This is a genomic window from Clostridium sp. (genome assembly GCF_036642255.1).
GTDB lineage: Bacteria > Bacillota > Clostridia > Clostridiales > Clostridiaceae > Clostridium_J.
In genome coordinates this window covers 106,616-161,480 of record NZ_JAVWDJ010000005.1, presented here as the reverse complement: position 1 = coordinate 161,480, position 54,865 = coordinate 106,616, and the positions used below count along the sequence as shown (strand labels likewise).

General features: G+C 30.6%; 55 protein-coding genes, 1 tRNA gene, 1 pseudogene and 1 riboswitch. Of the genes and pseudogenes, 18 read left to right on the top strand and 39 right to left on the bottom strand.

Annotated elements, in window-relative coordinates; all coding sequences use genetic code 11:
• Positions 1-67: 67 nt before the first annotated feature.
• From RR409_RS04450 to RR409_RS04410, 9 genes are all read right to left on the bottom strand, one after another.
• Positions 68-1,210, bottom strand: a complete 1,143-nt coding sequence (locus tag RR409_RS04450; RefSeq protein ID WP_332556520.1) for a S1C family serine protease — start codon at positions 1,208-1,210, stop codon at positions 68-70.
• A 61-nt stretch (positions 1,211-1,271) separates the two neighbouring features.
• On the bottom strand, positions 1,272-2,693 hold the full coding sequence (locus RR409_RS04445; protein ID WP_332556519.1) for an ATP-binding protein: 1,422 nt from the start codon (positions 2,691-2,693) through the stop codon (positions 1,272-1,274).
• A complete protein-coding gene (locus RR409_RS04440) occupies positions 2,693-3,379 on the bottom strand; it encodes a response regulator transcription factor (protein ID WP_332556518.1) in 687 nt (228 codons plus the stop codon). The genes RR409_RS04445 and RR409_RS04440 overlap by 1 nt, the downstream gene beginning before the upstream one ends.
• A gap of 269 nt (positions 3,380-3,648) precedes the next feature.
• Positions 3,649-4,605 carry a ribose-phosphate diphosphokinase gene (locus tag RR409_RS04435; protein WP_332556517.1) on the bottom strand — a complete coding sequence of 319 codons (957 nt, stop codon included), beginning with the start codon at positions 4,603-4,605 and terminating at the stop codon, positions 3,649-3,651.
• A gap of 494 nt (positions 4,606-5,099) precedes the next feature.
• Positions 5,100-6,479: a bifunctional UDP-N-acetylglucosamine diphosphorylase/glucosamine-1-phosphate N-acetyltransferase GlmU gene (glmU, locus tag RR409_RS04430; RefSeq protein WP_332556516.1), complete on the bottom strand. Its 1,380-nt coding sequence runs from the start codon at positions 6,477-6,479 to the stop codon at positions 5,100-5,102.
• A gap of 362 nt (positions 6,480-6,841) precedes the next feature.
• Positions 6,842-7,129: a septation regulator SpoVG gene (gene spoVG / locus RR409_RS04425; RefSeq protein WP_332556515.1), complete on the bottom strand. Its 288-nt coding sequence runs from the start codon at positions 7,127-7,129 to the stop codon at positions 6,842-6,844.
• A gap of 307 nt (positions 7,130-7,436) precedes the next feature.
• The gene (gene purR / locus RR409_RS04420; protein ID WP_332556514.1) at positions 7,437-8,261 is read right to left on the bottom strand and encodes a pur operon repressor; all 825 of its coding nucleotides are present in this window, start codon (positions 8,259-8,261) and stop codon (positions 7,437-7,439) included.
• Positions 8,262-8,508: 247 nt separating this feature from the next.
• Positions 8,509-9,831: an MFS transporter gene (locus RR409_RS04415; protein WP_332556513.1), complete on the bottom strand. Its 1,323-nt coding sequence runs from the start codon at positions 9,829-9,831 to the stop codon at positions 8,509-8,511.
• 494 nt (positions 9,832-10,325) lie between these two features.
• Entirely contained in the window at positions 10,326-10,589 is a 264-nt protein-coding gene (locus RR409_RS04410; protein WP_332556512.1) for a hypothetical protein, read from the bottom strand.
• Between the two features lie 353 nt (positions 10,590-10,942).
• Here RR409_RS04410 and RR409_RS04405 point away from each other — a divergent pair, with 353 nt between their 5' ends.
• Complete coding sequence (locus RR409_RS04405) at positions 10,943-11,425, top strand: nucleoside deaminase (protein ID WP_332556511.1); 483 nt, start codon at positions 10,943-10,945, stop codon at positions 11,423-11,425.
• Between the two features lie 103 nt (positions 11,426-11,528).
• Here the strand turns inward: RR409_RS04405 and RR409_RS04400 are convergent, their stop codons facing one another.
• Both RR409_RS04400 and RR409_RS04395 read right to left on the bottom strand, forming a co-directional pair.
• On the bottom strand, positions 11,529-12,143 hold the full coding sequence (locus RR409_RS04400) for a class I SAM-dependent methyltransferase (RefSeq protein ID WP_332556510.1): 615 nt from the start codon (positions 12,141-12,143) through the stop codon (positions 11,529-11,531).
• Between the two features lie 288 nt (positions 12,144-12,431).
• Entirely contained in the window at positions 12,432-12,662 is a 231-nt protein-coding gene (locus RR409_RS04395; protein ID WP_332556509.1) for a hypothetical protein, read from the bottom strand.
• Between the two features lie 321 nt (positions 12,663-12,983).
• Here RR409_RS04395 and RR409_RS04390 point away from each other — a divergent pair, with 321 nt between their 5' ends.
• Complete coding sequence (locus RR409_RS04390; RefSeq protein WP_332556508.1) at positions 12,984-13,940, top strand: DMT family transporter; 957 nt, start codon at positions 12,984-12,986, stop codon at positions 13,938-13,940.
• Positions 13,941-14,244: 304 nt separating this feature from the next.
• On the opposite strand, the gene RR409_RS04385 is transcribed toward RR409_RS04390, so the two are convergent.
• From RR409_RS04385 to RR409_RS04375, 3 genes are read right to left on the bottom strand one after another with little or no spacing between them, the layout of a single operon-like run.
• Positions 14,245-14,985: a hypothetical protein gene (locus RR409_RS04385; protein WP_332556507.1), complete on the bottom strand. Its 741-nt coding sequence runs from the start codon at positions 14,983-14,985 to the stop codon at positions 14,245-14,247.
• A 1-nt stretch (position 14,986) separates the two neighbouring features.
• Complete coding sequence (locus RR409_RS04380) at positions 14,987-15,859, bottom strand: ABC transporter ATP-binding protein (protein ID WP_332556506.1); 873 nt, start codon at positions 15,857-15,859, stop codon at positions 14,987-14,989.
• A gap of 1 nt (position 15,860) precedes the next feature.
• Positions 15,861-16,223, bottom strand: coding sequence for a GntR family transcriptional regulator (locus RR409_RS04375; protein WP_332556505.1), 363 nt, complete (start codon positions 16,221-16,223; stop codon positions 15,861-15,863).
• Between the two features lie 585 nt (positions 16,224-16,808).
• On the opposite strand from RR409_RS04375, the gene RR409_RS04370 reads away from it, so the two are divergent.
• On the top strand, positions 16,809-17,456 hold the full coding sequence (locus RR409_RS04370; RefSeq protein WP_332556504.1) for a hypothetical protein: 648 nt from the start codon (positions 16,809-16,811) through the stop codon (positions 17,454-17,456).
• A gap of 32 nt (positions 17,457-17,488) precedes the next feature.
• Entirely contained in the window at positions 17,489-18,883 is a 1,395-nt protein-coding gene (locus RR409_RS04365; RefSeq protein ID WP_332556503.1) for a VanW family protein, read from the top strand.
• Between the two features lie 105 nt (positions 18,884-18,988).
• Here the strand turns inward: RR409_RS04365 and RR409_RS04360 are convergent, their stop codons facing one another.
• The 7 genes from RR409_RS04360 to cobT form a co-directional block, all read right to left on the bottom strand.
• Entirely contained in the window at positions 18,989-19,456 is a 468-nt protein-coding gene (locus RR409_RS04360; RefSeq protein ID WP_332556502.1) for a hypothetical protein, read from the bottom strand.
• 351 nt (positions 19,457-19,807) lie between these two features.
• A complete protein-coding gene (locus tag RR409_RS04355) occupies positions 19,808-20,257 on the bottom strand; it encodes a DMT family transporter (protein ID WP_332556501.1) in 450 nt (149 codons plus the stop codon).
• A gap of 11 nt (positions 20,258-20,268) precedes the next feature.
• Positions 20,269-20,691, bottom strand: a complete 423-nt coding sequence (locus RR409_RS04350) for a DMT family transporter (protein WP_332556500.1) — start codon at positions 20,689-20,691, stop codon at positions 20,269-20,271.
• Positions 20,692-20,919: 228 nt separating this feature from the next.
• The gene (cobC, locus tag RR409_RS04345; protein WP_332556499.1) at positions 20,920-21,510 is read right to left on the bottom strand and encodes an alpha-ribazole phosphatase; all 591 of its coding nucleotides are present in this window, start codon (positions 21,508-21,510) and stop codon (positions 20,920-20,922) included.
• Entirely contained in the window at positions 21,507-22,259 is a 753-nt protein-coding gene (gene cobS, locus RR409_RS04340; protein WP_332556498.1) for an adenosylcobinamide-GDP ribazoletransferase, read from the bottom strand. The genes cobC and cobS overlap by 4 nt, the downstream gene beginning before the upstream one ends.
• A gap of 7 nt (positions 22,260-22,266) precedes the next feature.
• Positions 22,267-22,827 carry a bifunctional adenosylcobinamide kinase/adenosylcobinamide-phosphate guanylyltransferase gene (cobU, locus tag RR409_RS04335; RefSeq protein ID WP_332556497.1) on the bottom strand — a complete coding sequence of 187 codons (561 nt, stop codon included), beginning with the start codon at positions 22,825-22,827 and terminating at the stop codon, positions 22,267-22,269.
• A 9-nt stretch (positions 22,828-22,836) separates the two neighbouring features.
• Positions 22,837-23,904, bottom strand: a complete 1,068-nt coding sequence (gene cobT, locus RR409_RS04330; protein WP_332556496.1) for a nicotinate-nucleotide--dimethylbenzimidazole phosphoribosyltransferase — start codon at positions 23,902-23,904, stop codon at positions 22,837-22,839.
• 209 nt (positions 23,905-24,113) lie between these two features.
• Positions 24,114-24,302: riboswitch (cobalamin riboswitch) on the bottom strand.
• 233 nt (positions 24,303-24,535) lie between these two features.
• Here cobT and RR409_RS04325 point away from each other — a divergent pair.
• The 5 genes from RR409_RS04325 (at position 24,536) to RR409_RS04305 (ending at position 29,313) form a co-directional block, all read left to right on the top strand.
• Positions 24,536-25,228, top strand: coding sequence for a cyclic nucleotide-binding domain-containing protein (locus RR409_RS04325; RefSeq protein WP_332556495.1), 693 nt, complete (start codon positions 24,536-24,538; stop codon positions 25,226-25,228).
• Between the two features lie 590 nt (positions 25,229-25,818).
• Positions 25,819-26,364 carry a hypothetical protein gene (locus tag RR409_RS04320; RefSeq protein WP_332556494.1) on the top strand — a complete coding sequence of 182 codons (546 nt, stop codon included), beginning with the start codon at positions 25,819-25,821 and terminating at the stop codon, positions 26,362-26,364.
• A gap of 296 nt (positions 26,365-26,660) precedes the next feature.
• Positions 26,661-27,239, top strand: coding sequence for a hypothetical protein (locus RR409_RS04315; protein ID WP_332556493.1), 579 nt, complete (start codon positions 26,661-26,663; stop codon positions 27,237-27,239).
• Between the two features lie 211 nt (positions 27,240-27,450).
• Positions 27,451-28,632, top strand: coding sequence for a clostripain-related cysteine peptidase (locus RR409_RS04310; RefSeq protein ID WP_332556492.1), 1,182 nt, complete (start codon positions 27,451-27,453; stop codon positions 28,630-28,632).
• A gap of 96 nt (positions 28,633-28,728) precedes the next feature.
• Positions 28,729-29,313: a hypothetical protein gene (locus RR409_RS04305; RefSeq protein WP_332556491.1), complete on the top strand. Its 585-nt coding sequence runs from the start codon at positions 28,729-28,731 to the stop codon at positions 29,311-29,313.
• Positions 29,314-29,643: 330 nt separating this feature from the next.
• Here RR409_RS04305 and RR409_RS04300 read toward each other — a convergent pair whose 3' ends face one another.
• From RR409_RS04300 to RR409_RS04290, 3 genes are all read right to left on the bottom strand, one after another.
• Complete coding sequence (locus RR409_RS04300) at positions 29,644-30,831, bottom strand: metallophosphoesterase (RefSeq protein WP_332556490.1); 1,188 nt, start codon at positions 30,829-30,831, stop codon at positions 29,644-29,646.
• Positions 30,832-31,184: 353 nt separating this feature from the next.
• The gene (locus tag RR409_RS04295; protein WP_332556489.1) at positions 31,185-31,334 is read right to left on the bottom strand and encodes a hypothetical protein; all 150 of its coding nucleotides are present in this window, start codon (positions 31,332-31,334) and stop codon (positions 31,185-31,187) included.
• Between the two features lie 350 nt (positions 31,335-31,684).
• Complete coding sequence (locus RR409_RS04290) at positions 31,685-32,260, bottom strand: sigma-70 family RNA polymerase sigma factor (protein WP_332556488.1); 576 nt, start codon at positions 32,258-32,260, stop codon at positions 31,685-31,687.
• 436 nt (positions 32,261-32,696) lie between these two features.
• Here RR409_RS04290 and murC point away from each other — a divergent pair, with 436 nt between their 5' ends.
• Positions 32,697-34,073: a UDP-N-acetylmuramate--L-alanine ligase gene (gene murC, locus RR409_RS04285; RefSeq protein ID WP_332556487.1), complete on the top strand. Its 1,377-nt coding sequence runs from the start codon at positions 32,697-32,699 to the stop codon at positions 34,071-34,073.
• Between the two features lie 120 nt (positions 34,074-34,193).
• Positions 34,194-35,117, top strand: a complete 924-nt coding sequence (locus RR409_RS04280) for a PhzF family phenazine biosynthesis protein (RefSeq protein WP_332556486.1) — start codon at positions 34,194-34,196, stop codon at positions 35,115-35,117.
• Positions 35,118-35,201: 84 nt separating this feature from the next.
• Here the strand turns inward: RR409_RS04280 and RR409_RS04275 are convergent, their stop codons facing one another.
• On the bottom strand, positions 35,202-35,624 hold the full coding sequence (locus tag RR409_RS04275) for a hypothetical protein (protein WP_332556485.1): 423 nt from the start codon (positions 35,622-35,624) through the stop codon (positions 35,202-35,204).
• Positions 35,625-35,715: 91 nt separating this feature from the next.
• On the bottom strand, positions 35,716-36,093 hold the full coding sequence (locus RR409_RS04270) for a hypothetical protein (protein ID WP_332556484.1): 378 nt from the start codon (positions 36,091-36,093) through the stop codon (positions 35,716-35,718).
• 451 nt (positions 36,094-36,544) lie between these two features.
• Between RR409_RS04270 and RR409_RS04265 the strand changes: the two genes are divergently transcribed.
• Positions 36,545-36,620, top strand: a tRNA-Pro gene (locus RR409_RS04265).
• A gap of 158 nt (positions 36,621-36,778) precedes the next feature.
• A complete protein-coding gene (locus tag RR409_RS04260) occupies positions 36,779-37,306 on the top strand; it encodes a hypothetical protein (RefSeq protein WP_332556483.1) in 528 nt (175 codons plus the stop codon).
• 106 nt (positions 37,307-37,412) lie between these two features.
• On the opposite strand, the gene RR409_RS04255 is transcribed toward RR409_RS04260, so the two are convergent.
• The gene (locus RR409_RS04255) at positions 37,413-37,826 is read right to left on the bottom strand and encodes a hypothetical protein (protein ID WP_332556482.1); all 414 of its coding nucleotides are present in this window, start codon (positions 37,824-37,826) and stop codon (positions 37,413-37,415) included.
• A 227-nt stretch (positions 37,827-38,053) separates the two neighbouring features.
• Between RR409_RS04255 and RR409_RS04250 the strand changes: the two genes are divergently transcribed.
• The 3 genes from RR409_RS04250 to RR409_RS04240 all read left to right on the top strand — a co-directional run bounded on the left by RR409_RS04250 (position 38,054) and on the right by RR409_RS04240 (position 40,761).
• The gene (locus tag RR409_RS04250; protein WP_332556481.1) at positions 38,054-39,403 is read left to right on the top strand and encodes a [Fe-Fe] hydrogenase large subunit C-terminal domain-containing protein; all 1,350 of its coding nucleotides are present in this window, start codon (positions 38,054-38,056) and stop codon (positions 39,401-39,403) included.
• 145 nt (positions 39,404-39,548) lie between these two features.
• Entirely contained in the window at positions 39,549-40,202 is a 654-nt protein-coding gene (locus RR409_RS04245) for an HAD family phosphatase (protein WP_332556480.1), read from the top strand.
• 115 nt (positions 40,203-40,317) lie between these two features.
• Positions 40,318-40,761 carry a hypothetical protein gene (locus RR409_RS04240; RefSeq protein ID WP_332556479.1) on the top strand — a complete coding sequence of 148 codons (444 nt, stop codon included), beginning with the start codon at positions 40,318-40,320 and terminating at the stop codon, positions 40,759-40,761.
• 55 nt (positions 40,762-40,816) lie between these two features.
• Here the strand turns inward: RR409_RS04240 and RR409_RS04235 are convergent, their stop codons facing one another.
• The 9 genes from RR409_RS04235 to RR409_RS04195 form a co-directional block, all read right to left on the bottom strand.
• Positions 40,817-42,373: an ABC-F family ATP-binding cassette domain-containing protein gene (locus RR409_RS04235; protein WP_332556478.1), complete on the bottom strand. Its 1,557-nt coding sequence runs from the start codon at positions 42,371-42,373 to the stop codon at positions 40,817-40,819.
• Between the two features lie 535 nt (positions 42,374-42,908).
• Positions 42,909-43,703, bottom strand: a complete 795-nt coding sequence (locus RR409_RS04230) for a DUF975 family protein (RefSeq protein ID WP_332556477.1) — start codon at positions 43,701-43,703, stop codon at positions 42,909-42,911.
• A gap of 255 nt (positions 43,704-43,958) precedes the next feature.
• Positions 43,959-44,654, bottom strand: coding sequence for an HAD family hydrolase (locus RR409_RS04225; protein ID WP_332556476.1), 696 nt, complete (start codon positions 44,652-44,654; stop codon positions 43,959-43,961).
• A 336-nt stretch (positions 44,655-44,990) separates the two neighbouring features.
• Positions 44,991-45,284, bottom strand: a complete 294-nt coding sequence (locus RR409_RS04220; RefSeq protein WP_332556475.1) for a hypothetical protein — start codon at positions 45,282-45,284, stop codon at positions 44,991-44,993.
• Positions 45,285-45,356: 72 nt separating this feature from the next.
• Positions 45,357-45,638, bottom strand: coding sequence for a TIGR04104 family putative zinc finger protein (locus RR409_RS04215; RefSeq protein ID WP_332556474.1), 282 nt, complete (start codon positions 45,636-45,638; stop codon positions 45,357-45,359).
• Between the two features lie 47 nt (positions 45,639-45,685).
• On the bottom strand, positions 45,686-45,889 hold the full coding sequence (locus RR409_RS04210) for a DUF1648 domain-containing protein (protein ID WP_332556473.1): 204 nt from the start codon (positions 45,887-45,889) through the stop codon (positions 45,686-45,688).
• Between the two features lie 70 nt (positions 45,890-45,959).
• Positions 45,960-46,145, bottom strand: a complete 186-nt coding sequence (locus tag RR409_RS04205) for a hypothetical protein (protein WP_332556472.1) — start codon at positions 46,143-46,145, stop codon at positions 45,960-45,962.
• Positions 46,146-46,532: 387 nt separating this feature from the next.
• On the bottom strand, positions 46,533-48,308 hold the full coding sequence (locus tag RR409_RS04200) for an ABC-F family ATP-binding cassette domain-containing protein (RefSeq protein WP_332556471.1): 1,776 nt from the start codon (positions 48,306-48,308) through the stop codon (positions 46,533-46,535).
• 1,103 nt (positions 48,309-49,411) lie between these two features.
• Positions 49,412-49,972: an NUDIX hydrolase gene (locus RR409_RS04195; protein ID WP_332556470.1), complete on the bottom strand. Its 561-nt coding sequence runs from the start codon at positions 49,970-49,972 to the stop codon at positions 49,412-49,414.
• Between the two features lie 186 nt (positions 49,973-50,158).
• Here RR409_RS04195 and RR409_RS04190 point away from each other — a divergent pair, with 186 nt between their 5' ends.
• Together RR409_RS04190 and RR409_RS04185 are read left to right on the top strand one after the other, a co-directional pair.
• Positions 50,159-50,650 (top strand): DUF6241 domain-containing protein, encoded by a 492-nt coding sequence (locus tag RR409_RS04190; RefSeq protein WP_332556469.1) that lies wholly within the window; start codon positions 50,159-50,161, stop codon positions 50,648-50,650.
• An 800-nt stretch (positions 50,651-51,450) separates the two neighbouring features.
• Positions 51,451-52,626 carry a class I SAM-dependent rRNA methyltransferase gene (locus tag RR409_RS04185; RefSeq protein ID WP_332556468.1) on the top strand — a complete coding sequence of 392 codons (1,176 nt, stop codon included), beginning with the start codon at positions 51,451-51,453 and terminating at the stop codon, positions 52,624-52,626.
• A gap of 143 nt (positions 52,627-52,769) precedes the next feature.
• Here the strand turns inward: RR409_RS04185 and RR409_RS04180 are convergent, their stop codons facing one another.
• The 3 genes and pseudogenes from RR409_RS04180 to RR409_RS04170 form a co-directional block, all read right to left on the bottom strand.
• Positions 52,770-52,997 (bottom strand): PF20097 family protein, encoded by a 228-nt coding sequence (locus tag RR409_RS04180; protein ID WP_332556467.1) that lies wholly within the window; start codon positions 52,995-52,997, stop codon positions 52,770-52,772.
• Between the two features lie 131 nt (positions 52,998-53,128).
• Positions 53,129-53,931, bottom strand: a pseudogene (locus RR409_RS04175) (SDR family oxidoreductase).
• A gap of 166 nt (positions 53,932-54,097) precedes the next feature.
• A partial coding sequence (locus tag RR409_RS04170; RefSeq protein WP_332556466.1) for an ABC transporter permease occupies positions 54,098-54,865 on the bottom strand: 768 nt, incomplete at its 5' end.

The following is a 54,865-nucleotide window of genomic DNA, read 5'->3' as shown; positions in this document are numbered from 1 at the left end:
TAAACAATCAATATTCTGTTCTACATTGCTAAATAATTAAAAGTAGTATGCTCAACTCATACTACTTTTAATTATTTTCACTTATTTGAATATTTAAAATCTTATATTCTCCATTTTTAAATGCTTTGCATATTACAGTTTCTCCTGGCTTAGCCTTCTCTATTGCTTCATTCATATCCTTTATATATTTAATTTTTTTGCCATTGAACTCCACAATTATATCTGTAGGCCTTAACCCTGCTTTGTAAGCACTGCTATCCCTTATTACTTCCTTTATATACACACCTTGGATACCATCCTTACTCTCTGGAATAGCCTCTTCTCCATATATACCTATAATTGTTCTTAAGGCATTTTCCCCATTAAACAAATCATTTATAATAGGCTTAGCATCTTCTATTGTCATATAAAAACTACTTTTGATAGTTCCTTTTGCATGATTCATTGAAATGTTATTAATACCAATAAGCTTTCCATCTGTACTACAAAGGGCTCCTCCACTATTAATAGAACTTGGTAATATATTGGTCTTGATAACATTTAATGCAGAATGAACACCTGTATTTCTATCTATGGTTATAATTGGTTCACTAACACCTAAAACCATTCCAAGCTTAGTGTTCTCATCAAAAGCTTTTCCCATAGGATTCCCTACGCTTATGACTTCAATTCCATATTCCAACCCCACAGAACTTCCTAATTGCATTACCGGTAAATCATCTGCTTCAATTTTAATTATAGCTAAATCATAGGTATTATTAATTCCAATAATACTACCAGTATATACCGTGTCATTATATAATTTAACCTTAATAACCTTTGCACCATCTATAACATGATAATTGGTTAGTATATATCCACCTTCTTTAAAAATTATACCAGAGCCACTATCTACTTCTATGGAACGTGTACTATCTCCCACTACTTTAACTATGGAAACCACTGATTTGGAAGCTTGAGCCATAATACCTGTATATTTGCTATCATTTAGTACTGTAGGTACCTCATCGTCTCCTAAGGGGTCTTGCTTGCCTACCACACTATTTTCATTTAATATTACTGCAGCACAAACTCCAGAAGCAGATGCTATTAACAGGTAAATTAAAGTAAGTGCTATGAATCTATTTCTGTAGTTTTTCTTTTTCTTATTGAATTTAATTTTTCCCTCACAGGGTTCCTTATTGTCATTCACTTCTTTGAAATCACTCATAGTCTCACCTCACCTTTTAATATACTTGTCAATGAGATTTCATATAGGCTTACCATAAACTTTATACTTTTTTACTTAGATTTAAGGTAAATGTAAATATAACTCCATCGGCCTTATTTTCAACCCATATTTCCTCATCAAATAAAGTGATAATCTTTTTCACAATTGATAATCCAAGACCTGTACTTACCTTTTGCGTTCTTGATTTGTCTACCTTATAAAATCTATCCCAAATATATTTTATATCTTCTTCAGGTATTAGAGGGCCTTCATTAAATATTGATATATAAGCTTTTTTACCTTTGCTTTTGCAGGATATTGTGATTAACCCACCATCATCAGCATATTTAATAGCGTTATCTAGTAGGTTTGTTATAACTTGCATAATTTTATCTTCATCTGCAAGAACTATAAGTTCATCTTCTTCAAAAAAAACTTCCACATTAAGTTTCTTTCCCTTAACTCTTGCTTCATTTCTAAGTATACAAAGCCTTACAGTCTCATTAATATCAATACTCTTCATATCGAGGGTATACTTTCCTGATTCTACAGCGGAAAGATCTAAAAGCTCGTTAATAAGCCTTGTAAGTCTACCTATTTCCTCATAGGCTATTTGAAGATAATAATTATGCTTTTCTTCTGGTATAACCCCATCTATTATTCCACCAATAAATCCCTTAATTGACGTGATGGGAGATCTCAACTCGTGAGAAACGTTAGATATAAACTCTTTTCTATTTTGTTCAACCTTCTCTAGAGAATCCGCCATGACATTAAAGGATTCTGCAAACTCTCCAACTTCATCGTCAGTATGAATTTCTACCCTCTTATTAACATCTCCAGCTGCTATCTTTCTAGCTACTAAACTCATTTGTGATAAAGGATTTACTATTATTTTTTGAACAAAATAATAAATTACAATACAAGAAGCAATAACAAGTAAAACCGCCGAAACCCAGATAATCTTAAAAACATTATTTAAAGATTTATCCAAACTTTCCATTGATACATTTATTATCACCGCACCATTAAATTCTCCTTCAAGAGTTTTAATAGGTTCCCCTAAAACATAGGTTTTTTCCTGAAACATATCTCCATAGTTACTTATACTCTCAAAATAATTTCCCTTACTTAATTCCTCTAATTCCTGAACAAACAACTGTTTACCAATAAAAGTTTTAAATTTATTGGATGTAGCTATATAAACATATCCACTCTTATCAATAAGCAATATATCATCATTGATGTATCCTGAAATAAATATCAAAGAGCCATTTAGTTCTTCATAGGATATAGCTCCTTGCAAGTATTCGTTTGCAAATCTTTCTATAATAGCAATCTGATTTGTTAATTGCTCTTTTCTATTATTAAGAAAATAATCTTGAAACCAAAAGGATAAAAATGCTGCTATGATGGTAAAACTGATAGAAATTATCAAGGTGTAGGCAATTACCATCTTAGAAAATAAGCTGTTTTTAACCATTATTTCACCTCAAATTTATATCCAACACCCCATACTGTTTCAAGCTGCCAAGTCTCTCCTCCTGAAACTTTTTCTCTTAACCTCTTAACATGGACATCTACAGTTCTTGAATCTCCGGGGTAATCATACCCCCATACCTCACATAATAATTGCTCTCTTGTAAAAACTCTATTCTTGTTACTTGCAAGATAATATAAAAGTTCAAACTCCTTAGGTGGCATTTTTATTTCATTTCCTCTATAAGTTACATTATAGGAATTAACATCAATAACTAAATTATCAAAGGATAGAGTCTCCTTATTATCTACCTCAGAAGTATATCTTCTAAGCACAGCCTTAACCCTTGCCATAAGCTCCTTAGGTTCAAAAGGTTTAACTATATAGTCATCAGCTCCAAGTTCAAGTCCTAAAACCTTGTCAAAGGTTTCTCCCTTTGCTGTGATCATAATAACTGGTGTTTCATGATCCTTTCTAATCCACTTTAGTACATCTATTCCGTCTATGTATGGTAGCATAACATCAAGAAGAACTAATTCCGGTTTATAGCTTGAAAATAATTCTTGAGCCTCTTTCCCATTATTAGCCACTTTAACTGCATATCCTGAACTTTCTAAATACATTTTTATTACTTCGCATATATTTTTATCGTCATCAACCACTAATACTTTTGCAATTGTACCTTCCATTTCAAATCCTCCATTCTTAAAATAAAATAAACAATCTATACTAAAACTAAGTTACCTTCTATTTTACATCATTTTTACTTTGTATTATATAATAATATCCAATAAATAAGGATATTTTTCTTCAAAGTTAATATAATTTACAAAATATTAAGAAATAAAAAATGCGTTACCATTACTGTAACGCATTTTTTATATTTAAACAATTCATATTATACATGTTTTATGGATTGCAATTCACACAAGAACCCTTTATAAAGTTATAACTTTAATTAATCAAATAGCTTACTTACAGATATATCTTCATAAATTCTTTTTATTGCTTCTGCAAAAATTGGTGCTACAGATAAAATTTTAATTTTATCAATTGCCTTTTCTTCTGGAAGATGAATTGTATCTAACATTATTAATTCTTTTATCGCTGAAGCTTCGATTCTTTCTATAGCAGGACCTGATAACACTGCATGAGTACAGCAAGCATAAACTTCTTTAGCTCCCATTTTAACTAGAGCATTAGCTCCGTTACAAATAGTTCCTGCAGTATCAATCATGTCATCTATTAATATAACTTTTTTATCTTTAATATCTCCAATAACATTCATAACCTCAACTTCATTTGCTTTTGGTCTTCTCTTGTCAATAATAGCTATCGGTGCATTTAATCTATCAGCAAATTTTCTAGCTCTTGTAACACTTCCAAGGTCTGGCGAAACCACAACCACATCATCTTGATCAGCGAAGCCATTTTCAACGAAGTAGTTACTTAATATTGGTGCTCCCATTAAGTTATCCACTGGAATATCAAAATAACCTTGAATTTGAGCAGCATGTAAATCCATAGTTAATACTCTATCAGCTCCAGCAGCTGTGATTAAATCAGCAACTAATTTAGCTGTAATTGGATCTCTTGCTTTTGCTTTTCTATCCTGTCTTGCATATCCATAATAAGGCATAACTGCTGTAACTCTACCTACAGATGCTCTCTTAAAGGCATCAATCATTATTAATAACTCCATTAAGTTATCATTAACTGGTGCGTTTGTTGGTTGAATTACAAACACATCTAATCCTCTAACAGTTTCTGCAATATTTACAGATATTTCACCGTCACTGAAAGTTCCAACTTGAGACTCCCCTATTTTAAGTCCAAGTCTGTCTGCGATATCTTGTGCAAGCTTAGGATAAGAATTACCTGTAAAAATTTTAATGTTTTTTCCATGAGTTATCATTTATGTAGTCCTCCTATTTAATTAGTTTTAATTTACCAAAGTTAGTATAAGCTTATAGCCATTATATACTCTAGTAATAAGTACTATAAAGTTAGGAATCTAAAATAAACTAACAAGCAAAAGTCGCGGTTCATATTTTGCGTCAAGTATGAAAACAAATTTCATTGAAAGTTATGGCTATCAATAAATATTGTTGACACAGTATATCACAAAATACATTAGCAACCTAACTAGTTATTTTCTTAGATACCTTAATGCAACATTATATAAAAACAGAAGCAATAATTATATTGTATAATAAGCTTCAATTTTACGACACCTTAGGAATTTAACAACATTTTTAAAACAAACTCTCCAGTTGCTCCTAATTGAGTATTTTTCCACATGTTAAATTTAAATACTTTTGAAAATCATTAAAGTGAGTTAATTTATGAATCATTTAAATTGTGTAATTTATTTATATTATTTATTTCATAAAGTAGGGACTTAGGCCCCTACTCTTTTGATTTTCTTCCAAACTTTTTGTATACCCAATTTTCTTTATTAACTTGCTTTGCTCTTGCTATAGCTAGTGAACCTTCTGGTACTTTATTTGTAATTGTAGATCCTGCTGCAATATAGCTATCTTTTTCAACTACTACTGGAGAAATAAGATTTGTATTACATCCAACAAATACATTGTTTCCTATAATAGTTTTATGTTTTGCCTTACCATCATAATTCACAACTACTGTTCCACAGCCAAAATTACAGTTTTCTCCAACTTCAGCATCTCCTATATAAGTTAAGTGAGATACCTTTGTTCCATCTCCTATAGTAGATTTTTTAATTTCAACAAAATCTCCTATCCTTGCATCTTTCCCAATAACACTATCTGGACGAATATATGCAAATGGACCTACTGTAGTATTTTCTCCAATTTTACTATCTAATACAACTGAATTTTGTATTGTAACATTACTTTCAATAATAGCATTGGAAATTCTATTATTTGGGTACAATATACAACTTTCTTCTATCACAGTGTTTCCCTGAATTACATTTCCTGGGTAAATCACAGTATCCCTACCTATTTTTACATTCCATTCTATATAAGTGGTTTTTGGATCAATTATCACCACACCATTTTCCATATGCTTATTATTTATTCTTTCTCTCATAATGGCTTCTGCTACAGCAAGTTCTCCCTTAGAGTTTACCGCTGTAATTTCTTCTACAGGTACATCTACTGCTCCAACTTTTTTGCCTTCTTTTTTAAGAATTTCTATGACATCAGTTAAATAGTATTCCCCTTGATTATTATTGTTATTAAGTTTTGATAAAGTGTTTACTAAACTCTCTATGTCAAAACAATACATTCCAGAGTTAATTTCTTTAACCTTAACTTCTTCTTCACTACAATCCTTAAACTCTACAATTCTTTCCACTTCTCCAGAAGAATTTCTTATAATTCTACCGTATTTTCCTGGACTATTCATTATAGATGTTAATATAGTTGCTTTATAGTTTCCGTCCTCGTGATAGTTAACTAGGCTATTTACTGTATCTTCAGTTATTAGCGGGCCATCTCCAACAAAAATTGCCACTGTTCCGCTTTTATCCTTTAGAAAATCTTCTGCACACATCACTGCATGCCCAGTACCTAATTGCTCTTCTTGAACAGAATAACTAATATTTCTACTCTCTGTACCTTTTCTAACCTTTTCTGCACCTTTTCCAATTACCACAGTTATATCTTCAATTTTACAGTTTCTTATATTATCTATTACATGGTTTATCATTTCTTTACCGCACACCTTATGCAGTACCTTTGGTGTATCAGAATTCATTCTTTTGCCTTCACCTGCAGCTAAAATAATAGCACATTTATACAATTTTCAACACCTCTTTAACGAATAATTTGTATTATTATATTTAAATTATTAGTCACTTCTATATATAGCATACCTTCTCATTATATTTTATGTTACATTTTTTTTCAACATTAGAAGGCTTTATTAGAAAATTCAATTAACATAGGCCCTAATATATTTTGTTCGTCTTTATTGCAATCAATCCTTCATCCCTTATAACTCAAGTAATGTTATATTAACATTACTTTCTTATCATCTTTAGCTCTGCGCCTTCAGTTTCATGGTTCTCTCCATTTGCATGTATTCTTTTTGAAAACCTAATTAACTAAATCAATTTTTAATTATTTGAACAACAAAAAAAGGAGTTTGCCGCTCCTTTTTTCTTAGTAAGTTATTTCATCTACAACTGGCTCTTCATTTTTAACTTTTTCATATTCATCAAGAATAGCCTTTTGCATTTTTTCTCTCGTTTCTGTATTGATTGGATGAGCTATGTCCTTAAATTCTCCATCTGGGGTTTTTCTACTTGGCATAGCTATAAAGTTTCCATTTTGTCCTTCTATAACCTTTATATCATGAACAACAAATTCATTGTCTAAAGTTATGGACACAATAGCTTTCATTTTACCTTCAGAAGCTATTTTTCTTATTCTCACATCAGTAATTTGCATGAATTCCACCTCCAAGATGTTCTTGGAGTACTTATTCTCCATTGCCTTTTAAAATCCTTCTAATTTTCTGAAAAATTTATTATTTTCAGTTATATTTCTACATAATTTTATTTGGTGTCAAAAAAACTCCAGAGTTAAAGTGAATTTTAATAAAAATTTCAACATTTTAATTTTATAATTTAAAAAAGTTCAATAAATTCCAATCACATCTACAATGTTTTCAGCATGTTTCACGCAAATTATAAATATACCTTTAGAAATCTTATATCATCCTTACATTTTGAAATATAAATATTTAAACATTTATTTATATATCTTTAGAAGGATTAATTATGGCTACGCCATCATCATCTATTCCTGCAAATTCTACTAGTGCTACATAGTCTTTGATAAGTTTATCTTCCATCTCCACATTATCAATTAAGAATCCACAACCTAAAAGTTCACTGTCGAATTCATTTAGAAGTTCCTTAATACCTTTCGCTGTGCCTCCACCTCTCATAAAATCGTCAATAAAAATACATTTACTATTTTTATTCATAGACTTTCTTGAAAGCGACATACTTTGGAGCCTATTGCTAGAACCAGAAACATAATTTATACTCACTGTAGTCCCTTCAGTAAATTTACTATCATGTCTTACAGTAACAAGTTGTATTCCTAACTGCTTAGCTACCTCGTAAGCAAGGGGAATTCCCTTAGTTTCAATAGTTACTACATAGTCTACATTTAAATGAGAAAACTTTGATGCTAATTCTACTGCTGCATTATGTATAAGAGCTGGGCTGTAGGCAATATCCGTTATGTATAAAAAGTTCCCCGGTACTACTCTCCACTTTTCTCTCAATGCGCTACAAATCTCATCTAAAAAGATTTTCTTTTCGCTATTTGATATATTATTTATAAACTTAACTCCACCGGCAGCTCCAGCTACGGTTTCTATTTTTCCCATAGATAATTCTTCTAGAATTTCTCTTACAATAACAATATCTTCACTGACTGTTGACTTTGCTGCATTAAACAAATCTGTAAAAGTACTTAAATTTATAACTTTATTAGGATTTTCAGTTAGAATTTTAGTAATTCCAACTACTCTTTCATTCCTACTAAATTTATCACTGGCTTTTCCCATAGTCTCACAAAACCTTTCCGCAATTTATATAAGGCATCGAAATAAAATAATAAGTCAAAGATGCCTAAAATCTTCATTACTTATTTTATAGTTTTTTCCTTCATATTACAATTGCTTTTGTAAAGTATATTTTAAATTTATTATGTACTTAACTAATGATATATAAACATTTTGCGTTTTAGATGTAAAAAAGGAGTAATATTGCAATAAAATACTACTCCTTACTTGTTTTATATTAAAATAAGATCTACATATGTTGTTCTTCAATCACAGCATAGTGTTTCTTGCGCTCCCAAGCTTCTAGTCCTAGCATTACAGTAGACGCAATTATACAAATGATCCCTACAATCATCCATCCCCCTTCTATACTGGTAAAGTTCAGGATTTTGCCCATCCCAATAGGACCCAATGTATGGCCCATTCCAAAGATTATTGGGAGTACTGAACTCATTCTTCCTCTGTGAGATGCAGGAGTATGGTTTGCTATAAAAGGTGAGGTGCTAATTGCGAGAACAATTTCACCTAAGGTAAAGATTAATACACTTAGGAAAAAGTGTGGTAATGCATTAAAAAAACCTAACATTCCAAAACCTATGGCATATAAAAGCCCTCCATAAACAGTTTTCCTAATACTTTTCGTTTTCTGCAAAAGAAAAGTTATTAGTGGTGTAAATACTATTACTACTACACCATTAACTCCAGATAAAATACCAAAGAGCTTAGCCTTACTATCTGGGTATAAATCCATCACATGAATAGGCATCAAGAACCCCCATTGAGAGTAAGAAAAGTTAAACCAAAATATAATAAGAGCAAAATAAATAAGTATTGGTCTTTTCCTAAGAACAGAAAAAATAGATCCTTCTTCTCTTCTTTCTAAAGCCCTACTTTCATCCTTAATTTCTTCCTTAGTTGTATGGATAGTTTCTTTAATAAAGAATGTAATTAGTGCCAGGGATAATAAGGCTGTAATAGCATCTCCTATAAATATTAAGTGCATATTCTTTTCATAGAGAATCCCCCCAACTACTGGACCTATTGCGAATCCTAAGTTCCACCCCATATAAGATAAAGAGTAGGCTGCTTCTCTATTTTCATGAGTTGTAATATCTGCCATTAGGGAGTCATGAGCAGGCCCTGCTGCCACCATACAAGCTCCCGCTAACATAATTGTATAAACCATATTAATACTTGGTTCCATGAAACTACAAGCAATATATAGCATAGCTGCTAGAAAATCAAATACCACTATAACTTTTTTTCTTCCAATGGTATCTGCAAGCTTTCCGCCAATTATCGAAGCTGGTAGATATAAAAATCCCGATGCACTGATGTAGGCTCCTGTCATTTCGTCAGAAAGTCCTATGCTATCCTTAAGAATAATTGTAAGTAAAGGCATAACAAAGCAGCCTAATGCATTAATAACTTTAGAAAGAAATATTATATATACTTCCCTTGGTAGTCCTTTATAAGGCTTAAATAATTGTTTCAGTTTTTTCATTTTTAATTTCACTCCTTTAACAAAACCAACTTGTTCATTATTAATAAAAAAAGCCGCAGATGCTTCCATGTGGGCACATCCACATGAAAACTCTACGACTTTATATTTTACATTTTATATTTTTAGGAATCAAAATCATCAGAATTTCATCTTACTTAATTTTAATTACACGAGAAATCACAAGAAAACATTTTCTTATAATTCTAAAAAAATAAAAAGTCATAGAGCTACATACAACCCCATGACTTAAAATAACATATTCATTACTTTAAATTCTCATATTAAGGTCGCTTAGCATAATATTAAATAAACTTTCTTTTTTATTTCTTAAATTTAGATTTTTCATTATTCAACGACCTCCTTTTTAGAATATTTTCAATAATACAAATATACTATAAATTTACAATTAAGTCAATTAATTATTTACAGTTTTTTCTTGTACCATTTAACTCTTACTTTTTGTCTTTTCTTTATTGACTAACCACATAGATTTTCATTTTATAATTCAGTTAAAACAAAAGCAGTACCTAAACTATAAATTTAGATACTGCTTTTTATAAAATTTAAAATTCATATACATCTACAACCTTAGCCACATAATCATCCATACCTGAAGTAGCCAGCACTGTTAGAGTCTTATTTCCTTTAATCTTAGCTGTATAACCTTGGACTTCATTTTTATCACACTGTTCATCCCGAATTACTTCAATGTCTCTTTTGCTTCCGACTTCATAATCTTCTAATATATCTGCAATTCGACTTTCCACATGACCTGTTGGACATTCTAGTATTTTTATTCTCTCTATTGCATCCTTCATATTTGTCATAGCATTTTCCTCCCAATGGCCTTTGTTTTATTTTTATTATTTCACTGATATTATTTTTAATTCATAGTTATACAAATCACATCTTTGCCTTCCAAAAATGATTAAACCTATAGAAGAAAGCTGATGTATATCAGCTTTTTAGAAGAAATTCATAGTACATTCAGTAAAAAGTTGATATAATATATACAAAATATGTTAATTTCAAGGATTATAATTTATATCAATTTGCTCTTTACGGATTATTTAAAACTAAATATGTAAACTAAAGTTAAAAAAATCTACTATAATTTTATAAAATTTTACAAAAGATTTTATTGTTTATTTACTAAATCTATTTTATTTGGGGGATAAAAATGATTAATAATTTTAATGAAATAAACCATGAGAAATTTATGCAAGAAGCTATAAAGGAAGCTAATGAGGCTGGAACTAGAGGAGATAGGCCTATTGGTGCAGTAATAGTACACAATGGAAAAATAATTGCCCGTGGTTCTAACAGATTCTACACCGCAGATAATGAAATTGCTCATGCAGAAAACACTGCTATATTTAGTTGTGCTTCTTACTTGAAAAAATATGGTAGAGAATGCATTCTATACACCACAGTGGAGCCTTGCATAATGTGCTTGACTACTATAGTAATGGCTAATATCAGAAATGTTGTCTATGCCGTAGAAGATAAGTATATGAACATGAATCCTTTTATAGAGTCTAACCCCTATATTAAGGACAGGTTGCACAACTACCTTGGTGGAGTGTTGATGCAAGAATCTTTAGATGTTATAAACAGTTATTTTCCATTTATGGCTAAAGTTATTTTGGAAGGAATTAAATAAGAAACTATTCAAAGCACTAACCCTAGAGCTGTACTTTTTATTTAGGACAGTTCAAGAGTTAGTGCTTTTTTCACTGTTTCTTTAATGATTTTATATTAAATATTTATTTCTTTTTTCCTATCATAATAAATAGAAAATAATCTATTTTTTCATCACCTATTGATTTTTTATCAGTATAAAAAACTCTAGAATTTATGTCTTTTAGCCCAATATCCTGTAATTTACCCTTTAATTCTTGTGCTTCAAAGCCATGATGTCCTCTAAAGTCCTTTTCCGCCTTATGAAAACTTCCATCGTCTTTAACTAAATCAACAATACATAAATAGCCTTCAGGATTCATTAAATTATATAGAGCTATTAAAGTTCCGTTTATGTCTTCAACATGATGCAATGCCATAGATGTATAAATCACATCATATTTTTCATTTAACATTTGATTTTTGCTTATATCTGTTTCATAAGCTACCATGTTATGTATTTTATACTGCTCTTTTTTTAAATTAACTACATCGATCATACCCTTAGAAGTATCTATAAGGGTTATAGCCTTAAATGTGTCATGAAGATTAAAGCTTATTAACCCCGTTCCGCAGCCAAACTCTAAAGCAGTACAATTTTCTTTTATGGGAATGGACTTTTTTATTTCCTGTGAAATAATTTTTGCTCTTTTAACTCTATATTCATCATCCCAAGTTATAGCTCTATCATCAAAGTTCATTTTATCCTTCTCCTTTTAATCCTACTCCATAACATTATAACAAATATCACATAGGTACTTTAACCTATTTACTTTTAAATATTTTATATTAAAAAACTAGAATATCTTTCTTTAGTATAACCTTTTACTTTTCTCTTTTATATAATAACGCTTTACTTGACACACCTTATTGTCAATATGAAACTCCATTTTTCCTAGATCATCCAGATGTTTCTCCTGGAAAAAAAATTAATTTTCCTATATAATAAAAAATCACGAGAATCTCACCCGTGATTTATATATAATAACTTAGTTACATGCCAACAACCTAGCCGTCATTGGATTACTCTTTGTAAATTCGTTAACTTCTTCAATGTTTCTTGCTTTAAAAATAAGTTTTCCACCATTTTTATTTAAAATACCACCACAAAGCATATACTTAGAAGCTTCCTTCATTGTATTCTCTATAAATGACATTCCTTCAAGTCCTTTTCCATCCGCTTTATATTTTAACTCTATTAAAAATTCCTTGTTACCCATCTTTTACTCCCCCTAGTTTGTTTCCGCAATTAACTATTCACAGTATATCGAACAACAGTTCGCATGTCAATAGAATTACAAAATTTAATTTTTATATTGTTAATTTTAGTAGCTTGTCTTACAATACAATATGTATGTTTAACCCTAAGAAAATATTACTTCCAAAAATAATTTTTATATTTCCTACAAGATAGCTAAGCATTCATATATCTTAGTTAAGTTTCGCCTAAAAATATAGGCTAACACAAAGTTATACTTAGATATATCTTGTTATATGCCCTATAGAGAAAATCAAAACTTAACATACTTAGGAGGATTTTCATGAAAAAGAAACGTTCAGCACTACCGATATTTGCTGGTATCACAGCTTCTTCTATCTTTGGATTAAGCTTTATGTTTTCTAGTGTTGCCTTAAAACTAGTAGATACCTTCACTTTACTTTCCTTTAGGTTTTTATTGGCTTTTGCTATTATGTCTATACTGGTACTAACTAAAGTTATAAAGGTTGACTATAAGGATAAAAACTTAAAATCTCTATTTATTCTTGGACTTATGCAACCAATAGTGTACTTTATATTTGAAACCTATGGAATTAAAAATTCCTCTAGCTCCATTGCTGGGGTGATGATTGCACTAATTCCAATAACCGTAGCTCTTTTTTCAGCTTATTTCCTAAAAGAAAAGCCAACTTCTCTTCAATGGATGTTTATAATAACTTCAGTGATTGGAGTAATATTTATTATAATAATGGGTGGAAACTCTTCTGGTTCCATGAGTTTCATGGGCATTATATGTTTACTTATAGCAGTTCTATCTGCTACTGTATTCAATCTTCTATCACGTAAACTTTCCAAAGAATTTAGCCCTATAGAGATCACCTATTATATGATGGGTCTCGGCGCTTTAACATTTACAATAATGTCGATAATTCAACATATACTGAAAGGGACATTATCACAATTCTTTGCTCCCCTTGGAAATAAGAGTTTTGTAGTATCCTTAATGTATCTTGGAATATTATCTTCTATAATTGCTTTCTTATTTATTAACTACTCCTTATCAAAGTTAGAGGCATCAAAGTCTGCTATTCTTGGAAACTTCTCTACTATAGTATCTATAATTGCTGGAGTAGTATTCTTAAAAGAGGACTTTAGACTTTTCCATTTAGTTGGTTCTGCACTGATTCTAATAGGTGTTTGGGGTACTAACTATATTGGAAGCAAAATTCCTAAGGACACTTTAGAAGGAGCCATTAAAAATCAAAGTAGTGAGTTATAAAATTAAATCCTCATAGGCATGTTGCTTATGAGGGTTTTTCTCTTGGTGTCAATTATATTGCAAGTGGCAAGTGTATAGTTATATGGGTATTTTTACATTATAATTAATTCCATTAATTATTCCGGACTCATGATTAGCCAAAATATCCACGTTGTAAAATTGCACCATATAATTACACCTAGCTATACCTTAATTAACCCAATCTCGATAAAGAAGAAGAGCTTGTGCTATCACCACTAAACTCTTCTTCTTTACATCTATAACTTTTAAAATAAACTTATAGTTTTTTCTTAAGTCACTAATTTTAGTCCTTAATAATTGCTCTTCTTCCTAAAAGATATATAAGCCCTGAAATCCCTGCAGCTATAACAATGAAACTGAAGGATGCCATATAGGAGTTATGGCTTTCAATACCAAAAGCTTTAGATAAAAAGTTTCCAAAACTACTCCAAAAGCTTTGTGGAACTAACTGTTGATTAGCATTTGAAAAAAACATTAACAAAACGAATGGCACAACTGAAATTACAACCTTTAATACTTTATTACTTCTGTAATAAAGCATATTAACAAAAATCCCAAGGACAAAAATCATAGAATACAAGAATACTAAGAAAAACGCAGTTGAAAATAGTGTGCCAATACTGTTGCTTTGAGTCCAAATTGATGTTCCAAAGGCTTTTTGATAAATCATATCGTAGATAGTGGGACAATCCACAAATAAATTGTAAATTCTATTTAGTATTATATCTAATACCGCCATTAATGCTCCTATGGGCAATGAGCTTAGTACTAATCCCTTAAAGAAAGTCTTTCTTGTTATATTGTTTCCGAGAGAAAACTTAAAGCTACCTTTAACGGAATTAAGACCTGCTATAAATAAAAAGACTATTGTTGAAAATTCTAATCCTGAAGATGTTGTTTCTCCATTTGTCTTTAAGCTTACTATAGTTAATAGTGTATATACCGCCATAACAATAGCGTAATACACCTTCATTGATTGTAAAATCTCAAAGAATTCATATTTTGCAATCTTTAAACTTTTCATTTTAATTTTCCCCTCCATTTGTTAAGTGGATAAATAGTTTTTGAAGCTCCACCTTATTAAGCTCTAAGCCTAGGACACGGATATTTTCTCTATCTTTCTCCTTAAGTTCTCCAAGAATTGCAGTACTTTTATAGCTTCCTAAAACTTCAGTATTAATCACAGTTTTGTCTTTTGTAAAGGCATCAACCTTATCTCCAGCTCCTGCAATTGAGTAAGCTCTTTGTAACAGATCTTCCACACTATCATCCACTGCTATGGTTTTATCTTTTATTATAATTACTCTCTCAAGAATATCTGAAATCTCCTCAATAATGTGAGTGGATAAAATAATAGTCTTTGGTTTTTCAATGAAATTTTGTAGAAGTTCCTTGTAGAACAGCTCTCTATGGTTTGCATCTAGTCCTAAAATAGGCTCATCAAACATTAAAATTTCAGCATTAGAAGCTAAAGTTATAATAAGCTTCATAATGGAGTTTTGACCTGTAGACAAGGCCTTTACCCTTTTGTTTGTATCTAAAGAAAATTTCTTACTTAAACTCATAGCATAATCCATATCAAATAGTGGATAGAACTCTTTAGTCCAGGCATAAGCCTTATTTACCTTCATTGCATCAGGATAAAGGTTCTTTTCTGTCATATAAAACACTTTTCCTATTACCCTTTCATTTTCCAAAACCCCTTCCCCGTCTATGGTTATTTCCCCTTCTGTTGGAAATAACCTATTGGTTATTAGATTTAAAAGTGTAGTCTTTCCAGCACCATTTCTTCCTAGTAATCCATAGATTTTATTCGGCTCTATTTTTAGTGACACAGCACTTAATGCACAGTACTTCCCATAGTATTTAGACATATTTTTAATTTCTATTACACCCATGTTATTTACCCCTCTCTAACATTTTAACAATTTCTTCAATGGAAATATTAAGTCTTTTACCTTCATCAATTAAGGTTTCAACATATTTCTTATAGAAACCTTCTCTTCTCTTTTCCATTAACTTCTCTTTAGCCCCCACAGTAACAAACATACCTACACCTCTCTTTTTATATATTATGCCTTCATCCACTAGCAAGTTGTATCCCTTCCCCACTGTAGCCGGATTAATCTTGTAGGTTACAGATATTTCTGTGGTAGAAGGTATCTGAGTATCCTCTTCGTATATCCCCTTTAGTATGGAATCCTCAACAGCTTGTGCCAATTGTAAATATATAGGAATCTCGCTATTAAAATCTAAATTCACTTCATCACCTCGTTGGTTAGTTACTTATGTAATTAAGTATATACCCTAAGAAATATACTGTCAATACATTTTTACAATATTTACAATTAATTGCAAAAGCAAATCCCAGGAGCGCTGCACCTGGGATTTGTAAGTTATTAATTTAATCATTCAAGTCCTGTACCTAGTAATATCATGTGAATCACTATTCAGTAATATTATTGATATTTATGAAAAAAAAGTAATAATATGCTATAATAATACTTTTTTGTTTATATATTGAAGAAATAAGTAGACTAGTGTATAATTTAGCTCGTACAGTTTTAATAAAAATTATAGTTTAATTCGTATATTAATTAAATCGGATGTGTTTTGAAATGCTTAAGGTTTTATTTGTTCAAATTTTATTTTTTTTAATTTCTTTACTTGTGTGTACTGTAGTAGTTAATTTATTACAAACCAACTTATCAAAATCAAACTACAAACTTTCAAAAGAATTTTACAATCTCTTAACTTTTATTCTCATCACCGTTCTGGGTATTGCCATAGGAAGAATAATTGTAATTAGATTAATATAATTAATTGATAATTAAGGGAGCGGATACCATGTCAAAATTAATTTCCTTTCTAGAAAAACATAATTTAGTAGAAAAGATTGATAAAGAACCATTACCAACCGAAACCCCAGAAAACCCTTCCTACGAATCCACCTCAATAGACTTAGAAGAAAACTTAACAGCATCCATAATTGAGGATATTAAACATAAACCTATCGCTAAAACATCAAGCCCTATCATAAATAAAGAGGAGAATTCTCTCTTGAACAAAAAAAATAAATATGATAAGCAAATAGATATAACTGAGATCTACTCCTTATATAATTTAGACACTAACACACCTAATACGGTGTTTATGCTAGAGAATCTTATCAATGCATTGCCTCAGAACTTACCAGAGGATGTTATGAAGCAAACCATTAGAAACATAATAGTAGCTTCCAACATCAATTTAAATGAACTACTTTCTGATGGAGAACATCGATTAAAGGCCTTAGTTGAACTGATGAATGATTACTATATCGAAACCAATAATGAAATTTCTCAATGCAAGGCAGAAATAGCCAAGCTATCCACCTTAATCAACGGTTATCAAGAGCGTATTAAAACAAAAGAGCTCATGCTACAAGAACAATCCAATTTAGTAAAATCCGAAAACCAAAGAATAGAGAATATAACTAATTTCTTTAGCAATTAAAGATATTAAATTATATTTTTATAAGGTGTTAAATGAAAATTCAGTACCGTATAACCAGAACCTCAAAGATTTTAATAGCTCAATTTATATTTAATTGTATCGGTTTACTGCTAGGTCTTATTTGGCAGTTAAGCATCGAAACTAAAGAATGGAACCATCAGTTGTATAGCAATATCAATGTGGAAAATCATAATTTAGGTGGCAAAACTAAAGATGAGGCTAGAAAACTTCTAAAAACTGAATATATAGATCAGATTACAAACAAAAGGCTCCATGTAACTTTTAAAGATAGAGATTTTTCTATAGAACTATCTAAGCTAATAAATGACTCTAATTTAGACACTGTTATTAATAACGCCTTTGACTTTGGGAAAGATCTTAGCATATTGGAAAAGTATCAAATTATCAGTACTAAGTACGAAAAGAGATACAAGGTTGCTTTCACTTATGATGAAGATAATTTAAGTGAGTTTGTTAAAGCTATCCAAGACGAAATTAATAAAGAACCTGTTAATGCTAAAATCGTCACTAACGTTGATGGCACCTTAAAGAAAAATCTAGACGGGTCCCTGTTTATAGAACCTGCTGTAAAAGGTTATAAACTTTCAAACGATAAACTTCTTCAAAGCATTAGAAATCTATCAATAAATAATTTAGATGAAGATGTATATATAGATGCTTCAATAGAGGAAGTGGATGCTTCTATAACTGAAACAATGCTTGTAGATAGCAACAAAAGCTTCGCCTCTTTTAGTACAACCTTTTATTCCTCCACTAAAGGACGGTCAACTAACATAGCACTATGTGCTAGAACTATTAATGGCATTTTACTAATGCCTGGAGACGTGTTTAGCTTTAACGATATTGTAGGGGATACCACTATAGAAAAAGGCTATCTAGATGCTCCAGTTATTGTTAATAATAAGGTTGAATCTGGTGTTGGCGGTGGGATTTGTCAAGTATCCTCAACTTTATATAATGCGATTTTAAGAACTGGCATTAATTCCCTTGAAAGAAGCAATCACACCTTTCCCTCTAGTTATGTTGGCATTGGACTTGATGCAACTATAAGTTGGGATTATACTGACTATAAATTTAAAAATACGCTTAACTACCCATTGTTCATAGAGTGCTACCCCAAAGATGAAGTCCTTTATGTTAACATTTATTCTAATGAAAAGTTAAAAGAAAAAACTTACATTATTGAGAATGATATTTATGAGGTTATAAAGCCTAAAACAGAATATGTTTATAACAAGAATTTAAAAGAAGGCGAAACTCATCTATTTAAAAATGGTAGCAATGGCTATAAGGTAAAAGTAGTAAGAAAAACCTTAGAAAAGGATGTTATTGTAAACTCAGAGATTATATCTAATGATACCTACACACCGATTCCCACAGTGTATAGCACTGGTAGCAAAAGATAATATTTGAGATAAAAACAGAGCTATTTAGTCTTCACTAAATAGCTCTGTTTTTAATCTTTCATATTCCATACATCTTTGAAATTGAATTAAGGTTATCTCATAACTTTACTTCAAAGCCTTCTCCAAAGTTTCAATATGCTTAGCCTTATTATTAATGATGTCCGATAATATTTCATAGGTCTTTGTGTAAGTATCATCTGTATTATTTACAAATCGTCCTTGTACATCAATAAGCAGGGAATACATATCCTTTTCTAGATTTAAAGAGAACTCTAAATAACCCTTTACATTATCAAATTGCACTTGATAATGCTTTTTATTATATTCATTTATTAAAAATGACATTTTATCATAAGTCCAAAAGTCTATATCTTCAAGTTCTATATCCATTAGTTCCTTTTTTAAAACCTTATAATGATTAATGGTTTTGTTTATTTCCTTTATCAAAACTCTTGACATAATTTTTATGACAGGATGATGTTCATGATTCTTTTCTATACCCTCATATAATTTTTTTCTTTTGTCTTCAATGTCAATAGATTTATCTATTAAGTCAATAACGTTGTATGCCATATAATTACGCCCTCCAAATATAAGTTAATTTTCACAAATACTATATACTTACATCATAGTATTCGTTCAAATCTCAACTTTAATTAGAGTTTTAATTAATTTGATAAATTTATTGAAATTTTTAACTTAAATTACCATAAAATGCATTTCAAAATCTTTTTTTGCAAAGTGGTGTCTATTGTAATATTTATCCAAAGAATTCGATTCGCCATAGGTCATTCCCCACAAACTTTATTATATCTTCTAAAATTTATAAAAAAACAACAAAAGTAATTCTGCTAAAACAAAGCTACTTTTGTTGTGTAAATCACTAATATAAAATTTTCAAGTATACTAGCAGAATGTACTAAATTAAATACTCTCCACTATCTTAGTCTTATCTATATAAGAATTAAAGGCCATCCCACCTATAATAATAAGACCCCCAACAATTTTCCCCATTGAAATCGATCCTACTCTTAGGTAATCTATAATGATTCCAGTAAAGATTTGTCCTATAAAAATTAAAATAGTTGAATACAGAGCTGGTATTTTAGGAATTACTACATTGGAAGCTACCACCACCATTACTCCTATAAATCCCCCTAAGAAGGCATAAAAAGGAATACCATTAAAATCACTGATTTTAAACTTACCTGTAACCTCTAGTATTAACATTATAAGTAGGGTACCTGACAAACCAACTGCATAATTTATAAATCCCCCTTGAAATACACCTACCTTTTTACCTAAATTAGCATTGACTATCATTGAAATTATGGTAAGTCCACCACACAAGAAAGCTAAAATTATATAAATCATCTAAATACCTCCTAATATGTTGTCATCACAACGATTCCTACTAAGATTATCCCAAAGCCAATTAATTTTTTTCTTTGAAATTTATAAACACTCATGTGAAGTAATCCAAAGTGATCAATAAAAGCCGCCAGAACTAATTGCCCTAAAACTCCTAAAGCTAAAGTCAATGAAGCACCTAGCTCTGCAAAGCATAGGTTATTTAAAAATACCATTACAACCCCTATTGCTCCACCACTGAATAAATAAACAGGAATACCCCCTTTTATTTTGAGTTTTTCTTTTTTTAGTATTAATATAATTATCAATGTAACAAGCCCTACTGTATGAATTACAAACAATGAGAAATAACTACTTAAATAACTATCTAATATACCATTAAAGGTTACCATTACGGTAATTAAAAATCCTATAAATACTGCATAAATTTGATACATAAAAATCCTCCATTTGAAATATTCTTAGGCATTTCATGTATATTAATAAACTTAAGCTGAGAAGCCTATTTTATAATATATAAATTGATTACGTCTCTGAAGATGCCTTAATACTAGCATATCAAATAAAGACAAAAAATATATATGACATATGTCATATATATTTTTTATTTATTATTCACTTTATGAGCCAAGACAATTCCTAAAATAAATCCTGCGTTATTTCTATTAAGAATTAAGTTTCTTTATCATTGTCATATCATCAGTAACGTGGAACTCACTATACGTACCAAACTGAAAGTTAAATCTCCAATAATATTCAATCCCTAAATCTAAAAGCAATGTAGTTATTACCTTTAATGTTCCTTCATGACTTACCAAAAGCACTGTACTATCCTTGTATTCCTCTAGCATATTCTTTAACCCTTGTTCAATTCTATTATAAAACATGTTAAAGCTCTCCCCTTGAGGAATAGTATAATTCACCCAATCTTCACTCCAAAGGTTCCATTCCAGGGGATAACTTTTCTCTATTTCTTTATAATGCATAGCTTCCCACAGTCCAAAATTTAATTCCTTAAAGGCATCACAAGTAATGAGTTTACTATATGGTGTTCCAGTTATGATTTCTGCTGATTGGACAGCTCGCTTCAAGGGGCTGGTTATCACTACATCGAAAGTTATACTACTTAACTTATCTCTAATTTCTTCACAGTGTTTTATACCTTCCTCATTAAGACCACTATCCACCCATCCTTGATAAACCCTTTTCTTATTAAGCTTTGTTTCTCCATGTCTTGCAACATATAACTTCATCATATTATCATATATCTTTCCATTATAAGTATAACCAAAAATATAACTATTTCACTTATTTCATTACCGGCACCAAGAGTGTCCCCAGTCATGCCACCAATCTTAGAAGATATATAAACTTTATAAAGCAGTATTACTATCAAATTGACTACTATGACTATCCCTACACCATAACCAAGAATAGCAAAACCTAGAATTACTCCTATCACCGCCGTAATTAGTGTGTCTTTTAAAGAAACCTTTCCTATAAAAGTATTTCCAAGACCCCCTTGGGCCCTTGCATAAACAGAACAATACATAACTATTACCATAAAGGTTCTAGATAGTATTGGACTTAGTAATAACACTTTTATACTTTGAACTTCACTTATTGATAGAAGGATTCCTATTCTGAGTGCTAAATCAAAGAACATGGCTACTGCCCCATTAGTACCTATTCGGCTATCTCTCATGATTTCTAACATTCTTTCCTTGCTTCTTGCTGAAAATATTCCATCACAGGTATCTGCAATTCCATCAATATGAAGGGCACCTGTAATTAATATGTTAGAAAGCACAGTTAAAATTATTGCTATTTGGCTCGGTAATAATAATAATGCCCCTTTGTACACTAGTACATTAATGATTCCTATAATAAGTCCAACTATAGGAAAGAACTTAACACCTTTTATAAAGTCCTCTTCCTTAACATCTATTGATATATTTATAGGAATTCGTGTTAAAAACTGAATTATAAGTATAAAGTTTTTCATATTTTCCTCACTTAATCTTTACAGGTATGCCGCAAACCACTAAATAAACTTCATTGCACCTAGAAGCTATGTACTGATTAACCCGCCCTGCAATATCTCTAAATATTCTTGACAGCTTATTTTCAGGAACAATTCCATCTCCAACTTCATTTGTAACCATAACCAATTTAGCAGAACTTTTTTCTGCAGCATTAAGAAATTTCTCTATTTCTAGTATTATTTCTCTCTCTATGCTATTTATATCCTGCTGACTTAAGTTATCTATGCCTTCTGGTGACTTTTCAAACATTAGATTAGTAATCATTATAGTTATACAATCAAGAAGTATTCCACTATACTTTGTCTTTCCTTCTTCAAAAATTGTGTCTAAATTCTTATATCCTTCATGAGTATTCCAACTTTCTGGTCTTCTTTCACGATGCTTCTTCACTCTATCTCTCATTTCATCATCAAAAGGGATAGATGTTGCAACGTAAAGTACCTCTCCCTTCAGTTCCCTTATAATATTTTCAGCATAGTTACTCTTACCGCTTCTTGCTCCACCTGTTACCAATACCAATCTTCCCATATGCAATCCCTACCTTATATCCACAAGATAGTCATCTTCTAAGGCAGCTTCCTTAAAAGTTGCCATATTGTTGATTACTCTAGTGGCAGCAGTTACTATGTTGTAAGCTAACGGACATCCAGTTCCTTCTCCCAATCTCATGTTAAGATTTAAGAGTGGGGATAATTCAAGTTCCTTCATTATACGTTTATATCCTATTTCCTCTGATGCATGAGACGGAATCATATAGCCTTTCACCAGAGGATTTAATTTGTAAGCAACTAATGCTGCAGCTACAGAAATAAATCCATCTATAATTATTGGTACTCTATAATATGCTGCTCCAAGATAACATCCTACAAGTCCTGCAACATCGAATCCCCCAATCTTTGATAGCACATCAATAGGATTTTCTTTATCAGGACTATTAACTTTAATAGATAGTTCTATGGCCTTCTTTTTATTTTCATAACCGTCTTCAGTTAGCCCTGCCCCTTTTCCCACAGCTTCCTCTGAAGTGCATCCTGTAAAAGCCATAGCAATAGCACTGCTTGTACTTGTATTGCATATTCCCATTTCACCTGTTCCAATAATTGTATAGCCCTCTTTAACTAAATCCCTCACCATTTCTACTCCAACCTCTATGGCTTTTATAGCTTCCTCCTCTGTCATAGCTCTTCCCTTACACATGTTCCAAGTACCATTTCTTATTTTTTTATTCAATATCTTTGGATGATTAACCTCACCATTTACTCCAATATCCACAATCCTAATATCCATATTAGTATTATTACTTAAAACATTTATTCCACATATACCCTTAGTAAAATTTAAAGTTTGCATATGTGTTAATGATTGTGGACAAGTACTTACTCCTTCTTCCCAAATACCGTTATCTGCACTCATTATAATAGTACATCCCTTATTAATTTCATTATTTACTTTTCCTGTGATACCTGAAAGTTGTATTGCAATATCTTCTAATCTACCAAGACTTCCTATTGGCTTAATCAGACTGTCCAATCTGGTTGACGCTTCCTTCATTGCATTGTTATCCAATCCTTTAATACCACTTATAACTTTTTTGAAACTTTCCATTCCATTCCCTCCAATGACTATTTTTATACTATTCATCCAATTACCTGTTAGTTGACTAACTAATTAATCTGCTCTTATTTAATAGGTTTTTACAAATAAAAAATCCGCACTCTCAAGAGTGCGGAAACAATCCATAGAGACCACAAAGGGTACTCCTATACCTTTTGCAAAAATCCTTAGGTGCATTTCTCATCCTCCCTCCGAAGACTAAAATATTTTCAACATGAGGCAGGTTTACTGGCTTAAGGATCTCATTACTTTCCAGCCTTCTCAGTTTCCCAATGGCTTTCACGGATTTCATCCTCTATTACAGTAGCGGGGGCTGCAGTGGAATTTAACCACTTTCCCTTTTAACCCTTATACTTAACTATAAGAGCACCTAATGTTATAATATTAAGTTGTTTAATGATTGTGAAAGAGAAAATTGCAATGATCTTAAATATACTTAAGTTTTAAATATAATAGATTACTTTTCTTCCAAAATATTATTAAAATTATGATATGATTGTAACATTAGAAAAATATTAAATCAATGATTTAATAATATTAGCTACACTTCTTGCTTACAATAAAGTAAGCTCAAATAAGCTTATTATTAAATACCTACTAAATTCTAACTAGGAGAACTTATATGAAGAAGTTAACAAATAAAGATAAACTTAACTATTATGTGAAAAAATATGAAATTAACAATATATTTAGCACTGATATGACGAGTTTTATGGAACTTTTCCATTTTGATAAGGATGAGTACATCTATAAAGCTAATGATAAAATAAATTACCTTTACTTTTTTGTTGAAGGTAAAGCTAAAGTTTTCACCCTTTTAGCCAACGGAAAATCTCTTTTACTTATGTTCTGCACCCCTTTAAGAATATTAGGGGATGTTGAATTTTTGGATTCCAACACTGCCAACTGCAATCTTCAAGCCTTAAAAGACTGCCTATGTATCGGTATTTCTCTAGAAGATATAAGAAAATATGCTGCAAACGACTCAACTTTTTTAAGATATATGTGCCAAAGTTTGAGTAAAAAACTTACCAACTGCTCTTTAATCAGCTCAATAAATCTTCTTTATCCTTTGGAAAACAGGCTAGCTAGTTATATCTTAGCTATTATTCCTGAAGGGGAGACTTCTCCATTAGAGGAAATGGAAACACAAAAACTCACAGAAATTTCTGAGCTTCTCGGAACTAGTTACAGGCATTTGATCAGAGTATTAAATAAACTTTGCGAAAAGGAAATAATTAAAAAGGAAGGTAACTTACTTGAAGTTGTAAGCAGAGAAGAATTAAAAAGATTAGCTGGAGATTTATATCAATAAAACTTGAATCTTTCATTAAAATAAAAATCTTATAGAAATTTAATAAGAAACTGATGTTAGTGTATCAACAACATCAGTTTCTTATTTTTTATTAATATTCTTACTACCTAATTACTAAGGTTTATAAGGATAAGTTACTCCTACTTTGCAAGGATTTAACCGCAAATTTACGGTACACCCTAAAGGTCAAATGGTACTGCCAGTGTACGCAAGGAGTATTAAAAGTTCTTAATACTGTGGTGGGAAATGCCATTAAATTGTCCTCCTTAACATGTGAACTATAACCATATTACGTCAAATGCGCCTTCTTTATTATATGTATGAACTTTGAGAACAGTTACATGTCCTTATATTTATCTTTAACCTTTTAAAATATTACACATATAATATTATAGCAAGAAAAAAACTTTATGGTTCAACCAGGCTTCAGAAACCTTAATGTCTTGATATTCATGAGTTGAACAGTTTTTATAAGTTATATTTTACAATTAATAGATTATTCTTATGAACTCTATTGTACAAAACTAACTTGTGAATCATTTAAAAGAAGTTATTTTGATTGAAAGTGAATAAATAAAAGGAGTGTTATTATGTTTCCAGCAACAGATGGAGATTGGATAGAAGAATCTCTAGAACAAAATAAAAAAAATGATTTAATAAATTTAAACAACATCAGCATAATTGAAGTTAATAAACTTTATTACCACGTGGATTCTGAAGATATAGCTTTTAGAATAAAAATAAATTGTTTAATTACAAAGGATACCACTAAGATACCTGAAAATACAACTTGGGGAATTAATATAAATGATAGTGACAGCAAGAAATTGTTATTTTCACTTCAACTTAATGATACTAATGATAAATGTACCATTGAATTATTAGATCAAAATAAAACTACAAGAACTAGCCTTGAGGGTAAAACAAGCGTTCCAGCTGAAAAAGAAGACAATATTAAAATCACAACACTATCCTCAGAAGCTATTGATACTATAAATATGGATCAATCAAATCTTATATGTTTCAATATAGATTTTAAGTTTCCAAACAATTTGATTTATAAACACCTCCCCACTTTGATTAATAAAGAATTGAACTGCTATTTGACCTATTATATTTTAGAGTCAAGAAAGTAAAAAATTAATATTTTTTCACCAAAATAAATAGATACAAAGCTTGTAACAAAAATAGTGGACAAAGAGTATTATGTATTAAAGGCATTAATATGAAAGATTTAAATATTAATGTTCTTTAATAATGAAAGTGCCGAAAATTTGTCCTTGATAATTTTATAATATTTAGTTAGAAAGGGTAACTTTATCTACTTTATATTCATTATGCAAAAGTACCAAGGAACCTTCTTGGTGGCTTTCATTTTACCTTAATCTCAGTTATTAAAGTAAAATAAAATTAATGAGGGTGAATAAATTAAATGTTATTAAATGTTTTAAACAATAAAATTAAAGAAGTTCAAGCTCAACAAGAACTTGCAATGGGTTGTTGCTGCCAAGATTGTTCTGAAAATCCTACTGGCACTACTCCTTGTGCAACTAGAGCACGCTTTACTGTGACAACAGTTGTACGAGGTACTGTTCCTACTACTGGAAATGTTCCTATCACGCTAGAAGATATTAATTTAAGATGCGTAAGAGAGAAATGTTTCGTAGAGGATGTAGAAGTTCCTAATCCATGTCCATCAGGTGATCCTTTATTCTGTACAGTATGTCTAACTAGATTTAGATATATCGGCTGTATTAACTATGCTGTAAATATACCTTTAACTAGTGGAGCTTTCTTCACTTGCTTCAGAGATTGTGTATTTGTAGATAGCATTAGATGTTATAGTTGTGCTGAATGTGAAGATCTTCCCGATTGCCCACCTGCAGGTGGATTCATTCTTGGCACGCCTGTAGCAACTATAGATAGTAGTGTACCGGTTGGAAATACAGGCTTTAGTATAGTGACCTTTACAATAACTATAGGTCTTACTAGTCCATGTGCTGTTGCTTAATCTGTCACTGAAACTGAAGAATAGTTAAACTATAATCTAAGCTAGGAATATGGAAAAAGCCTATATTCCTGGCTTTTTAAATAATTAATGACTTCTATGACATATCAATAAATACTATCTCTGTTTGTTAATATATACTTTTATAACTCCTCCACTTATAAAAATACTTACTCTTAAAAATCATATAAGCAAATTATAGGATGATGATATTATGAACATTAAAGATAATAAAGAATGGACTATATTGATTTATGCAGATGGAAATAATGAAATGGAAGATGTAATTTATAATTCTTTTAACACCTGTACAAGTTCATACGTAGGCGAAGATACAAATGTAGTAATAGAAATTGGGCTTTTAGGCAAAATTAACTCCCCTGAAGGTAAATGGTGTGGAGTAAGAAGATATTGTATTAACTGTAAAGACACCATACAGACAAAGTATAATGATATAAATAATTACGCTGATAATACCTCCTCAAGTTCTGTAAATCCTATATTTTTAGAAGATTTAGGAAATCACAACATGGCAGATCCAAATAATTTATTTAACTTTATAAGTTGGGGAATGAAAACTTATCCTGCTGAACATTGTATGGTTATACTCTCTGGTCACGGCACTGATTTTGTTGGTTGCCTCACTGACTTAAGCTTTAGTAATCATTATATAATGGGAATTCCAGAGATGGCTAAAGCTATATACCTAGGAAGTAAAAGTGCAAATTCAATTATTGATATATTAGTCTTAGATATGTGTTTCATGAATTCCATTGAAATTGTTTATGAATTTTCCCAATATACCGACTTTATAAAGACTATGATAACCTACACTAATTTTGCCCCTTATGAAGGTTTAAACTATAAAAGATTAATTGAATTTATGGCTTGTAATAGTCACACAAAAGATTTGAACAAATTTATAACACTCTTAATAGATACTTTGAAATTTAGCCTTACAGCTTATAGGTTAGACAAAACTCAGTTGGATAAAATTAAGCAAACACTTAGTGATTTAGGTTTATACTATTTAACCAAACATTCTAAAGTAGATTGTGCTTATAAATCTACTGAGCAAAATCAGATTATGGACTATCTAAAAGAATCTCACTGTGAAGAGTTAAAAAAAATTAACAATGTAATTAACTCTATTATAATTCATTGTAAAACAAAGTTCATGGGGTTAAACTCTTCAATTAAAATCACCTCAGAGGATGTGTCAGCCCTAATATTTTTTTATAGTAAGTTAACATTTTCAAAGAATAACTATTGGACAAAGTTATTGAGCAATTTACCTATAGATGAAGAAGGGAAAAATATAAATAAAGTTAAAGTGAGAACAATTAATTCCACAACTTCTACTATTCACTATATTTTACCCTTAAATTCTGTTTGAAATAAATAATCCTTATTTGAAAGTTAGTAATTTATCTTTATTTCTTCATTATTAGCCTCAGCGAATTAAAAATTGTGTTTATATGGAGGGTAAAAAATGTTATCAAAAGTTTTAAATAAAAGAATAAACAATCATAAATGTATACCATATTGTCCTTCAATAGATTTTTGCAATCCTAGTGAAAACTGCGCATTAATAACTTTTGAAGGTGGAGGAAGTCTTACTCCTATCCCTGATGTGAATGTAGGCTTTACAGTAGTGCAATTTCCTGGATGGATAACTACCATTGACAGTGAAGCTGGGGGAGTTGCTCAAACAGCTAACGAACCATCGCCTGAAACTAGTGCCGCCTTTGTTGGTGCACCTAATTTCAGAGATATAATTTTTACTAATCCTGTTTCAAATATAAAGCTATTTTATGCATCAGTACAATCAGTAACCATAGAGGCCTACGATGAAAATAATAATCTACTTGGTTCAGACAGTGGTGCTGCTAATGCTGGAACTGGAGTAAATCCACCTGGTGATGATGGTGTTTTTAATAAGTTTGATGAATTAATTATTACTATAGGTACCAATGATATTTTTAGTCTTAGAGTAATTGCTAAAGAAAATGATACAGCAATTGATAATCTTATTATATGTATAGAGGGAAGGGGCTTATTAGTAAAAGAGTATTAATTTCACGTGAAAACTTAATATATATATTTAATTAAATAATGAATAAGTTCATTTTCTTCAACGACTTTGGAAGGAGATTTAACTCCCACCTAAAGAGTCTGGGAGACTTATTCTTTCAAAATGTCGTTAAAAGTGTAAAAAATTCACCCTGGAATATTCCCTATAAATAAAAACCAAGCCTACAATAATAGACTTGGTTTCTTTATTAGATATATAAACTAAAATTACTTTTAATTTACACATCCTTATAATATTATATGAATTTATAAGGTTATTGGTATTATTTAATTCAATAATAGTGGAATTAAATTTAAACTACCTTTATATCTTTTATCTAGCAGCGTCCTTTTCTACAAAATTTACATTGCTGGTTAAGTTTATCTGGACAATCTCAGATCTGCTTCCTATTCTTATTGGTGGTCCCCAAGTACCGTATCCTGATGATACTACTATATTGAAATCTTCCATGGCATCAAAGCCATATACCATATCATATCCCCTATTTACCAAAAAATTATAAGGAATAAATTGACCATTATGAGTATGTCCTGATACCTGTAAATCCACCTTTTCATTTCGAGCTTCACTTATATCCTTAGGATTATGATCAATAACTATTACAGGCTTTGTTTTATCTAAGGGTTCTGTTATGTCCTTCAATGCTTTTCTACTTCCACCCATTCTCTCAATAGCTACATCTTCTCTACCTACAACATAAAAACTATCATCTATAAGTCTATAATCATCTTTTAGCACTGTAACTCCTTGCTCAGTGAGTAACCTTGTTAACTGGTCTGCTTTTTTTCCAAGATCATGATTCCCAAAGGAAAAATAAGTTCCATACGTACTAGTTAGCCTTCCAACTTCTTTTGCCATTTTATTATCCACAAAGGGCTTTATTGAACTATCTATTAAATCTCCTGCAATAAGCACAATGTCCGGCTTCATTTCATTCACTTCATTAACTAAAGCTTTTAGTCTCTTTATATCCATGTAATCCCCAAGATGTATATCTGAAATCAATGCAATTTTCAGGTTATCAAGCTTTAAAGTCTTAGCAATCTTCACATCATAAGCCTTGACATAAGAACTTCGTCCACTCCATGTACCATAAATTAAAATGGTACCAATAACTAATCCAAGAAATATGGTTAGATAAAAGTTAAAATTATTATTTGCTACTACATGCTTAGGCAAAAATGAATATTTACTGTTTACAAACCTTACCATATCAAATATAGGGAAAATAACCATGAGATAAGACAAAATGGCTACATAATATATTCCCACATATAAAATAGGATTTGCAATATAGGATGGAAGGTAGTCGCCTGCAATTTGATTTACTACATAAGTAAAGGCGATTATCCAAAATATAATCCAAAACACCTTCGCATTTAGTTCATATTTAAATTGTATTCTTTCCATTAACCGGCTTCCTACATAGTAGTTTCCAATAATATAAATAGAAATGGCAATTAAAACAAAGATAAAAATTCTAAAATCAAAGTTTTTCATAAACAAATTCCTTCCTCAATTTGAAATATTTTATTGTATTTTAGATACAATTAATATTTTCCAAATAAGGTTATGCTATTCATCTTTAAAGATTTTTGATATTACCAATATTTAGCCTTTACTGAAAACAAAAACAATATAGAATCTGGGATTAGTGCCATTGTGGTCTTGATACCTTAAATAAAAAAAGAGCAGCTATTCATCCATAACTACTCTCAAAAATATATATAAATTATAGGGACTTGGTAAATTAACTGTAAACAGATTCTTTCTATCTGCTTATCTCACACATTTATGCTTAAAGTTTCTTACATAAATACTATATCTATAAATATAAAAATTAATGTTAATTATTAAAGTATTATATCCTCAAATTGCCATCCTAAATATTCAACATCTATCCCATTGATTATTTCTTCAAGCTCATTCATCGCTTTTTTATCGTCTCTTATCTTATAATTAAACTGCCATGTAAGATACTGATGATCAACAATTGACAACATTTTAACACACTCCCTTATAATTAACCTTCCACAGTTAATATCTTAGTGGTTTCACTTATAAAAAACCATTTATCTCAATGATAATTTGTATAAATTTCTAGCATTTTCATTTAATTATAATTTAAAGCATCTTATATTTCATTCATTGTTTATATTTTAACATAGTTCAAAGAGAAATGGAAGCCTTTTTTCTAATATTTTCAAAATTAAGATTTTTCAATTAATTATGCTATAATTAAAAGGCCTTTTTTATTTCTCATGTTTCTATTTGATAATAACATTTCAATGTTATTATGAGTTCATTAGCATATATCCACTTTTATTCTGCTACTTTTAGAAAAAATTATGGCTTAATCCATTATATCAATTTCTTTAAGCAAGGCTCTTAATATTTCTAAAGCTAGCCTTTTCTTCTTCATTAAGGTAGAATACTTTATATTATTCTCTATAGAATACTTTGCAAAACTTCCTTTGTTGTTAATATAACAATAATTAATAATATCCTTTAAGTCCTTTGGAAGCTTATCCACACATTTTAATACTAGCTTCAATGTATCTTTTTTCATAAGTTTTTCTTCGAAGCTTTCTTCTGACCCAATGATATCCCCTAATTCCACATTCTCTGATATGATTGTATTTAGACTTTGAACATAGTTTTCTTTAGCTTTTCCCCTAATTAAATAGTTAAAATTATATTGTATTGCAGCATTAACATAAGAGGTAAAATTTCCTTTAGTTAATTCATAATTCTTCACTGCGTTTATTAGTGAAATATATCCAATTTGAATTAAATCATCTTTTTCATAACCATTTATGTATACATTGTTGCTACATTTAATAATATAAAACTTAAATTTGTTCATTAATTCCTCTAGAGCTACCTTGTCCCCACTCTTAGCTCTTATTACTAAATCATCATTACTCATAAATTTCTCCCCCTTAGATTTGCTTCAATAATTAAATATGCAGAAACTTGGGAAGTTTATAAAAATAAATAAACTTTTTAATTTTTTATATGTTTTTATAGAATTTTCATCATTTGTAAGACCTGATGTATCAGTAAACCCTGTATTTCTATATTAATACGAACATTAGTTCTGGTAAAGTGAATCTTCCATTTATTATATTTTTTATTTTTACAGTGTCCTTTTTAAGTATTTTTGTATATAATTTAAAGATGGACTATTTTATAATATATCAAAAGGAAGGCTCTTCTAAGCCTTTGTTGTGAAAACAATTTGCCACTAGCTAACTTTTGGCAGGAGCTAGTTCTTTTTCTAGAAGTAATGGAACAAAGAAACTTTGTTCATTGTTTAAGTAATAAAATCTACATAGATTGACTAATTATGAGGAGATGTTATAATGTCTTTTGATTTTCTAAAGGATACTCACAAAAAAGTTCACTTTATTGGTATTGGCGGAATAAGTATGAGTGGACTTGCAGAAATACTACTAAAAAATGGTTATAGAGTTTCTGGGTCTGATATGAAGGATTCTTCTATAGTTGATAAGCTTAGAAAAAAAGGTGCTGAAGTATATATAGGTCATAATGGTAATAACATAACAGATGTGGATTTGGTGGTTTATACTGCTGCAATTCACCCTGATAATGATGAGTATATTAGAGCGATTGAGCTTAACATTCCAATGATGGATAGAGCTGAATTTTTAGGGAAAATAATGCTTGGACACAAGTATGGTATTGCAATATCTGGAACTCACGGAAAAACTACTACTACTTCAATGGTTTCACACATTGTTTTAGAAGAAGATGTAGACCCAACTATTTTAGTAGGTGGAGAACTGGATGCAATAGACGGAAATGTTCTTGCTGGTAATAGTGAATACTTCATTACAGAAGCTTGTGAATACAAAGGCTCCTTCTTGAAATTTTTCCCTTATGTTGGCATAATACTTAACATAGATGCAGATCACCTTGATTATTACAGAGATTTAAATCATATCAAGGAAACTTTCCAAAGCTTTGTAGATATAATTCCTGTGGATGGCTATGTTATAGGAAATGGTGATGATTCTAACGTCCTTGATGTAGTTAGAACTGCTAAGTGTAATGTGATTACTTACGGAATAAACAATGGTGATTATAGAGCTAAAAATATAACCTATAATGCTGTAGGCTGCGGCACCTTTGATGTTTATAAAGGAGATACCCTATTGTTTAAAGTAGAACTTAACGTACCAGGAGAACATAATGTACTAAATTCTCTTGCTGCAATTTGTTCATCCCTTGCCTTAAACTTGTCTACAGAATCCATTATAGCAGGTCTTTCAAAATTTAAGGGTACTCATAGACGATTTGAGTTAAAGGGCGTTAAAAATGGTGTTTATGTGATTGATGACTATGCTCATCACCCAACAGAAATCATCGCCACTTTAAAGGCTGCACAAAATTATCCTCACAAGAAAATTTATGCGGTTTTTCAACCCCATACTTATACTCGAACCATCACATTATTTAATGAATTTGTACATTGTTTTCATGGTGCAGATGAAGTTATTCTTGCGGACATCTATGCTGCTCGTGAAAAGGATACTGGAATTGTTAGCTCTCAAAAACTTGGTGACTCAATTAGAGCTATCGGTGTCAATGCTCTCAACTTCCATAGCTTCGAAGATATAGTTTCTTATTTAGATGAAAATCTAAAGGATGGAGACTTGCTTTTAACCATTGGGGCAGGAGATATATACAATGTGGGAGAAATGTATTTAAATAAATAAAAGTCAAAGACTTTGGTGGGAGTTTACACTCCCCCAAAGTTTGTTTTATATTAAATAAATTCCACAAAATGTTTTCAGCTAATATATTATTCATAAAATAAATCATGGGGAGAGATACATATGAAAAAAGAAGTATATATCGTTAACGCCTTTACCTTTATGGAAAAGGGTGGTAATGGTGCTGGTGTGGTAGCCGATGCATCTGGCTTATCTTCGGAGCAAATGCAAATTATTGCAAAAGAAATAGGTCTATCTGAGACCGCTTTTGTAACTAAGGCACAAAAAGATGAATATGATTTTCTTGTTAGATTCTTTACACCTACAACAGAAGTAGACTTATGTGGCCATGCTACTATTGCAGCTTTCAGTACCTTAGGTCAGTTAGGAATAATTAAAGGTCATAATGAAACTGTTATAGTAAAGCAAAAAACTCTAGCAGGAGTATTGGATGTAGAACTTACTTTTAATGAATGTAACTTGGACACAGTGCTCATGACTCAAGCTACACCAAAATTCTTGTTTGCCCTAACAGTAAAAGACTTAGAGCCTCTTTGTGAGATTTTAAACATCTCCATTGATGATATTGGTGTTGGAGTATCAGGTTATGCGGCTAGACCAATGGCTGTATCTACAGGACTTAGTGATTTGATACTACCTATGAAATCTCTTGAAGGTTTAAAATCAATAAATCCTGACTATAATGCCCTAGCACAATATAGTAACGAAAGAGAGTTAGTAGGAGTTCATGCCTTTACTTTCCAAACTGAGAGCAAAACTTCTACCGTTGCTACAAGAAATTTTGGCCCAGCAGTCGGTATAGATGAAGAAAGTGCAACTGGTACCGCCAATGGTGCCTTAGCAGCTTATCTAATTCACAATAAATTATACCCTTTCACTGATGATACAACCATAGTATGTGAACAAGGTTACTACATGAATAACCCTAGTGAAATTATTGCTAAAGTTGAAGGTGAAATGGATAATCTCATGGTTAAAGTCGGTGGAAAAGCTACGATTTTAGATAAAAGGTTAGTAGATTTATAATAAAAAAGAAGTAACTATTAAATAGTTACTTCTTTTTTGCTAATTGGTCCTCAGGAAAATTTTCCTAACCCTCTTAGGAAATTACTAATATCTTTCGAATATCTTTTTAACTTTTTCCACGTCACTTTCATCTAGAAAGTAGTATGCAATTCTGTACTCTCTAATTCCCACGCGGAACTTAATTGCCTTCATAGTAAAACGCACATCACTAATATCATTGAACTTAAATATTTTTCCTTTTGAAGAAATATTGTTATTTAATTCAAATCTATCCTTTTCTATTCTAAGGTAATTTATGTTTTCAATATTTTTCACTTTTTTAATAACTAAATAGGAAACTAGAAAAGCTATTATAGTCAATACTAAAAATAATCTTCCGTAAAATATCTTTTCTCTTAAGAATAATCCTATAGTAGTAATTATAAAAGATACACTCATAAGTAAGCTTATAGCTAACTGTTTTCTGGTATGTCGCTTAGTGGCAGCATTAAATTTAAATTCCTTCATATATAATCAATTCCTCCTGAATAAATCCTTCGAATAATGGCTATTATAACAGAATTTACGGCTATTTGTATATAGGCTTCTAAGTTTAGAGTTAAATTTTATCATATTCTAAAGGATAGTTACTCTTGTTAATTATAAATTCTATATAGTAATCTTTAAATAGAACTTTAAGATGAACTTTACTATAATCTATCTCTATGTTGCTAATAGTGGAATGGATCCCTTCATCTGCTAAGAAATGAATTGTTCCAATATTGTTATTTAAATCTTTGCAGAGCCTTATAATTATACTGTTAATATTATTATATTGTATCCTTGAAGTTACAACCTCTGGCATATTATCAATACAAAGATTTATCGTTCTCATATCCACTGGAATAATTAAATCAAGATCTTCATCTCTTTCTTTAAACACCTTTATGGGAAAATCACTTATTAAATTCAAATTATATTCTTTAAACTCATTCATAACCTCACCTCAAAATTTATATTTATTAATATAACCTTTATCATAAAAATATATCATAAATTACATTATAAGGTGTATATACATTCCAAATTTAATTAACTTTCAGTTTATTTTTAATGTACTCAATTATTTATATCAATTTTTTATAGTAACTACCTTGAGTTTATGCCTACTTCCTATTGTAAAATTATCATAGCTCTCTTATTCATATAAAGAATATATGAGTACTATAAACTTAAAGGAGTGGCATTAGCCAAAAATTCCTCCACTATATTAATAATCTTACTCCTTCTTAGAGTATTATGGAAATGAGTACTCATTTCCATAAAGTATGCTATAAACCTCTTATTGTTGGTTATTATGATGATTTGTATATCAATAAATAAAAAAACATGTTATTAAAAAAATCATTGACAATATGGGTTGTCTATAATATAATATTCTTTGTCAGCGGGGTGTAGCGCAGATGGGAGCGCGCGTGGTTTGGGACCATGAGGTCGCAGGTTCAATCCCTGTCACCCCGACCAAAAAGAGAGTTACTAATGTAACTCTCTTTTTTATTTCCTATACTTTCTCTAATTCACCAATCAAATCCTGTTTTTTCACCATTTAAAGTTTTTTTAATATTATAATAATAGGATCTGCTTTAAAAGATCCATATTAAAATACTACGGAGGTTTTTTATATGCCCCTAAATTGCCCTGAAAATATCACTCTAGAATTCCCAAATTCTCCTGGTAACACCTATACCTTTCAGTTCAATGGTGTAACTTCACTTGGAGAAGGTTTGTATAGATGGTGTTATACTGTTAGTCAATCTTTATTACCTGGCAGCGGTAGAGGTCTAAGTCATTTCATCTTAGAGTTTTGTCCAGATATTACAAGAGATAATATTACTAGTGTAACTTTAGATGGTGTTCCTTTAAGTGATGAGGAGCCAAATCCTGATTTTGAATTCGGTAATATAAAAATTTTCCCACCAGCTAATGACCCATCTATTTATGGTATTAAGTTTGATGAGCTTGGCGATCTACCCTCTACTTTATGCTTTACGCTAAATATAAATGTAGAACCAGCACCTGGTACTTTATCTATTAAAACTGGCGGCGGCCCAGCATCTGTAGATACAGTATTAACACAAGAAAATGCTATTTGTACACCTGGCTGCACTATAATACCACCTCGTGGAAGAGGCGTTTATTGCAGCATTTAATCCTTAATTAACTTTGTAATTAATTTTATAAATACAAAAGATACTGGGCTATTGGTTTCCACCAATAGCCTTATTTTCATTCCTTAGACGGGTACATTTATGACTTTTAATTAAGGTTGATATGAATCAAAATCATAAGTATTACCACCAAAGAGCCAATTACATGAAATTTTATAAATTCTCTTTTTTTATCTCTGTACATTAGTTTATTCATTAAACCTATCACTATAACAAACAGTATTGATAACCCTGCTAAAAATCCACTAAAACTAAAACCTACATTAATACTCATTATGATACCATGAATTACTAAAGCTGTAAGTGCTCCTATTCCACATAGAGTATGATTTCTCTCCAAGCTTTTTAAGATCTTTGTAGAAATATCTATAAGCTTTCTATTTCTTCGTTTAGATAATCCTCTTATAAACTTATGATAAAACATATGAGTTATTATTTTTAAAAAACAAAAAATGATTAATGCTATGGCTACAAAACCCCAAAACCTACCTAAAATTATCAAAATCTTCCCCCCAAATATCTTCTATTTCTATATTTATATTAATCCTATACCAAAAGTTATGCAGAAATTTTTACATATTCTATAAAACCTACCCCTTAGTATAAAATTCCATTACATAGACAGAATAATAACTGTTATAATTTAGCAATAATTAGAATAACAATACATGTACTTAATGTAATTATAAAAGTCTTATATTAACAAGAATATTTTAGGATGTGTTATTTATGAAAGAACAATATAGTGAATTGTTTCAATCTATTATTAAAGCTTATTACAATGGAAGATTCGAAGAAAAAATAGTTGAACTTTTAGATAAAGAAGGAATAGATAAGTCTCATTTAGCTGCTGCTATTTCTAGTCTTTGTGGTGTAGGAGTAGATCTTAGTGATAATTATATAGAGGAATTAAAACATGCTATTAGAAATTATGACCTTGATCACAAAGTAGTTAATAAGGTTAGAAAATGTAACATTGACTGTAACATAGACAAAAATGGCAATACTCATTGTCAAGACTCTTGTCCCTTTGATGCTATACTCGTAGATGAGGTTAAACACACCACTTACATCAGTAGTGAGAAATGTACAGATTGTGGATTTTGTGTTGAGGGTTGTCCTACTGGAAGTATACTAGATCGGGTAGAGTTTATTCCTCTTGTGAACCTACTTCAAGGAAATCCTCCAGTAGTGGCAGCAGTTGCCCCTGCTATCATGGGTCAATATGGAGATGACGTTACTATTAAACAATTAAGGACTGCCTTAAAGAAAATAGGGTTTACAGATATGGTAGAAGTAGCTTTCTTCGCCGATATGCTCACTTTAAAAGAAGCCATAGAATTTGATGCTCAGGTTAAGACCAAAGAGGACTTTATGATAACTTCCTGTTGTTGCCCAATGTGGGTAGCTATGCTTAAAAGAGTATATGGAAATTTAGTTAAGCATGTATCTCCAACAGTTTCTCCAATGATAGCGTCTGGAAGAGTCTTAAAACATTTAAATCCTACAGTAAAGGTAGTTTTCATAGGCCCTTGTGTTGCTAAAAAGGCTGAAATTAAGGAACAGGACCTTCTTGGAGACATTGATTATGTTCTAACCTTCTCAGAGCTTAAAGAAATATTCGAAGCCTTAGAAATCAGCCCTTCTGCATTACCAGAAACTGAATCTGTTGAATATGCCTCCCGTGGTGGAAGGCTTTATGCTCGTACTGGTGGAGTTTCGATAGCCATTGCAGAATGTATAGAAAGAATGTTTCCAGAAAAACAGGATTTGGTTAACCCAGTTCAAGCTAATGGTGTAAAAGAGTGTAAAGAGATGCTATCAAATCTTCAAAAGGGAGTTGTCTCAGGAAATTTTATTGAAGGAATGGGGTGCATTGGCGGTTGTGTTGGTGGACCAAAAGCTATAATTCCAAGAGATAGGGGACGCGAACAGGTGAATAAATTTGCTGAGAACTCTGCAATAAAAGTAGCTTATGATAGCTTAGTGATGAATGCTATGCTAGATAAACTTGGTATATTTACTATAGATGATTATAGAAATCATGAAAAAACCGAAATTTTTCATAGAGATTTTTAAAAACTATACAGTCCTAAGTAGATGCAAACTAGTACTGTTAAGCTATATGGAAATTTTTATATAAGTTGTTAAATTGCTAGAACTTTATCTTTTCATCTTTATGTTTAGTATCTTTTCTGATATACTACCCTTCAGAGGTGATATTATGATAAAAGATATTAAAGCTGCAATTTTTGATATGGATGGTACAATTGTAGATTCCATGTGGGTATGGGATGAAATAGATTCTGAATATTTAGCAAAGCATAATGTTGAGTTACCTCCAACACTAAAGCATGATATCTCACACCTAAGTTTTAACGAAGTTGCCCTTCATTTTAAAAATGTATTTAATTTACCTTATACTATAGATGAAATACAAAATCATTGGAATGAAATGGCCTATGATAAATACTGTAATAAAGTCAATCTAAAACCTGGTATAAAACCATTTTTAGAAATCCTAAGACAAAGAGGGATAAAGATTGCACTGGCAACAAGTAATAACATGTTGTTACTTGAAGCTTGCTTAAAAGCAAATGGCATATATGAATACTTTGATGTAATAACCTTAACAAGTGAAGTATCTAGGGGTAAGGATTTTCCTGACGTGTATCTTTTAACTGCTGAAAAACTTAACGTAGCCCCTTGTAACTGCATAGTTTTTGAGGATATTCTTCCTGCTGTAAAGGGTGCTAAAAAAGCTGGTATGACTGTAGTTGGTGTGTACGATGAATATTCTAAGATTCATCATGAAGATATAAAACTTTGTGCAGATAACTTTATAATAGAATATGATGAGATAATTACTGCAGAGTAGAGATGCCATTTTTGAGGCATCTTTTTATTTATAATTAAAATGTGTTTAATATTTGTTCAACTTTCCATGCATAAAGAATAGTATATTAATAATAGTACTTTATGGAGGTACAACCTTGACTACTTTTTTAATCTATACCCTAATCTTTACTTGTATTGCACTTGGTTTTTTTAATTACTTAAATATACAAAAGCTTAACGATCAAAATCTCAAACTCAGGGTTATGGCAAAGCAGAACAAGGACTTAACTGCTCAGATAAATATAATAAATAGACCTGTAGATAACTTAAAGGTGCTTTACCATCCTATAAATCATCTTCATGGTGAAATCACTAGCAGGACTTCTTTATATCTTTCACCCCTTTATAATAGCCCTGTACTTAGAATAATTCATGGTGGTACTAGGTTACAACTTTTAGATCTTTGTGAAACCTATGATAGCCTTTGGTACCAGGTAAAACTTATCCTTGATGATAACATCAATATAAAGGGCTATGTAAAAAGAGAATTCGTGAAAGAATTAGAAACTGTAGAAACTGGATTAATTTATAAGAGATAAACAATAAATCCCCCTGCATCTATAAATTGCAGGAGGATTTATTGTTATAATTTAATTACACTATTTTAGTTGTCCAATCTTCACAATTCCACACCTCAGTTACTACATCTCTATAGAACTCTGGTTCGTGGCAAACAAGTAGAATTGTTCCTTTATATTCTTTTAGTGCTCTTTTAAGTTCTTCTTTCGCATCTACATCAAGATGATTTGTAGGCTCGTCAAGGATTAGTATATTGGTTTCATTGTTTATAAGTTTTGCAAGTCTAACTTTTGCAGCTTCTCCCCCTGATAATACCATTATCATACTTTCAATGTGCTTTGTTGTAAGCCCGCATTTTGCTAGTGCAGCACGAACTTCATATTGAGTATATCCAGGGAACTCTTTCCAAAACTCATCTATACAAGTGTTAGTGTTTCCTTCTCTACTTTCTTGTTCAAAGTATCCAATATACTGATAATCCCCAAGCTCAACTTCTCCACTTATTGGCTTAATTTGTCCCATTAAGCTCTTAAGTAATGTGGTCTTACCAAGTCCATTAGATCCAACTAAAGCTATCTTTTGTCCTCTTTCCATGTAAAGGTTAAGTGGTTTAGTAAGTGGGTGATCATATCCTATAACTAAATCCTTAGTTTCAAATATCATCTTTCCCGCTGCCCTTGCTAACTTAAAGTTAAAGGTTGGCTTTGGTTTTTCCTTGGAAAGTTCAATTCTATCAATCTTATCAAGCTTCTTTTGTCTTGATTTCGCCATGTTAGCAGTAGCTGCATTAGCCTTATTTCTCGCAACGAAATCCTCAAGTCTAGCGATTTCTGATTGTTGTCTATCATAAGCAATTTCTAACTGTTTTTTCTTAACTTCATAAATTCTTTCAAACTCTTCATAGTTTCCAACATATCTAGTAAGTTGTCTATTCTCTACATGATATATTAGATTAATTACTGAATTTAAGAATGGTATGTCATGAGATATTAATATAAAGGCATTTTCATAATCATTTAAAAATCTCTTAAGCCATTCAATGTGTGCTTCATCTAAGTAGTTAGTAGGCTCGTCTAAAAGCAATATGTCTGGAGTTTCAAGTAAAAGCTTAGCAAGTAAAACTTTTGTTCTTTGTCCTCCACTTAGGTCAGTAACATCTCTATCTAAACCAACATCTAAAATACCTAACCCCTTAGCAGTTTCTTCTATTTTAGCATCAATAACATAGAACCCATTATGATCAAGCATATCTTGGATTATTGCTGTTCTTTCTAGCATTTTATCAAGTTCTTCAGGAGTAACATCTCCCATTTTTCCATATAACTCATTCATCTCAGCTTCTGCATCAAATAAATACTTAAAGGCACCTCTTAAAACTTCTCTTATGGTTAAACCTTTTTCAAGAACAGCATGTTGATCCATATAACCAACTCTTACATTGTTTGACCAAATAACTTGTCCTTCATCAGGCATAAGCTTACTTGTTATAATGTTCATGAAGGAAGATTTCCCTTCACCGTTCGCACCAATTAACCCAACGTGCTCTCCTTTTAATAATCTAAAAGAAACATCCTCAAATATAGCTCTATCTCCGAAGCCGTGGCTTATGTTTTTTACTGTTAAAATACTCATTTGTTTTCCCCCTGTCATTCTGTAGTAATATTTTTTTGTTGCTGTAATGAACTCTATATTATTAATTCTTATAAATATCTAGCTATCTTTTATTAGTAAAGAACTAAAACTATATATGTTTTCATGCTAAAAGCTTAACCATTTCTGATTACCAAAGCATAGTCTTAATAAAACATTGAAATATATATTTAGATTATTTTTTATATTTTCTTTTTTAATTACCTATTAAAAAAAGAAAAACTTAATCTTCAAAAGATCAGTCAAAACTCTATAAATTCCTCTTATAAAAAGGATATAAACAAAACACTTAATATTATACTTTAATAAGTGGATTTTTTCTATTAGAAATTATAAGAAAAAAAGAAATAAAAAGCTAATCTTGAATGCTTTAAAAGAATTCACCCCTAAACATAAGTTTATAAGAAAACTATCAAATCTTTTATATAAGGCTTAAAACCAAAGATACCTTATATTCTTTCGTTGCATAAAGAAAGCGGAGAAGTTATATTGTAACTTCTCCGCTTTATAAATACTATTAAATTAACATATCACTTTTAAAAATCTCATCATAACTACAAAGACCTCTATCAATTGCATTTTGCCTTAGTACTAAATACAATTCTGCATCTGTAGCATACTTATATGGGTTTACAAAAATCCCACCAATTCCAAATGCTATTGCACCTAATAAGTACCAACCTATAAATGAAAGATCTAAAACAAATATATTAAACTTTTCTCCATTGGTCATTTGCACACTTAACTCCACCGCACGTTTGTATCCAATATTAGGATTGTCAGCTAATATATATGGCACCATTCTGTAAGCATAAGCCTTAATAATTCCAGGTATAATAAGAAGTAAAAACCATAAAAAGTTAAGAACACCTCTCCACAACATAGTGATTACAATGTCTTTATATCTGTCTCTATTAAAACCATATCCTAAATTGTTCATATCAGCATTATTTTGTGCTTGATGAATAAAAAACCGCACTCCACCTACCTCAAGTATATATCCAATAAATATCCTAAATGCTGCTATGATTAAAATTACTACAATTCCAATTCCTAATCCTAAAACAAACCAACCAGGCAACATGTCACTATTAAAATTTATATCAAACCCATGCCCTCCATTGTTAAAGTTTATGATAGAATTATAGTCACCTCTATCATAGTTTCTTTCAACATTATTTCTTATAGATGATCCACTTCCACTACCACTCCCAGAAACAATTGCAATAACAATACTAACCAGAAAAGCTTTCCAATAGGAAATTTTTAACACTGATTTTGCCCTTGTCTTTAAATCTTCCCTAGTCCACATAATACTTCCTCCTTATATTCTTTATATTAAATATAGTAAATAGACTTTATTAATCTATGGTTTATCTTTATACAGTGATATATATAGATGACTTTATATAAAATTATCTTTCAATTGATGCTTAAGTAAATTCATATCTTAAGTATTCTATGCTAATAACCAGTTTTTTGTTAACAGCTATACTTATATTATACTCATAGTTCTCAGGATAATGATTTCATGAATTCTAGTGTTAAAATAGAATAACGATCATCATCATAAGTTTCCAATTACTTCGTCTAGTTCAGTTAAAGATCTTATCACTGGATACTTACTTTCTATAGTATAATCCCCATATCTATCTATAAGTAGTGGTACCATTCCAAATTCCTCTGCTACCACTAGGTTATTTTCAATATCGTCAATAAATATAACTTCTTCAGGGGTTAATCCTAGCTCATTAACAGCTAATTTAAATAATAACTTTTCTGCCTTATAAGATCCATGTACAGAAGACATTACGAAGGTTTTAAAGTATCTTCTTAAATCTTTATTTATAAAAACCCTTTCTAATGAAGGCCAAGTATCAGATACTATTCCAAGTAAATATTCCTTACTTAGCTTACTTAGCATAGGTTCTACATCCTCAAAAAAGAAAAATTTTTCATCATTAAGTACATTGTCTCTAGTCAATGCATGAATTATGTCATCAGTAGTTCCTTCATAGTTAAATTCTTTAAGAAGAATAGTATAAAACTCCATAAACAATCTATATTCCTCCTCTTCATCTTTTATTACTTTTATAGAATTAATATAGTTATATGCCTTATTCATAGCAACTTCAAATTTTGTATTTTCAATATCCTTTTCAGTGGTACCCAAAATACTATGAAAGTTAGGTGTAATAAACCAGTGTCCTGTTGCTGGCACATTTAATGTTCGCCCAGAATCAAACAATATTGCTTTTATCATATTTATCATCCCCTTGAAATCCATATAAAATAATCAATTTCATAAATATTATACCACAAATTTACAAATGTTACATAAGTTCACTATACTAAATAATATAATGAAAATATTCATTATAGCAAGGAATTGTTTAACACCATTGCAATAAAGAGGCTGCGAATAAGATTCACAGCCTCTTTATTAATGTATTCATCAATAAAATCTTTCAAAACAACTATTCAGTATTAGGGTACTTTCATTGCAACCTATTTTCTTATCTGCACGATTTTATTTGCGGTCACAAGCTTGCTTGTGCTCATAAAAGTGATATCCTTGTCATTGTAATTTTTCATACATCTAAGTAAACTTCCACAGTCCTCTTAGCATCAGCATAAATAATATCATGAATGCAGTTATGAAGGTAATCAAAACTATTAGCAATATAGACTGAAGCCTGTTTCTATCTTTTTTAACTAAGCTCATTACAGCAGTAACATCTGATGCTATACCTAATAAAATTGGTAATGATAATAATATAATTGTTAATTCAATTTTTTTAATTATAGCGCCAAGCCCAACAACAATTCCAAAAACAATAATAGAACTTCCTAGGAGTATCAAATCTATATTAGAAAGCTTAAACTTTTTCATACACTTCACCTCTTGCAGTATATTTTATACTTATTTTACGTAATTTTATAGTATAAGTTAGCTTACTAGCATTTATTTAGAGTTTTTATAAACTGCCAAGAATGGTATTAAAACTACCACTAAGGCAACCCAAGATATGAAAATTAAAAATGAAAACTCCTTAAACTCAGAATATAGCTGGTTTTGAAAAAGTAGAGGTAAGGGAACTGTCCCAGCTACCATTAATCTTGTAAATAATGTTGGTTTATATATACTTTTGCAATTATCACATTGAATGGGACTATATCTCCTCATTATAGACTTCAATATTAACCCCCATGAAAATCTATTTGAACACTCTTTGCATTTTTGCATAATGTCCTCCTACTGTGCTTCTCTGCATCTTTTATTCCGTTTCATCTTTACTTGTTTCTAACTTGCTTATACTTATATGCAACATAAGGTAATAAAGAAAGCAAGAAAATAAATTCCTTATTCATATAGGAATTTACTTCTCCACTGAAACTAAATTGTCTAGGTATCTGTGCTGGTAGCATTGGATAAATAATCAATGCAATTACTATTGGCACTATAAGAATAAGTGCATCCTTTTTACTAAATTTCATTTTAAAATCCCCTTAACATCATCTATACTTACTTTCACATAATAATAGTTTTTCTATAACCTTCATATTCTTAATTCTTTTTGTACTTTCCGAATCTTATAATGATCCACCCTAATAACAAGTATAACAGGATTACCACAAATAATGTTAACATTCTTTCACTCATTGAGCCATCTGCAAGAATAACTGGACCTAAGCCAAAGAATGTAATCAATATAAAGGCTACAGCCATAACGAAATAAAATAAAGTCTTCATTTCCAACTCCCCTTTATTTATAAACTCATATAGTGTTTTTTATCACATTTAAAAACAGTTATATATATTAACTTATGCTTCTGAAAAATGTTTAATCAGTATACTATATCTTAATATATATTAGCATTTATTATACCACAAATTAACATATATGATTTTTGTCCACCTATAATTAACTAATTTTAGTCTTAAAAGAATGTTTAATAATGAACAAGTTCATTTTGGTAAGCGTCTTTGGGTGTAGGTTTAACTTTAAGAAAGTAGCCTTTGTTACACTAAAGTTTAATTTTTAGCACAAGATTCCTCCCTTAAACTTGTTTAACCACTGATGAGGATTGGAAAATCACCCTTCTAAAATGTGGTCAAACCTAAAAAATAACCATACTTTTAGCTTTTTCTTTTCTTTATAAGTTCCTTAAATTCTAGATCTAATTTTTCATATTCCTTAGATCCTGGAGCATACTTTGAAAATTCTCCTAAGACAAATGCAATCTGATTTTCTATAATTAACTTCTCTTCTTCTGTATTTCTCTTTACTTCTATTTCTTTTTTGTCTTTATTAGAATCTTTATGGCCTTTACTATCCATATTGTCTAAATACTCCTTAGCAGTTTCATTACTCCTAATTATATTATCATCTTTGAATACTAATAGCACATCACAAAGATTTTGAAGCATATATCTGTCGTGAGAAACCACAATAATAGTCCCATTATAATCTAAAAGAGCTTCTTCTAATTTTTCTCTACTATAGATGTCAAGATGATTTAGTGGTTCGTCTAAAATCAATAATTCTTGATTCTTAATGATAAGCCTTGTCATTCTGACTCTAGTAAGTTCACCAAGGCTTAAGGTTGATAAAGGGTGATTTATCATTTTTTCGTTAAAACCCATGTTAGCGAGAAGTGTCCTTATCCTTCCCCCTTCGTCTCTAGAAGTAAGCTCAAATAAGTCTATTACTTTCATATCTCCTTTAATATCTAAAGTCTCCTGGCTTAAATAACCCTTTTCAACCGAAGAACTTATAAAGACTTCCCCAGAATCTAAGGTTTCCTCACCTAATAAGATTTTTAATAAGGTACTTTTACCACAGCCATTCTCCCCAAATATGCCTACCTTTTCTCCTCTTCTGATGTAAAAGGTACTATCTACAAAGAGAACTCTATCTCCAAAGGACTTTTTCATATTCTTTCCTTCCACTATCCTCGTGCCTTTTACCATAGATTCCTTAAACTCAAAGTCAATCCTTTTATCTTCTTTTGGTTTTTCAACTCCATTAACATCAATCTTTTCAAGTTTTTTTATTTTAGATTTAACCTGCTTATCCTTTTTTTTAGCTTTCATTCTGAAGTACTCTTTTTTTCCTAATGCTGCTCTTTCCTTCTTTCTCGAATCTCTATGGGCTTTATCCGACCAATTTTTCAATCTACTTATTTCATCATTTATCTTTTCTTTAGTTATTTCTTGCAGTTTGTACTGATTAAGCTGTTTTTCATATCTTCGCATCTTTTCTTCCCTATAAAAGCTATAGTTTCCATAGTAAGTTTCGCTTACCCCTTCTTTTATCTCAATGACCTTATTTACTGTTTGATCAAGAAAATATCTATCATGGGATATGATTAAAATTGTTCCTTTGTATTTTTTCAACTCTTCAACAAGCCACTCAACTCCTAAATAATCTAAATGATTTGTAGGTTCATCTAATATGAGAAAGGCTGGATTAAGGGACCAAATATTAGCTAGGGCTATCTTCATTTTTTCTCCACCACTTAAATTTGAAATTCTTCCTTCCTCCCAGGTATTCACCTTTTTCATTCCTAATTCACTGGATATTTGATAGAAATCTTCTTTAAAATCTTCTATTATTTCATTGGAAGTATATTCAATATCTTTATTTCTCTTCTCGCTTGTTACCTTGACTTGAGAATACCTACTATCTTGGTGCAGATAGCCAACCTCTATACCCTTCTTGCACCAAAGAACCTTTCCTTCCTCCGAATTTAAGCTTCCGTAGATAATGTTTGCTATTGTACTCTTTCCTGCTCCGTTTATTCCAACCAATCCTACCCTATCCTCTTCCATGATTTCAAAATCAATATTTTCTAAAACTGTAACTTCTCCAAATTCCTTTTTAACTCTATTACAACTTAATAACACTGTCATATATATCAAACTCCTCTAACTTCTCAATTATTTATTTTCTCTAGCATCTAGAAGAATCCTTATTCTCATAACTCATTCTTCTACTTAAATTAGTTAAGAACCACCCAGTACTAAAATGTATCCGCTGTCTAGTTCTTTTTAAAAATCAACACAAAAAAAGCTGTCAATGAACATAGTCCACTAACAGCCTTAATTTAACGTCATGAAGGGTACCTCCATAACAATCTAAATTATTTTTAAAATTCCAGTAGTTAAACTTATAAGAAATGAGCTATCTATATTATTTAGATTCACTCCACTTTCTATAAATATACACTTTAAAATAATTAACAAATTCATATAGAATCGTAAAAAAGTGCATAAAAAAGCTGTGCCAAAACACAGTAAACTACGGATTATTTAGACTTTACCAATGTTCTTAACTAATAATTAGTTTAAAAGACATTACAAAAAGATAATTTCCCTGGAAATTATTTTCCATCTTTTAAACCCCTATATTCAATTAGGTTATTTAGTTAAAAACGTAAGCTTCATGTCTTTCTCCCTTCGAGAATTATTTCTTAATATCATTAGTCTTATATTATCACATTATTCATGAAATTTCAATAGAGCCTTTATGCTTAATTTATTTAATAAAACACGTACTAAACATTTGTATATTTCTAATTATAAAACCACACCCCACTTAATCTTTTAGCCTTTATTTAGAAATTATAGTGCCTCATAATTTCTAAATATATAAATATACTATTATAAGAAATACTAAAGCAATTTTAGGGGGTGCCTTTAAGATGTTATTACTAAATGTATTATTTACAGTGTATGGTAATCAATTAATTGCTTTAATTTGTAGTTTATTTTAATGAATAGTACTAGTCTTGCAATAAATGCAAGTGTACGCAGAATTTAGCGTCACAGGTTAAAAGGAGTAGTTTCCACTTTTTATTATGTCAACTATTCCTTTTAAAATATAATAATACCTATTAATATGACACCTACCATATTAGTATCCACCCTGCTGTAAAATTAGGTTCATTAATGGTTCAATGAAAATACTAATTATATCTAAAACTATGATTAGAATATTCACTATTACTTTTTTATTATATTATGTCATTCAGCTTAGAAATCAGTTTTCCATATACCTTCTGCATATGAGGCTCATTACAATGCTCAATAATTTTATCTATTGCAATCCATTTAACATCACTATTCTCATCTTCTTTTACTGTTAAGGCTTCATTTTCATCTCCTTGAAGTAAGTAAGTAACATTCATGTGTAGATGTGCTGAAACATATTTTCCTTTTTTTATATGACCAAACACAGGTAAGACATCTAAAGAAAAAATATCATTAGAAATAGGATAAATACTATTAACTCCAGTTTCTTCTTTTGCCTCTTTTATTGCAACACATAGCAAGTCGCTTTCTCCATCTGCGTGTCCTCCTGTCCATGCCCAGGAATTGTATATATTATGATGTATCATAAGTACCTTATCCCTATTTTTGTTTAATATAAAGGATGAACTAGTTAAGTGAGTAACTTCATTATCTCTAGTTAATACATCTTCAAACTTATCTATACAGCTTAATATTATTTCCTTATCATTTTGTTCTTGTTCATTGCAAGGCGTATATTCCTCTATATGTTTAATCAAGTTCATTTCATTCTCTCCCTTAATAAATTTAATTTTAAACTACCTATATTATATTGCTTATATAAGTCTTTCACCAATAATACTACAGATTTCAAACTAATTTAAAATTAATTTACAAATTGTGTAAAATTATTCAAATAGTGTAATACTATTATAATATACATATATTTCTAAAATGGGGGGAGTAACTCGATGAACAAAAAAAATATAATCATTACGTTTAGCATTATTGCTATTGCTATATTATGTATATGGGGTGCATACTATTTTGGATCTCATGAACTTTTAGGTATCATTGAAAAAAAGGCTGCTGAAACCCAAACCACTGAACAACCCACTAAAAATTCTAATAATACAGTTACCGTTAAAACCGATAAAGAAATCTTAGATACCATGCATAGCATGGCCAACACTTTAATAGTTCCAGAGGATGGTCAAATATGGGGTAAAGAGCCAATTACTAAAGGAAACCTCACTAATCTTATAACTGCTGTAACTAATTCTAATATATCTTCTAAAGAGGATCTTTTAACTATATTAAAAAGATGGAGTAATGGAGACTTTAGCTCTGCTGTGGAGGATCATAATAAGGTTTGGAAATTACTAGATGGCACTGTAGGAAAGGCTGTAAGCTTGAATGAAGATGCTGTAAAAGAAACCATAGCTACCTTAAATTCTAACTAAATTCTCAACAACTTCTTGTGAATTTTCTTAAAGTTCTTTTAACCGTTGACATTTACATTCTATTAAAATGTATACAAAGCTTATCTGCAAAGTTCACTCTAAGCTTTAAATTCTAGTAAATTTAATAAAGGATAATATAAAAGGAAAGATTCAATCCTCTTTCCTTTTTTCTAGCATAACCATTCTTTCAATAGGATTTCCGTGGCCTATAGCATACTGTTTTGCAACATTATCACTATTTTTAATCCCTTTATCACATATTAGACAAATAAATTATACTTCCTTACTGTTCCAAACCTATCCCCTTTTAAACTCATCTATAGTTCCACTATGAATTAACTAATCCATATTTTTCTCATATCTATTAGTTCACATAAATACCACCACTTTTCAAGTATTTTTGTTGGTTATTAATTAGTAGAAATTAAACAAATATAATATATATTCTGAATAATTTATAGTTCCTATCCTTACAGCAAGATTGCTCTGTAATGAAAATATGAATCATAAAATATAAGTGCCTTTTATCTTTACAATGATTACAAATATAATAAAAATTTTAATTGCATTCTGAAGTTCATATCATTATACTAGAATAAGTCAAATTAGTTAAAAATAATAAGGTACATTGAACAAAATGAATTATCATGCTAATTCATTAATTCGTTTAATTTATTACTGTAAAAACTTCAAAAATTATTTGAGTTTATACGGAAGTGAATTATGCATTTAGTTTTTATTATGTACTTTATTAACTTATAATAAATGTTGCACATAAGAATACAGGAGGCGCAATAATAATGGCTTGTAAATTTTATTTACATAAAGGAAAAGGAAGAAATGCTGAAGGTGGACATCTTTGGGTTTATACTACAGAAATAGAACAATATGATGGCGAATACCAAAATGGAGATTTAGTAGAAGTATATAATTTTAGAGGTGACTTCATTGGAAAAGGATACATAAATGATGTTTCTAAAATCGCTATAAGAATTATGACAAGAGACATTAACGAAGAAATAGATAAAGACTTTTTCAGAAGAAGACTTCATGCTGCTTGGGAGTATAGAAAAAAAGTTGTTGATACTTCTAGTTGTAGATTCTTATTTGGAGAAGCAGATTTTGTTCCAGGTCTTATAATTGATAAGTTTGAGGATTACTACGTTATACAATCCTTAGCTCTTGGAATCGATAAATATAAGGACATAGTTGTTGAGCTACTTGTAGATGAATTTGGTGCTAAAGGTGTTTACGAGAGAAGTGATGCTAAGGTTAGAGAACTTGAAGGTATGGAACAAGTAAAAGGTTTCCTAACAGAGCCCTTTGATACAATGATTACAATCACTGAAAATGGTGTTAAGTATTATGTAGACCTTGAAAATGGTCAAAAGACAGGATTTTTCTTAGACCAAAAGGAAAACAGAGCAGCTATTCATAAACTTTGTAAGGATGCTACAGTTCTAGATTGCTTTACTCATACTGGTTCCTTTGCACTTAATGCAGGAGTGGCAGGAGCAAAGTCAGTACTGGGTGTAGATATATCTGAGCATGCTGTAGATTTCAGTAGAAGAAATGCAGAACTTAATGGACTTCAAGATACAGTTAAATTTGAATGTCATAATGCCTTTGACATTCTTAGAGAATGGTCAAGGGAAGGTAGAGAATATGACGTAGTAATTCTCGATCCACCAGCTTTCACAAAATCTCGTTCTACAGTACAAAGTGCTACAAGAGGTTACAAAGAAATAAATCTTAGAGGAATGAAGCTAGTTAAAAGAGGCGGTTACTTTATCACTTGTTCTTGCTCTCATTTCATGAATCCTGATTTATTTAAAGAAACCATTGCAGATGCGGCTAGAGACGCAAGAGTTTCCTTACGACAAGTAGAATTTAAAACTCAATCTCCAGACCATCCAATACTATGGAATAGCGATGAATCTTATTATTTAAAATTCTATATATTTCAAGTAGTTTAATCCTACATAGAATTAATTAAACTTAATTTATGAATTGGTTTATGTAAACATAAATAAGCAAAACCCTGCTAGTGAATTATTCCTAGCAGGGTTTATGTTTTCTATTTTTATTTTTTGAATGTGGCTTTCTTGTATTTCAAAGTCTATTGCTCTTTTCTATCAATGATTATCTTTTTACAGTTGTCGCAATGATAAGCAGCAACTTCACAGTTAACGAATAGTCTTGCTTCATCCAGAACTATGCAATCTCTTTCCATAATTTTAGAGAAAATATTTCTTTTTTTATCTTCCTCTACCCATACTACACTTTGTCTTCCATCAGCTTCAATGAAACCTGGATTCATTTCAACTTTACAATAAGGGCATATCATTATAAATCCCCCCTTTGGTTATCTACTTCTACATAGGACTGTGCTTGGGGCATATACGTACATGGTTTCCTATTGCCTTCTAATTTGCTACTTAAGATGCTCTAGTTTCAAAAGTGTTTTCTTTATAAAATCTATTTCATAATTCCTGTCATGTTCTCACTAAATTGCCACAGTTTCTTAGCTAAGTTCTTATCATAGGATAACTTAGAAGATTGAACTGACTTTTTCCTGTAGAAGTATTTACCTGATACATTACTTACCTCTTGAGATGTTGCAAGATAAATAGTCGTAGCTGCTCCTTCTTCTGGACTATGGAAGAAGGGTTTTAATGCCTTAGTTATTAAGGTTCCAAAACCTGTTTTTCTATTTATCCCCATCTGTGTTGCCACCGCTCCTGGATGTAAGCAGTTTGCAGTGACCCCTGTTCCCTTTAGCCTTTCTGAGAGTTCATAGGTGAAAAGTACGTTAGCTAGCTTGGCTTGGGAGTATGCTCTAATTAAATTAAAGTTATTTTTAAGGTTTATATCCTGAAAATGTATTTTCCCAACTTTATGTGCTCCTGATGCAACATTTATAATCCTAGAAGGTGCACTACTTACTAATACATCTAAAAGTAAATTTGTTAAAAGAAAATGTCCCAGATGATTCACTCCAAATTGTAGTTCATAGCCATCCTTAGTTTCATGTCGTTTAGGCAAAACAACTCCAGCATTATTAATAAGTACATTTAATTTGGAATGTTTTTCTTAAAGTCCACCGCGAATTTTCGTATGCTGTTTAACTCTCCTAAGTCGCAAAGCATTAACTCTACATTGCCATTTCTACTTTCTGCTTTTATATCACTTAATGCTTTTTCTCCTCTTTCCTTATTTCTACAAAGTATCACTACTTTAGCTCCTTGTTTTGCAAGCTCAATTGCTGTTGCCTTACCCATTCCAGAATTTCCACCGGTAATTAATACAACATCCTTATTATCCACCCACTATCCCATCCTTTTCACCACTATTTTTAAATAAGTAATCACCTAAATTATACCATATTACGAAAAAGACAGATTGAAGTTTATCTTAACTCCATCTGTCTTCAATAAAAAATCAAACTTATCTCATTTTCCATTTACATAGCTTTTCTTCTAATAGATCTACTAATATAAACAATAGAAATCCTAAAATACTCACCACTATAATTCCACCATACATCGATATGTAATCAATTCTTGTCCATGAATCTAAAATGAAATAGCCTATGCCATACCGAGTACCATAACCTTCAATAAAAAATAAAATTGATAATGAGGTTCCAATTGAAAGCCTTAAGTTTGTAATAGCTTCCGGTAAAATTGCAGGTAATGTCACAGACTTAAACACCTGGTATTTTGATGCTCCAAGGGTTTTTAAAGGGTCATAAAACTCTGGTGGAATATTGATGATTGCACCCTTTACCCCTACAATGATTTGAAAAATCACAATTAAAGTAATTATAATAATTTTAGACTTATCACCTAAACCAAACAATAACATTACCATTGGTAGCAATGCTGTTTTTGGAATAGGGTAGGTAAAATATACCATGGGGTTTAACACACTATCCCAAAACTTTGAATAAGCCATAAGTATTCCAAATGGCATCCCAATTATAAAAGATAATCCTATGGCAGCAAATACTCTCCAAACACTAGCTAATATGTGCAACAGGATTTGTTTTTCAAATAGCTTACTAAAGCCCATAAAAACATCAAGTGGACTCGGCAAAACCCTCATCTGTAATATAATAGCTGCTAAATACCATAATATATTAACCATAATAAAACCCTTTATAAAGGTCTTTATATTCTCTCCAAGCTTCATATTTCTTTCCTTTCTATAAGA

Excerpts from the sequence above, each read along its gene's own strand:
- RR409_RS04450 (WP_332556520.1), bottom strand. The coding sequence starts at position 1,210 with ATGAGTGATTTCAAAGAAGTGAATGACAATAAGGAACCCTGTGAGGGA.
- RR409_RS04445 (WP_332556519.1), bottom strand. The coding sequence starts at position 2,693 with ATGGTTAAAAACAGCTTATTTTCTAAGATGGTAATTGCCTACACCTTG.
- RR409_RS04440 (WP_332556518.1), bottom strand. The coding sequence starts at position 3,379 with ATGGAAGGTACAATTGCAAAAGTATTAGTGGTTGATGACGATAAAAAT.
- RR409_RS04435 (WP_332556517.1), bottom strand. The coding sequence starts at position 4,605 with ATGATAACTCATGGAAAAAACATTAAAATTTTTACAGGTAATTCTTAT.
- spoVG (WP_332556515.1), bottom strand. The coding sequence starts at position 7,129 with ATGCAAATTACTGATGTGAGAATAAGAAAAATAGCTTCTGAAGGTAAA.
- purR (WP_332556514.1), bottom strand. The coding sequence starts at position 8,261 with ATGGGAAAAGCCAGTGATAAATTTAGTAGGAATGAAAGAGTAGTTGGA.
- RR409_RS04415 (WP_332556513.1), bottom strand. The coding sequence starts at position 9,831 with ATGGAAGCATCTGCGGCTTTTTTTATTAATAATGAACAAGTTGGTTTT.
- RR409_RS04410 (WP_332556512.1), bottom strand. The coding sequence starts at position 10,589 with ATGACAAATATGAAGGATGCAATAGAGAGAATAAAAATACTAGAATGT.
- RR409_RS04405 (WP_332556511.1), top strand. The coding sequence starts at position 10,943 with ATGATTAATAATTTTAATGAAATAAACCATGAGAAATTTATGCAAGAA.
- RR409_RS04400 (WP_332556510.1), bottom strand. The coding sequence starts at position 12,143 with ATGAACTTTGATGATAGAGCTATAACTTGGGATGATGAATATAGAGTT.
- RR409_RS04395 (WP_332556509.1), bottom strand. The coding sequence starts at position 12,662 with ATGGGTAACAAGGAATTTTTAATAGAGTTAAAATATAAAGCGGATGGA.
- RR409_RS04390 (WP_332556508.1), top strand. The coding sequence starts at position 12,984 with ATGAAAAAGAAACGTTCAGCACTACCGATATTTGCTGGTATCACAGCT.
- RR409_RS04385 (WP_332556507.1), bottom strand. The coding sequence starts at position 14,985 with ATGAAAAGTTTAAAGATTGCAAAATATGAATTCTTTGAGATTTTACAA.
- RR409_RS04380 (WP_332556506.1), bottom strand. The coding sequence starts at position 15,859 with ATGGGTGTAATAGAAATTAAAAATATGTCTAAATACTATGGGAAGTAC.
- RR409_RS04370 (WP_332556504.1), top strand. The coding sequence starts at position 16,809 with ATGTCAAAATTAATTTCCTTTCTAGAAAAACATAATTTAGTAGAAAAG.
- RR409_RS04365 (WP_332556503.1), top strand. The coding sequence starts at position 17,489 with ATGAAAATTCAGTACCGTATAACCAGAACCTCAAAGATTTTAATAGCT.
- RR409_RS04360 (WP_332556502.1), bottom strand. The coding sequence starts at position 19,456 with ATGGCATACAACGTTATTGACTTAATAGATAAATCTATTGACATTGAA.
- RR409_RS04355 (WP_332556501.1), bottom strand. The coding sequence starts at position 20,257 with ATGATTTATATAATTTTAGCTTTCTTGTGTGGTGGACTTACCATAATT.
- RR409_RS04350 (WP_332556500.1), bottom strand. The coding sequence starts at position 20,691 with ATGTATCAAATTTATGCAGTATTTATAGGATTTTTAATTACCGTAATG.
- cobC (WP_332556499.1), bottom strand. The coding sequence starts at position 21,510 with ATGATGAAGTTATATGTTGCAAGACATGGAGAAACAAAGCTTAATAAG.
- cobS (WP_332556498.1), bottom strand. The coding sequence starts at position 22,259 with ATGAAAAACTTTATACTTATAATTCAGTTTTTAACACGAATTCCTATA.
- cobU (WP_332556497.1), bottom strand. The coding sequence starts at position 22,827 with ATGGGAAGATTGGTATTGGTAACAGGTGGAGCAAGAAGCGGTAAGAGT.
- cobT (WP_332556496.1), bottom strand. The coding sequence starts at position 23,904 with ATGGAAAGTTTCAAAAAAGTTATAAGTGGTATTAAAGGATTGGATAAC.
- RR409_RS04325 (WP_332556495.1), top strand. The coding sequence starts at position 24,536 with ATGAAGAAGTTAACAAATAAAGATAAACTTAACTATTATGTGAAAAAA.
- RR409_RS04320 (WP_332556494.1), top strand. The coding sequence starts at position 25,819 with ATGTTTCCAGCAACAGATGGAGATTGGATAGAAGAATCTCTAGAACAA.
- RR409_RS04315 (WP_332556493.1), top strand. The coding sequence starts at position 26,661 with ATGTTATTAAATGTTTTAAACAATAAAATTAAAGAAGTTCAAGCTCAA.
- RR409_RS04310 (WP_332556492.1), top strand. The coding sequence starts at position 27,451 with ATGAACATTAAAGATAATAAAGAATGGACTATATTGATTTATGCAGAT.
- RR409_RS04305 (WP_332556491.1), top strand. The coding sequence starts at position 28,729 with ATGTTATCAAAAGTTTTAAATAAAAGAATAAACAATCATAAATGTATA.
- RR409_RS04300 (WP_332556490.1), bottom strand. The coding sequence starts at position 30,831 with ATGAAAAACTTTGATTTTAGAATTTTTATCTTTGTTTTAATTGCCATT.
- RR409_RS04295 (WP_332556489.1), bottom strand. The coding sequence starts at position 31,334 with ATGTTGTCAATTGTTGATCATCAGTATCTTACATGGCAGTTTAATTAT.
- RR409_RS04290 (WP_332556488.1), bottom strand. The coding sequence starts at position 32,260 with ATGAGTAATGATGATTTAGTAATAAGAGCTAAGAGTGGGGACAAGGTA.
- murC (WP_332556487.1), top strand. The coding sequence starts at position 32,697 with ATGTCTTTTGATTTTCTAAAGGATACTCACAAAAAAGTTCACTTTATT.
- RR409_RS04280 (WP_332556486.1), top strand. The coding sequence starts at position 34,194 with ATGAAAAAAGAAGTATATATCGTTAACGCCTTTACCTTTATGGAAAAG.
- RR409_RS04275 (WP_332556485.1), bottom strand. The coding sequence starts at position 35,624 with ATGAAGGAATTTAAATTTAATGCTGCCACTAAGCGACATACCAGAAAA.
- RR409_RS04270 (WP_332556484.1), bottom strand. The coding sequence starts at position 36,093 with ATGAATGAGTTTAAAGAATATAATTTGAATTTAATAAGTGATTTTCCC.
- RR409_RS04260 (WP_332556483.1), top strand. The coding sequence starts at position 36,779 with ATGCCCCTAAATTGCCCTGAAAATATCACTCTAGAATTCCCAAATTCT.
- RR409_RS04250 (WP_332556481.1), top strand. The coding sequence starts at position 38,054 with ATGAAAGAACAATATAGTGAATTGTTTCAATCTATTATTAAAGCTTAT.
- RR409_RS04245 (WP_332556480.1), top strand. The coding sequence starts at position 39,549 with ATGATAAAAGATATTAAAGCTGCAATTTTTGATATGGATGGTACAATT.
- RR409_RS04235 (WP_332556478.1), bottom strand. The coding sequence starts at position 42,373 with ATGAGTATTTTAACAGTAAAAAACATAAGCCACGGCTTCGGAGATAGA.
- RR409_RS04230 (WP_332556477.1), bottom strand. The coding sequence starts at position 43,703 with ATGTGGACTAGGGAAGATTTAAAGACAAGGGCAAAATCAGTGTTAAAA.
- RR409_RS04225 (WP_332556476.1), bottom strand. The coding sequence starts at position 44,654 with ATGATAAAAGCAATATTGTTTGATTCTGGGCGAACATTAAATGTGCCA.
- RR409_RS04220 (WP_332556475.1), bottom strand. The coding sequence starts at position 45,284 with ATGAAAAAGTTTAAGCTTTCTAATATAGATTTGATACTCCTAGGAAGT.
- RR409_RS04215 (WP_332556474.1), bottom strand. The coding sequence starts at position 45,638 with ATGCAAAAATGCAAAGAGTGTTCAAATAGATTTTCATGGGGGTTAATA.
- RR409_RS04210 (WP_332556473.1), bottom strand. The coding sequence starts at position 45,889 with ATGAAATTTAGTAAAAAGGATGCACTTATTCTTATAGTGCCAATAGTA.
- RR409_RS04205 (WP_332556472.1), bottom strand. The coding sequence starts at position 46,145 with ATGAAGACTTTATTTTATTTCGTTATGGCTGTAGCCTTTATATTGATT.
- RR409_RS04200 (WP_332556471.1), bottom strand. The coding sequence starts at position 48,308 with ATGACAGTGTTATTAAGTTGTAATAGAGTTAAAAAGGAATTTGGAGAA.
- RR409_RS04195 (WP_332556470.1), bottom strand. The coding sequence starts at position 49,972 with ATGAACTTGATTAAACATATAGAGGAATATACGCCTTGCAATGAACAA.
- RR409_RS04190 (WP_332556469.1), top strand. The coding sequence starts at position 50,159 with ATGAACAAAAAAAATATAATCATTACGTTTAGCATTATTGCTATTGCT.
- RR409_RS04185 (WP_332556468.1), top strand. The coding sequence starts at position 51,451 with ATGGCTTGTAAATTTTATTTACATAAAGGAAAAGGAAGAAATGCTGAA.
- RR409_RS04180 (WP_332556467.1), bottom strand. The coding sequence starts at position 52,997 with ATGATATGCCCTTATTGTAAAGTTGAAATGAATCCAGGTTTCATTGAA.